The following is a 57,671-nucleotide window of genomic DNA, read 5'->3' as shown; positions in this document are numbered from 1 at the left end:
TGTGCCTTTTTATGGCAATGCTTCCAGAGACTGTGTTGGCGGATAATGTAAATTCCGATAATGGCGAAACCATATTCATTCCCGCAGAAGGATGGACTGTAGTAAATCAAAATGAAAACTGCAAGATTGAAGCGGAGAATAAGATTTCTATTACCACACAAATCGGTGATTTTGCGCAGGACTACCAGGAACCGAACAACTATTGGTTGTATGATGCGCCGGAGGGGGATTTCACCCTGACCATTAAGGTGAGCGGCGGGCTGAATGCACATGCGCAAAAGGTAGGTGTGATGGTGTTTGACAATTGGCAGGCCATTGCATCGGTTACCAGACGCTACCATAATGGAAAAGGCGGAAATATTTTTGGAATGTTTCAGCGGCTTGGCAGCGCCTGGGGCGAAACTGCGGAGGCAGATCCCCAGAAAGACGTTCCTGCATATCTCAAGCTGGAGAGAACCGGGAACACCTTCAAAGGTTGGTACAAATATGAAGGGTAAGAGAATTGGACTGCTGTAGGCGAGCTGACCAATGAGACGGTTGGCCAGTCTGCGGACATGAAGGTTGGGGTGTTTGCTGTCAATGGCAGTACCGATGCAAATATTCCTGTTACCATCGAAGACTTTAACTGTATTGGCGAACAGATTGCTTTTGGCGCAAAGACGGTAGAGGGCGTAACGCTTAACAAATCTGCACTGATTCTCGAACAGGGGGACAATGAAGTTCTGGTTGCCACTGTGCTGCCGGAAAATGCGGTAGATAAGACGGTTACTTGGTCCTCAGATAATGATTCTATAGCTACGGTAGATCAATTTGGCAATGTCGTTGCGGTAGGCGAAGGAACAGCGGTGATCACTGTCACCACTACAAACGGAGGATATACTGCTTCGTGTGTTGTTACAGTTACAGGGAGTTCCAGCAGCAGCGCCTCCGTGACCCGCTACGACGTGACAGTTGAGGAAACATCCAACGGTACTGTGAAGGTGTCCAACAGCCGTCCTTCTGCCGGGTTGACAGTCACTGTAACATTGACTCCCGACGAGGGCTACAAGGCCGATGGTGTTACCGTTACCGATGCCAAGGGGAACGCCGTTGCCGTGACTGACAAGGGCGACAGCAAGTATACCTTCAGAATGCCCAGAAGCAATGTCACCGTGAAGGCCTCCTTCACTAAGGACGATACCCCCGTGGAGACCGGCCTGCCCTTCACTGATGTGAAGTCCGGCGACTGGTTCTATGAGGCGGTGAAGTACGTCTATGACAATAAGCTGATGGACGGCACTTCTTCCACCACCTTCGCCCCCCTCATGACCACCAACCGGGCCATGATCGTCACCATCCTGTGGCGGCTGGAGGGCCAGCCTGAGACCGACGCCACCCTGTCCTTCACCGATGTGGAGAGCGGCGTGTGGTACACCGATGCTGTGAACTGGGCTGCCTCCAAGGGCATCGTCAAGGGCTACAGCGATACCGTGTTTGCCCCCAACGACACTGTGACCCGCGAGCAGCTGGCTACTATTCTGTACCGCTACGCTGAGACCAAGGGCTACGATGTGACCGCCGAGGGCAATCTGAGCACCTTCGCCGACGGCGCCAACACCTCCTCCTGGGCCGCTGAGGCCATGGAGTGGGCGGTAGGCTCCGGCCTGCTGTCCGGTAAGGATGGCGGCAAGCTGGATCCCACCGGCACCGCCACCCGCGCTGAGATTGCAACCATCCTCATGCGATTTGCGGAAAACGAGAAATAAGCATCTGCCAATAGGCGTTTCTCCTCCGAAAGCGGGGCGGAAGTTTTTGACTTCCGCCCCGCTTTTATTTGAACTCCGCAATGGGATTTCGCAGAGTTTTCTTGCTGTGCGAAGAAAGGGGATAGTTGTAGAAAAGACAAAGGTGTAGTATAATAATTGACAATCTGTAAAATATCGGAAGGCCTTGTGGCGAGAATCATTTGCTGCATATTGGGTCGGGAGCAGCAACCAAATGGGAAGGAGAAGTGAGCACTCATGGAAATTGATGTATTTGTCAGCCATCATACCGCGTCCTCCTTGCATATTGTGGAAGGTATTGTTAATAAATTGGAGGCCGACGGCGTTCGCTGCTGGTATGCGCCCAGAAATACAGAGGGCGCGTATGCCTCCAGCATTGTAAAGGCGATCAATCAGTGCGCAATTTTTCTCCTGATCCTGAATCGTCAGGCATCGGAGTCTGTTCATGTGCTGAACGAAATCGACATGGTGAGCCGCAGACTTACCCGGAATGAAGAAGTAAAGATTATCCCATTCCATGTAGCCGATGATGAGATCGGTGAGGAGGCCCAGTATTATCTGGGCCGATTGCACTGGATCGATGCTATGACGCCGCCCATGTATAAGCGCATCGATGAGCTGGTGGAGCGCCTGGAGATGCTGCTGGGCAAGAAAAAGGGAGAGCGTACACAGCAGACGCAAAGCCCCATCCGTCAATATCGACTGCTGGCCCGTATGCCCCAGGCCAGAGATGTATTTGAGGGCAGAGAGACACTTTTGGAGCAGATTCACGCCCACTTTGCTCAGGGGAAACGTTGCATCTTTCTGGAGGGAATCGGCGGTATCGGGAAGAGCGAACTGGCAAAGCAATATGCGTTAAGATTCCAAAAGGAATACGAGCAGACGCTGTTTGTCAGCTATCAGGGCAGCCTCCAGCGCTTGGTTTGCGACGAAGAGGCGATCTCCATTGAGAATCTGGAGCCGCAGAAGCCTACAGAAGATGAGCGGGCCTTTTTCTTGCGGAAACTGCGGGTGCTACAGAGCATTACCAGCGAGAAAACGCTGTTGATCGTAGACAATTTTGATGTGGATGGGGACCCGGACCTGGAAAAGTTCCTGGAGGGCAGCTACCATGTGATCTTTACCACCCGCAATGCTCATCCGGGATATCCGGCGCTCCGGGTGGAGGCCATGCAGGATTTTGATGTGCTGCTGGACATTTTCCAGAAAAACTATGGTGAGTGTGTGGAAGAGGGCGACAAGGAGAGCCTGAAGAAGATTTTTGACAGGATTGCCTGCCACACTTATACGGTGGAACTGATTGCCAAGCAGATGAGCGCCAGCTTTCTCAGTGCGGACGAGATGTTGGCACTGTTGGAGCAGGGAGATATGCAAAGCGGACTGGCGGAGACCGTATCCGGCCGGCAGTCTGTAAATACCGCTTTTGGGCATATCTGCTCGGTGTTCAATACCAGTAACCTGAGTGACGAGGAGAAGCAGATCCTGCGCTGCCTGTCTCTGATGGGGCACAGCGGTGTGCCTGCGGTCCGTTTTCGGGAGTGGATGGATCTGCCTTCCTTTGAGCCCATCAATCAGCTGATCCGTAAGAGCTGGGTGCTGAAAGGGGCGGAAAGACGGATCTCTCTGCATCCGCTGGTGATCGAGGTGGTCCATGCGGTTTTACGGCCTGATGTGGATCAGTGCGGCAAATTCCTGGACAATATGTCCCGGTTCCTGTTCACCGCCTGGCTGCGGCCCTATCAGGAAAATCTGGCGGTTACCGACAGTGTGCTGGCTCTGGCGGATTATTTTCCGGAGCCGGATACCCGGGCAATCGATGCCTTTGAGCCGATCTCCGGCTTTCTATGGCAGGTCGGGCGTTTTGATGCATCCATTGAAAATGCCCATCGTTTTTATAATGCCTGCCGCAAACAGCTGGGAGAGGACAACCCCATGACCGGCTACGCGGCGAAAAATCTGGGAGGATGTTACTTCAACAGCCGCCGCAACAAGGAATCCATCCCCTGGTACCGACTGGGACTGGAGCTGATGCTCCGCAGCGGTATGCCGGAAAATGAGGATCTGGCCATGGCCTATGAAAAGGTGGCCCGCTGCTATACCTGGGAGTACGACCAGGACTTTGACAAGGCGCAGACCTATTTTCAACAGGCTCTTGCCATTCGCCAGCGCAACATTGCAGCCCTGGAGCAGGGAGAAAAGCGGGATATGCTCATGAAAAATGAGCAGTATGACCTGGCACTGGCTCAGGAGCGGGTGGGCGAAACCTATATGGAAATGGGTCGGATGTACCAGAGACAGGGAAACTATCAGAAGGCGCTGGAATGTACCCTGCTGCATGAGCAGACACTGTCAGAGCGAAACCCGTCAGGACTTGCTTATTCGCTGTACGATCAGGGCGTATCCCATTATCACCTGGGTCTGGAAGCGGAGGCGGATGGGCGCGGAGAGGATGCGCGGGCTCAGTGGGCACAGGCGGAAGATAAACTTGTCCGGGCCCTGGAAATCAACCAGCATATGCGGGGCGCCCTTGCGGCGGATACCATTGAGAATCAGGAGATGCTTGGCGACCTGTATGCCGCGCAGGGGCGCTATGGCGAGGCCTCCAACGCTTATATGGCGGTTATTTCCATGGTAGAAAAACTGTTTGGAAAGGATTCAGACAGGATTGAGTCGGTAAAGCAGAAAATGGATTTTTTCGGGGCGGATACTTAAACTGCAAAAAGCCACCTGCGCACCAAAGGGCGCAGGTGGCTTTTATTATCATGCGGTTGAACGGAATGGTGTGGGATCAGCCAGGTGGGGCATAGTTGGCCAGCCAGTTGAGAAAGGAGGATAGGGCGGGGGTGACCAGCTGGCGGTCCCAGGCGGCCACCAGATCAAACAGATGGCTGGAGGGCTGCTCTTCCTGTTCCAGTGGGATAAAGACCACGCCGGGATGCTGCCGGAACTGAAAATCGCTCATCAAGCCGTAGCCGTTGGGGTCGATCTGGAGTTGAAGCAGCACGGACTCGTGGCTGGTCAGCCTGCAGGTCTCTGACGGGCGGAAGTGGTGCTCCAGAAAGTAGTTCAGAATGCTGGCATAACCGTTGGGGCTGACGTCGGGCCGCATGGTGTAGTAGGTGGCCCCCGCCAGATCGGCCAGCCGGAGGGTGGTCCGGCCAGCCAGGGGACTTTGCTTTCCCACCAGCACGAACAGGGCGCCGTCCTCCAGCTTTTGAGAGGCCAGACGGGGCTGATCCAGCAGTTCAAAGCTGACGGTGAAGGCGCCGTCCAGCTTTCCGTGGACGAGGGTGGGGACCAGCGTACCAAATTCAAACCAGTCCAGAGTGACGGAAATCTGGGGAAAGTCCTGGCAAAACCGACGGAGCAGGTCCGTGATCTCGGTGTACAGGGCGCTGAATGCACCAAAGTGCAGCTTGTCCGGCAGCGGCGCGGCGTCCTGCCGGAGGGCGGCGGCGGCATTTTCCATCCGCTCCAGCAGATCAGTGGCCTCCCGGTAGAAGCGGGTCCCGGCGTCTGTCAGCCGGACCATACGGGTGTCCCGCACAAACAGATGGACCTGCAGCTCTTTTTCCAGCTGGTGGATGTGCTTGCTGACGGCGCTTTGGGCCAGATAAAGCTCCTTTGCCGCGGCGGTGAAGGAGCAGTGATCGGCTACCGCCAGAAAGGTTTTTAATAATTTATCATCCATAGAGCGCTCTCTCCTGTATGCCTCTATCTCAATTTGGAATGGGCTTATCTGCAATCATGATTTCCCTTTGGGCGGGAACTGTGCTTTAATGCAGGTACCATAGACAAAATTAGGGAGGAATCACGGTGCTGAACAATTTACTGACGGTAACCGGGCAGGTGGCCACGCTGTTTTTGATGATGGCAGTGGGATTTGGCCTGGGAAAAATGAAAAAGCTCTCCTCCGCAGGACTGAGCCAGATGTCGTTTTTGCTGCTGTACATCGTATGTCCCTGCGTCATGATCGAGTGTTTCCAGGTGGAGCGGACGCCGGAGCTGGTGCAGCAGCTGTGCGTGGGCGCGGTGATCGCTGTGGCCTGCTATCTGGTCTACCTGGCGGTATCCATGCTTTTCTTCCGGAAATGTCCGGCGGATACCAGGGACAGCCTGCGCTTTGCCATGGTGTACGGCAATGTAGGCTTTATGGGAGTCCCTCTGGTGGAATCCATCCTGGGCAGCGAGGCACTGGTGTATGGCGCCCTCTCCCTTGCGGCCTTCAACCTGACCACCTGGACGCTGGGTGTGGTCATCATGGGAGGCAAACAGGCCTTTTCTATCAAAAAGGCCATCATCAACCCGGGTGTGATCGGCCTGGCGGTGAGCCTGGTAATCTTTTTCGGCGGATTTCGTTTCCCCGACGCAGTGTCCTCTACCATCTCGTTCCTGGGCGACCTGAACACGCCGCTGGCCATGATCGTCATTGGCGCGCAGCTGGCCGCAGCTGACCTGGGGGGCGCCTTCCGGCAGCCGGTGCTCTATCTGGCGTCCTTCCTTAAGCTGATCCTGGTGCCCGGGCTGACGGCGCTGGTCCTGCTGCCCTTTGGACTGCCTGCCGGACTCTACTGTGCCCTGGTGCTTCTGGCCGCCACCCCGGTGGCCGGTACCACCAGCATCTTCGCCCAGCAGTTTGGGCGGGACACGGTGCCCGGCGTACAGGTTATCACCCTTTCCACCCTGCTGTCCATCATCACCCTGCCGGTATTCGCGGTCATTGCCAAGACCATCAGCGGCTTTTAACACAGTGTAACATACTCCGGGGAGGCGGTCCATTGGGACCGCCTCCTTTTTGCGTTTATTGGATCAGCTGCAAAAAGGCCAGCGTCAGCTGGATCCGCATCCGCTCGCTGCCGTCCTCCAGATGCAGGCCGAAGCGCTCCTTGATTTGCCGGATGCGGTAAAACAGGGTGTTCTTATGGATAAACAACTCATCTGCCGCTTTGTGGGGGGTCTCAGCATATTTCAGATAACTGGACAGAGTAGCCAGGTACTGGGTCTGGTTGGCATGATCGTACTCCGCAAGGCGGAGCACAGCGGGATGGCAGAAGGAGCGCAGGGGGGCATGGCGTGACAGTAGCTCTCCGATATGATAGGGCAGGTAGTCCCGGTAGCAGTAGACCGTCTGGCCGGGATTGACCCGGCAGCCCAGCTCGAAGGCGGCCAGGCTTTGCTGGTAGGCCTGACGGAGTTCCAGCAACGTCTGAAAACGGCCGCTGATGGCGGCGGAGAGCTTGTTTTTGGACAGATATTCCAATAATCCGTCATTTAAGGCTTCCTCCGCGTAGCTATCGGCGGGATAGGTAACGAAATAGACGATTTTATTGTCATAAATGACCCAGCGGCTGTTAGGCAGCAGGGAATGGAGCGCTTCCGATACCAGTCTGGCTTTTCGATCAAAAACGCCGAAGTGCTGATCGAACACCGTGATGATATACATACTGTTGCTCAACACCCAGCCCAGCTGGGCGCTGCGGACGGTGGCGGTCTCTCCGTCAGTTACATCGCCGTTGAGCAGGTCGCCCAGCAGCACGCTGTGCTGCAGGTTGACGTTGGTGCCGTAAAAATCATTTTTCTGCATATCCAGTGCCACCAGCCGGCAGAGGAAATGGACCAGTTCAAAGTCGTAGCGGTGAAACGGCCGGTTGCAGTCCATCACGCCGATCTGGGCTACTTCGATGCCGTCGGAGTACACCAGGGCGGTAATCCAGCCGTGAGCAGCCTACGGATCCTTCCGGTAGTAGGGATAGTGGAATTGCCGGGCGTGCTCGTACAGCTTGACCCGCTTCATGGCCTGAATGTTGGCATCCAGCATATAACCGATATCCTTCTGACGAGCCAAGTCAGCCCGCTGAAGGGCCAGGTCGGCATTGATGGCCAGGATTTTATAGCTTGTGTCTACTACGATCAGTGGGTTGCCCAGTACCCGGTAGGCGCAGTCCAGCAGGTGCTGAAGTCCCCGGCCGGTGGATAAGGCGCCTACCAGTTCTCCGCAGGCAGACTGATAGCGGTACTGCTGGGCCAAGCTTTCGCTGACCCGCCGGATCACATAGTCAGGGGGACTGGAGGTCCAAACCAGATTGACCCCCTCCCAGGCGGGCAGCTGACTGTCATCCGGCATGGGGCCGGTGCACAGATAACTGATACCGAATCGGGGGGAAGGCAGGTGTTCCAACGGCCCCACATAGAGAACCCCGATCTCCGGCGCGTCGTTATGATCGGCAGGCAAAAAGGTATCGATCTCCGCGTGACGGTCAATGGAACGCAGCCAGACTACGTCTTCAAATTTCGACTCCTCCAGCAGACGAAACAGTTCCAAGCATACTTCCCTCCATCCTGGTTCCATTGTGCTGAAGCACAAATGCGCCGCGCATTTTACCGGGTCAGTTTACACTCCAGCACATTTTGAATCGCTTTTTATTATAGTACAATACACCACATGAAAGCAAGGAAAGTTGCTGAATCTATTCAAAATTAACAATGGAGGGTATAAAAATGTCTGCATCTGTGCGTGAAGAAGTAAAGGCCAAGCTGATCCAGCGGGCAGCGCCCCTGTTTGGGAAAAAGCCCGAAGAGCTCACCGAGGACCTGCGTTTTGTGGAGGATCTGAACGCGAAATCCGTCCATTACTCCCAGATCACCACCTTCCTGGAGGACGAGTTTGACGTAGAGATCCCCTACATGACCTTCCGCCGGAAGAAGACCATCGGCGAGGCCATTGAGTATGTGTACGATCTGGTCGAGAACGGCTAAAAAAGCGAGAGGAGCTGAATACCATGGCAGAGTGTCCCAAGGGTGAATATGTAGTCAAGAAGGAAGTGTTCGGCGGCGAGGAGCTGGAGGCCATCTACCGGGTGGCCCGCAAGCCGGTGGCCAATCAGGAAGAGATCGACCTGGCCACCAGCGACGACCCCATGGCCCGGATGGGTCAGGGCTTCTGCCCCGCTTTCAACCAGTGTGTCTATGAGGCCGCCCCCGGCATCCTGTGCGAGCAGGACGTTCCCGTGAAGATGCGGGACGGCGCGACCATTTACTGCGATATCTTCCGTCCCAAGGATGAGAGCCGCACCTATCCCGCCATCGTGTCCTGGAGCTGGTTCGGCAAGCGCCCCGGCGACGGCATGAGCGAGTGGCAGATCATGGGCGTACCCCCTCACACCGTCTCCAAGCTGGCCAAGTTCGAGAGCCCCGACCCCATGTACTGGTGCTACCAGGGCTACGCGGTGGCCAACGTGGACGTGCGGGGTGCCGGCCACTCCGAGGGCGACGTACATATGTTTACTCACCAGGACCGGGAGGACGGCTACGACTTCGTGGAGTGGCTGGCCGTGCAGCACTGGTGCAACGGCAAGGTAGGTATGTCCGGCAACTCCGGCGTTGCCATGCACCAGTGGGGCATCGCCGCCATGCAGCCCCCTCACCTGGCCTGCATCGCTCCCTGGGAGTGCACCACCGACCTGTTCCGTGAGAGCCTCTACGAGGGCGGCATCCCCGCCCTGAGCTTCAATGAGTTCATTGCCGCTCAGGTCACCGGCACCGGCGGCGTGGATGACCAGGTGGCCATGGCCCGCAAGTACCCCTTCATGAACGCCTACTGGCAGGACAAGATCGCCGACTGGGCCAGCGTGAAGATCCCCGTCTATCAGACCGCCGGCTGGAGCCACTTCCACCTGCCCGGCTCCATCAACGCCTGGCGCCGGTGCAAGAGCCGCCGCAAGTGGCTGCGCATCCACCGGGACTTTGAGTGGCCCGACACCTACACCCCCGAGAATCTGGAGGATCTGAAGCGCTTCTATGACCGCTATCTGAAGGACATCCACAACGGCTGGGAGATGACCCCCAAGGTGCGTGTGGACGTGATGGACGCCTTTGACCTGGACCATGCCGACCGCCGTCCCGAGACCAGCTTCCCCCTGGAACGCACCCAGTACAAGAAGCTCTACCTCAACGCCGCCGACACCAGCCTCCAGACCACCCCTGTGGAGAACGAGAGCCAGATTTCCTACGACGGCAACACCGGCAAGGTGGAGTTCGACATGGCCTTTGACGAGGATACCGAGCTGACCGGCTATATGTACCTGCGCCTGTATGTGGAGGCCGACGGCCACGACGATATGGACCTGTTTGTCAACATTCAGAAGGCGGACGCCTCCGGCCGCTGGATTCCCTGGTTCACTCTGAACGAGCCCCACCCCGGCGCCTGGGGCAAGATGCGTGTATCCCGCCGTGAACTGGATGAGAAGCTGTCCACCAAGTTCTGCCCCGTGCTGGCCCAGAAGCGGGAGCTGAAGCTGTCCAAGGGCGAGATCGTGCCTGTAGACATTGCCATCGTGCCCTCCAGCCGCTTCTGGCACAAGGGCGAGCGCATCCGGGTCCAGATCGCCGGCCGCTACATCCGTGAGGGTTGGTTCGAGCCCCTGGCCTGGGATACCGACAACCACGGCAACCACATCATTCACACCGGCGGACAGTATGAGAGCTTCCTCCAGGTGCCCATGATCCCCACCAAGTACGACTACTACATGGACATGGGCTTTGAGAGCAACTGATTGATTGAAAGGCGTGGAGTGTGGTATGGTAGTGGGAATTGGCACTGACATCGTGACCAAAACAGAGCTTCGGCCGGAATGGCTGAAGCCGGAGGACCCCTTCTGCCATGCCACCTTCACAGCCATGGAGCAGCGGGAGGGAGCGGAGCGCCGGGACCGGCACAGCTACTTCTGCGGCCGGTTTGCCGCCAAAGAGGCGGTGTTCAAGACCCTGGGCCTGCCCACCGACACTAGACTGCCCCTCCGGGAGATTGAGATCCTGGGCGGTGATCTGAGTGCCCCGGCGGTTCGCCTCCACGCCAGTGCAGCGGAGGCCGCCCGCCGCCGGGGGATTCGCTCCATTCTGCTGACCCTGACCCACAATGCAGATTACACGGTTGCCTTTGCCCTGGCGCAGGGGGGACCGAACAGCAATGAGGAGGAACTATGGCAAACCTGATTCAGGAACTGATTCAGAAGGCGGCGCAGAACCCCAAGCGGGTGGCGCTGCCCGAATGTGAAGCAGAAAAGACCTTGCTGGCCGCCCGTGCAGTGCTGGACTCCGGCATCGGTATGCCCGTGCTGGTGAACGATCCCGCCGTGATCCGGGAGACCGCCGAGAAAGCAGGGGTTTCCACCGAGGGTATGGAGATTGTGGACATCACCGACGAGGCCGGCCGGGCCGATCTGGCCGCCCGCTTCCCCAAGGAAGAGATGATGCTCAGCGAGAAGGCCTGCCTGCGGAAGATGAAGAACCCCATCTACTATGCCATGATGCTGGAGAAGGTGGGGGATGTGGACTGCACCTTCTGCGGCCACACCAATACCACCGGCGACGTGCTGCTGGCCGCCCAGACGGTGATCGGGATGCAGGAGGGGGTGGAGGTACCCTCCATCTTCGCCCTGATGGAGGTGCCCGGCTTTGAGGGCCCTGAGGGGGACCGCATTGTGCTTACCGACTGCGGCCTGAACCCGGCCCCCACCCCCAGCGAGCTGGCGGGTATCGCCATTGCCACCTGTGACAATGTGCGTGCCCTGATGGGCTGGGAGCCCAGAGCGGCCTTCCTGTCCTTCTCCACCCTGGGCAGCGGTGCCGCCGACAGTGTGGACAAGATCACCGAGGCCCTGCGCATTGCCCAGGAGCGCCGCCCCGACCTGAAGCTGGACGGTGAGTTCCAGCTGGACGCCGCCCTGGACCCGGCGGTGGCAGCCAAAAAGCTGGGCCGGGAGTCCTCTGTGGCAGGCCAGGCCAACATCCTGGTGTTCCCCGAGCTCAACGCCGCCAACATTGCCGTCAAGCTGATCCAGCGCTTCGGCCACGGCAAGGGCTACGGCCACACCCTCTCCGGCTTCCAGAAGCCGGTGGCCGACTCCTCCCGGGGTTCCAGCGTGGAGGAGATGACCGGCGACATCGCCATGGTGGTCATTGCTGCCGCCAATCAGTAAGAGAACAGGAGGAACACCATGGGATACAAGATCTTTACCCTGAGCCCCGGCTCCACCAGCACCAAGCTGGCGGTTTTTGACGGGGAGGAGCGTATTTTCAAAGCCAACGTCACTCACGATCCCGAGACCCTGAAGAGCTTTGCCAAGGTCAACGATCAGCTGCCCTACCGGGTGGAGACCATTCTGGCTGAGCTGGGCAAGGAGGGCATCTCCCTGGAGGAGATGGACGCCTTCGCCGCCTACTCCGGCGGCCTGGAGTCCACCCCCGGCGGTATTTTCCCTGTGAATGACAAGATCATTGCCGACTGCACCAAGCCCCGGATCTTTGAGTACCCCGCCATTCTGGGCGCTCAGATCATCCATCGCTTCAGCCAGCAGACCGGCAAACCCGCCCTGCTGGTCAATCCCCCTGACACCGACGAGTTCCAGGACCTGGCCCGTGTGTCCGGTATCAAGGGCATCTACCGGGAGAGCCACGTCCATGTACTCAACCAGAAGGAGGTGGCCATGCGGGCCGCCAAGGAGCTGGGCAAGACCTACGAGACCAGCAGCCTGGTGGTGTGCCATGTGGGCGGCGGCCTGTCCATCACCGCCCAGCAGAACGGCCGCATCATCGACGGCAACGATGTGCTCCAGGGCGAGGGCCCCATGGCCCCCAACCGCTCCGGCAACGTGCCTCTGATGCCGGTGATCCGGATGTGCTTCTCCGGGGAGTACAGCCAGAAGGAAGTGGAGAACAAGGTCAGCAAGACCGGCGGCTGGCTGGGCCTGGCCGGTACCGACAGCGCCCTGGAGCTGGAGCGCCGCATTGCCGAGGGCGACAAGTGGGCGGAGCTGGTCTTTGACGCCATGGCCTATCAGCTGGCCAAGAACATCGGCAGCTATGCCTGTGTGCTCCAGGGCAAGGTGGACGCGGTGGTCATGACCGGCGGCGTGTCCAACAGCAAGCGCTTTGTGGACAAGGTCAAGGAGTACGCCGGTTGGGTGGCTCCCTTCATCGTCTACGGCGGCGACTTTGAGATGGAGGCCCTGGCCAGCGGTGCCATCCGCTACCTGACCGGCGCCGAGGCCCCCAAGGAATACACCGGCGTACCGGTGTGGTCCGGCTTTTCTTTTGAACCCTGAGGTAAGTTCCGTGTAACAGAATCAGCGCAGGCAGCGGCGCTTTTGAACCCCATGACCCATTTCGGCGCCGGATATGATGCCTTGATTCAATGAGAAAAGAGGAATGGAATATGAAAAACAAACATAAGGTTTCCTCTGCCGTCAACTTCGGCGGCTGGGGATGGTTTCTGGTCCTGATCTGTATCGTCTACCAGATGATGTACTCCGCCTTTGCGGTGGACGGCATCAACGGTTACGGCGCCAGCCTGGCCGCCTACCTGTCTCAGGTCAGCGGTACCGAGATCACCAGCGATATGCTGACCGCCATGCTGACCCCCATCGGCATCATCTGCTGCCTGCTGGGCCTGCTCTTCACCACCCTGGTGCTGAAAAAGGGCACCAAGTTGGTGGCCGTGGTCTCCTGCTTCGGCATGGCCATCGCGGTGTTCTGCTTTGGGCGTATCACCAACTTCACCAACTATACCATCGGCCTGTTTTTTGTGCAGATCTTCGGCACCTGTCTGGCCTTTGCCGTCCACCACGGCTTTGTAGGCTCCTGGTTCCCCACTCTGAAGGGCGTGGTTATGGGTTGGACCACCATGGGCCTGCCCCTGACCAGCATGATCCTGGTGCCCTTCGTGACCTGGTGCTTCGCCGGCAGCTGGGGCTGGACCGGCTTCTGTAACGCCCTGGCTGTGGTGCTGCTGGTGCTGGGCTTTGTCACCCTGATCTTTATGACCAATACCCCTGAGGAGAAGGGCTGCTATCCTGACAACATCCGTCCGGAGAACCGGGCCCATCAGGACACCCGGGAGGACCTGACCCGCTACTTCAAGACCAAGTATTCCATTGTAGACCTGCTGAAGAACAAGAGCGTGTGGATGATCGTCATCGGCTTCGGTATTCCCTGGGCCACCACCGCCGGCGTCATGAGCCAGATCATCGTGCGTATGATGAGCACCGGCTATTTCGCCGATCCCTTCGGGCCGGTGGCCATCCTGTCCGGCTGCACCCTGGTGGGTCTGATCGGCAGCTTCTGCTGGGGCTGGCTGGATACCAACATCGGCACCAAGCGGGCTGGCGTGCTCTACAACCTGACCTATGTGGTGTTCCTTATCGGCATGATGTTCCTGCACCAGATGCCCGTCATTATGTGTACCGTGCTCACCGCCTGACTGTGCTTCACCGCCGGCGGCATCCCCAACCTGATGCCCAGCATGGTCATCTCCAAGTTCGGCCGCTATGAGTTCATGTCCGCCAACCGGGTGTGCACTCCTCTGGCCACCATCATCCAGAGTTGCGGCTTTGCCATCCTGGTGCTGGGCAAGAGCCTGGGCGGCGGCAACAACTGGTTTGCCGGTTACGGCGTGTTCGTGGTACTCTGCCTCATCGGTGCCTTTGTGATCTCCCGGATCGACGACAAGAAGGAGTCTGACGACGCCGCCATCGAGCAGGAGCTGCTGGCGAAGGCCAAGAGCCACAGCGCAAAATAAGAAAACGGAGCGAAAGCGTACAGATGAAACAGATGCGATACGAAGACCCGTTTCTGCGCAGTTTTGTAAAGCTTTTGCCCTCCCTCCGCAGTTCCCAGCGGGAAGCGGTATTGGGGCAGCCCATCACAGGGCTGCCCTTTTCCGTACCATGCGCTGGCAGGGAGATCCCCGTGTGGGTCCATCCGGCCCGATCCAAAAACCGGCCCGTGATCTTTGAACTGCACGGCGGCGGCTTTGTGTTGGGAGACGGGGAGAAGTGCGACGGCTTTTGCGAGCTGCTGGCTCAGGAACTGGATATGACCGTGGTGGGGGTGGGCTACCGGCTGGCGCCGGAGCATCCCTATCCTGCCGCGGTGGAAGATGTATATGAAGTGGTCCGTTGGTTTGCCCAACACCCGGACCGGTACTCCATTGATCCGAAACAGATGATCGTGATGGGATACAGTGCCGGCGCCAATCTGGCTACGGTATGCGCTATGCTGGCCAAGGAGCGGGGGGAGTTTGCACTAAAAGGACAAATTCTGTGCTATCCCTACCTGGACAGCGTGCATCAGCCCAGTGAGAAGCCCCATTTCGCGGCGGATATGGACCAGGAGGTCATGGAGGCCTTTGCCGCGCTGTACTGCACCCAGGCCCAACGGACGGACCCCCCACGTCTCGCCGGTCTGCGCCACGTTGGAGCAGCTGAGAGGACTTTGCCCCGCCCTGGTGCTGCTGGCCGAGCGGGATGCCCTGCGGCAGGAGGGAGAGCACTATGTTCGTATGCTGCAGGAGGCAGGGGTGGACACGGAATACCGCGTGCTGAACCAGACCCACCACGGCTTCCTGGAGGACTGGGCCAACCGGCCCTGCTATGAGGCGCTGCCCTCGGATGTGCGGGAGAAGCATGATCCCGCCTTCCAGCAGGCGGCCCAGTGGGCGGTAACCATCCTGGAGCGCTTTGTCCGGCGGATCTGTGAGCCGGAGGGACCTGTGGAGAACACGGAAGATTAAAAAAAGAGATGACAGGCTTTGGCCTGTCATCTCTTTTTTATGGATATGGATCAATACACACCGTACTTGTAGACGCGGTCGGGCACGTCCTTGTTGATCTTGTCCTCGTCGATCATGGCCACGGCCCGGACGATGGTGCCGTCGCCCATGTACCAGCGCAGGGGGAAGGCGCAGAAGGTGAAGCGCTGACCCTTGACCTTCTCGATGTCGCCGCCCAGGTTCTCAATGCCCATGACGTTGTTGCTCAGCAGGATGGTGTGGACGGGCTCCCACTCGGGGAAGTCCTCCAGGGGCTCATGGCCGAACTCCTTCTTGTACTCGTCCACGATGCGGGGGACGTAGGGCCCGGGGCCGTGCTGGGCGGCGTAGGTGTACAGGATGTGGTCCAGAGCCTGCAGGTCAAAGCCCACGCCCTTGACCTTGTGATCCACCAGCCAGTGGGCGCCCTCAATGGACATACCGGGGGAGTACATGAAGTAGTCATCGTTTTCGCCCCAGCGCTTGTTCATGCCGGTGCAGATGAGGACCCAGTCGCCCTCCTGAATGCCGCCTTCCACCTTGGCAGCGGCCTTCTCAATATCCTCCACGGTGATAAGCTCCCAGTGCTTCTTGGGAATGTCCAGGCAGACAGCGGGGCCATAGTAGTTCTCCAGGGGCAGCTCATGGGTGAAGGCGCCCTCGGGAATCACGTGGGAGGGGGAGTCGGCGTGGGTGGAGTTGTGCATATGGAAGTCGTTGAAGGTCTGCAGCAGGCGGTAGTGCATGGGCATATGCTGCACGCGGTCGATATGGAAATCGCCGTTGGAGGGCCACAGGGGATTGCCCCGGCCAAAGGGATGAGACAGGTCTACAAGAACGGTCTTGCTCATAATAATAACTCCTTTTCGTTTAGAATGGATTTGGAATCTTTAAATTCAGGAACAGGCGGCGGGCTGAAAGCACTGGTCGGCGGCGGTGCGCACCATCTCCTCCCAGGAGGAGAACTGGGTGCTCTCCTGCACAAAGCGGTCCAGCAGAGCCTCATTATAGATGAGCTGGTCGGAATTCCAGTTGACGAACACCGCGCTGGAGTAACGGAAGCCCTCAAAGGACTGGAAGCGGGTGTGGGCCTGCATAAAAGCGTCGCTGAAAATGCGGCTGAGCAGATCCTTCATCTCCTGGGGATAGTCCACATATTGAAACGCCATGGTCAACCTTCCTGACTGCCGTAGAATTTCTTGGCCTGCTCTTCCACATACTTGCGCCACACCGGCTGATCGGCGGCCATACGGGGACGGATGTACTCGCTCATCTGGCCGCCCTTGCCGTGGACCAGCTCGCCGTTGCTGATGGACATATAGAGCAGCGGCTCGGAGGGGGGGCAGCCCTCGATGTGGATGGCGTTGGGGTGATCCTTCAGGTACTTGCGGGTACAGTTGCCGTGGAGAACCAGCTTCTTGTCGTCCACGTCGGCAGGAATCTGGTTCTTGCCGCCGGCCACCACCACGAAATCGGAGCGGCGCTCATAGTCGCCGATGGCCTTCAGCGTCTCCATGTTGATGGCCAGCAGGGCCTGGCAGCTGGAGCAGGCGCCGTCGCACAGCACCTTGTACTCGGGCCAGCGGGTGCTCATGTCGCCGATGTAGGGAACCCACATCTTCTTGTAGCAGTCCTTGACGGAGGCGCCCACCACGTCGATGTCCTCCCGCTCGGTGATGCCAAGACCGGTCTCAGCGGCCACCCGGAAGTAGTCCACCGCCTCGGCGTCGATGCCCACCAGGTCGCAGGCGATCAGGTCCACGGCCACAGGGTCGGTGGAGCCCAGGATGCAGCCCACCTCGATGGGCACCGGGGTGTGGGGAGAGTAGCCGCTGGCGGGACGGATGGCGTCCACAATGTTGATGTCGGCCCGGCAGACGCTCCACACGTCCATCATGGCCATGGTCAGGTTCTGCTGGTGCATCTGCAGGTGAACGGCATCCTGCACCACGCCCTTGATGTTCTTCAGGGCGCAGGAGAACACCATGCTGGCATGGGCCTTGAGGATAGGCAGGTTGATCAGGTGGTCGGCCTCCAGCAGACGGCGGGGCAGCTTGACGTGGTGCAGGTTGGAGCGGTAGCCCCGGACAGCCACGTTGATCAGGTCCTTGTCGGCCTTAATGTCGTAGAGCTCCACGCCCTCCTCCCGGGCCACATCGGCGATACCGGAGACCTCGTAGCACTCCATGGTGTCGCAGCCGATGGCGGCGGCCTCGGCGATGACGATGCTCTTGGGATTGGCCTTCTTGACCTCACGGATCACGGCCCGAACCACCTCGGGGTTGGTGCACACGGAGGTGTCGGCAGGGGAGGCGTGACCGGCGTTGGGCTTGAGCATTACGGTAGTGCCAGGCTTGATCATGTTGGTGACGCCGCCCATCAGGTCAAAGACCTTGGTGACGCTCTCCTGGATGCTGGCCTCCTTGGCCAGAGCGACCAGTGCTTTTTTATCAGACATACTCAGTTCTCCCTTCAGAATTTGGTGTGTCATCAATTACACCGATGATAACTGCAAATCAAATGCCAAGTATTTGTGGGGTAAATTGGCTGGAAACAGGGGGGATGAGGGGCAGATGTGTTGCGGAAACGGGACAAGGGTCAAAGCTTGTTGCAAAACTGAAACAAGTGTGGCCCCAAGCGGGATCAGAGCAGCTTGTGGAGCTTCAGCAGTTCCGCGAAGGCGTGATCCCGGAATTTGCACACGCCGTCCACCGTGTTGCCCATGGAGGGGTCCCGGTTGGCGATTTCCTCGTCCACGCCCTGGGCATAAACCTCGTTCCAGGGGGTGGGCTCCTCGCCGTATTTCTCAGCGATGGCCCGGAAGCCGCCGTCCACACCCAGGCTGATGGTGAGCAGCTGGCCGGTTACTGCCATGCGCATTCCGGGGCCGAACATGATGGCCTTGTCCATATCCTCCACAGAGCAGACGCCGTCGCGCACGCACTCCTTGGCAGCCTCCAGTGCGGCCCAGGACAGGCGGTTGACGATAAAACCGTAGATCTCTTTCTTGCAGACCACCGCCACCTTGCCCATGCCGGTGTAGATCTCCTTGGCCCGCTGGATGGCCTCCGGAGAGGTCTGCTCGCCGCCGCACAGCTCAATGAGGGGGAGCAGGTAGGAGGGGTTGTAGGGGTGGCCCACCAGGATGGACTGGGGATAGAGGGCGTCCTCCTGCAGCTTGGTGGGGAAGAGCTTGGAAGTGGAGCTGCAGATGACGGCGTCGGGACCGGTTACCTTCTGAATGGCGGCATAGGTGGATTTTTTCAGCTCCAGCCGCTCGGGGATGCACTCCTGAACAAAGTCGGCGCCCTTGACTGCCTCCTCCAGGTTGTTGGAGAACTGGCAGTCGGCCAGGGCCTGGTCAGCCTGTGCTTTGGTAGCGGCCCCCGCCTCCACCAGAATGTCCAGAATGTGGCTGATGTTCTCCCTCATCTTTTCCTGGGGGACCACATCGTAAAGAACAGTTTCGTAGCCGTTCAGCATGGCGTTGGCAGCCAGACCGGCTCCGATCATGCCGGTGCCAACAAACACTGCTTTGATCTTACCCATGGTTGATTCCTCTTTTCTTTTTGATCTTTGTCAGCTGGGTTGTCGCAGACAACATTGTGCTTGCCTGTAGATAGAGCAAATCCCGTGCCAGAAATTTTAAGGGGAAAACAGCCCTGTTTCCCACGGGACTCATATGGACGTTGCGAAATAGCAACGATCTGCGGGAGGCGGATTGGCAACAAGTTGCAAAAGCGCAATAAAACAAGGAAGAAAATAGGCGCCATTGCAACGGCGAAACATGGATAAAGCTGGCATCCCATTTGCTCAATTCCTTTTGTTAGGCTTGAGCCATCTAAGGCGCCGCTGGTACCGCAGATTGGACATCGAGTTGACAGGCAGGCTATAATAGAGATTACTCAAATGGAAAGACAAGGAGCGTGGAGCTGGTGAAGAGCTTTCATTTCAAGGCAAACCCGGATCAATGTATCCACTGTGGCAGGTGCGTTGCATCTTGTTCTTCGGTGATCCTGTACTTTGATGAACAGGGGGTCCCAAAGATGAAGGCGGAGGCGGACGGCATTGTGGGCTGGGACGGCTGCTACCGCTGCCAGCACTGTCTGGCGGTATGTCCCACCGGCGCCATTTCTATCTTTGACAAGGACCCCAAGGACTCCCTGCTGCCGGAAGAGGGGGCTAACGCCCGCCAGCTGGAGGCCCTGATGCGCAACCGGCGGGCCTGCCGCCGCTATCAGGACCGGGAGGTGCCCCGGGAGGAGATCGACCAGATGCTCCGGCTGCTGGAGAATGTGCCTACCGGCAGCAACTTGCAGACCCTGGGCTTCAACGTGGTGTACCGGAAGGCGGAGATGGACAAGCTGCGCAAGCTGGTGCGGGAGGAGGCCTTCCGGCTGGCGGAGCAGGGGATCTATCCCGGTTCCTTCACCAAAAGCGACTGGGAGAAGCAGCTGGAGTGGGAGCCCGGCCGCAATCCGGGCGATATGTTCTTTGTCAACGCGCCCCATATTCTGGTGATCCACTCCCAGCGGGGCAGAGGCCAGTGGCAGACCGACCCGGTGCTGGCCGCGGCCTGGTTTGACCTGATCTGCGCCTCCCACGGCCTTGGGTCCATCATTATGTCCTACCCGGTGGGGGCCCTGTCCCATATGCCGGAGGTGGAAAAGCTGCTGCAAATTCCCCAGGACCGGTATTACAGCCTGATTTTGGGGTTCGGTTATCCAGAGTATCCCTATGCCCGGGGCGTCCAGCGGGAGGGCATTGCCCAGATCAAGGAACTGACCTTTTGAACAAAATGGATTTCCCTTTGCGGTACTTGAGTGCCGGTGCAATGCCCGACAGAAACGGTGAGGAGGAGCGCGATGAACCAATATTCCGCCATAAGAGAAGTAAGAAAGCTGCTGCGGCTTGTGATGGATGAGAGTGACCGCCCGGAGCTGGTGGCCAAGCTGGAGGAGATCGATCACCGCCTGCAGGCCTTCCATGACCGGGGCATTGACTTTAAAGAGGTAGTGGACGGGCTGGATGACAGCATCATGATCACGGATGCCGATGGGACTGTCCTCTACATCAATCCGGCCTATACCCGCAATACGGGGATCACCGAGGATGAGGTACTAAACCGGGATATTCATGCCCTGATCGGGGAGGACAAGCTCTTTACCGGTGGGGCGGTGACCAGCGTGCTGGAGAACAAAAAGAGCGCTTTCCGCCTGTCTACTACCTATAAAACCGGGGAGCCCCTGGTGGGCTATGTGATGGGAACGCCCATTTTCAAGCCGGACGGATCGCTGCGCCAGGTAGTGGCCTGCAGCAGGCCCATTATGAGCCTCAGTTCCCTGCAGGAGGATTTCGAGGCCTTTGTCAAAGAGGTCAACGCCATCCACCCCAGAACCATCACCAAGGATTCGGACAAGCACCTGTCGGGCAGTATGGTGGGAAAATACGGCTCGCTGAAGCAGATCGATACCCTGCTGGACCGGATCGCGCCCACTGACGCCTCGGTGCTCATCACCGGCGAGTCGGGGGTGGGCAAAGAGGTGGTGGCCGACGAGATCTACCGCCGCAGCCTGCGTCGGGACAAGCCCTATGTGAAGATCAACTGCGCCTCCATCCCGGGCCACCTGCTGGAGTCCGAGCTGTTCGGCTATGAGAAGGGGGCCTTTACCGGCGCCAACGCCAAGGGCAAGGTGGGCCTGTTCGAGTACGCCAACCACGGCACCCTGATGCTGGATGAGATCGGGGATATGCCCATGGACCTGCAGGTGAAGCTGCTGCGGGCCATCCAGTCCCAGGAGATCACCCGCATCGGCGGTACCCGGCCCATCAAGCTGGACATCCGTTTTCTGGCCCTGACCAACGCGGATCTGAAGAAAAAAGTGTCGGAGGGCACCTTCCGGCAGGACCTCTACTACCGGCTCAATGTGATTCCCATCTCGGTGCCCGCCCTGCGGCAGCGCACCGAGGATTTTGAGGACCTGTGCGATTACTTTATTGAACGCTTTACCAAGAAGTACGACCGCAGCTTCAGCCTGACCCAGTGGCAGATCGACTACATGAAGCGCTATTCCTGGCCGGGCAATATCCGGGAGCTGGAAAATGTGATGGAGTATCTGATTCTGTGCAGCTCCGGCATTGGCCGGATTGAGGACGACGTGCTCCGCGGCCTGCTGAACGTGCCGGAGGAGGTCCCTGAGCTCCAGCCCACCGCCCCCAAGGCAGAGACACCCCAGCTGGAGCCCGTCCCTGAGCTGCCTGCCGAGGGCATGGACTTCAATACGGCGGTGGCGGACTTTGAAAAGCGCCTTCTGGAGCAGGTGCTGAAAGGCTCCTCCAACCTGCGGGATGCCAGCCGCAAGCTGAACATCAACGCCTCCACCATCTGTCGTAAAATCAAACAGTACGAAATTGACTACGAAAACCGCAGAAGCTGATTCAAATAAACAGCAAGGCCCGCCGGAATCTTCCGGCGGGCCTTGCTGTTTAGAGGGATATAAATGGAATAGAAAGGGAATGGAATCAGCTTACTTCAGCAGCTCCTGCTCGGTAGCCACGTCCTTGTTGTACTTGGTGGGGTTGATCACGGCGGTGAGGATCATGTTGACCACCAGCAGGCCGATGTAGAAGATGTAGGCGCCCCGCAGGCTGCCGGTCACCTTCAGCGCGAAGGCGTTGACCAGGTAGTTGGTCATCAGCACGATCTGCATCAGGGGGAAGAACACGGAGTTCACCATGGTGAAGCCGTGGCGGCCGAACACGGAGGCGGGCAGGGAAACGATAAAGTTGGCGGCGGCACCCACGGCAATACCAATCATGGCCACGGACACATACACGCCGATGGTGGTGTCGGTGCAGTTGACGGCCAGGGCGATGCAGTACCAGATGAGGAAGAGGATAATGGCCTTTTTGACGCCGAACTTCTGATCAATGGCGCCGAAGAGGTAGGAGCCGAACACGCCGATGATGGCGCAAACGGTCATCAGACCCACAGCGGACTCCTGGGAGAAGCCCAGACTGGTGTTGCGGACTACCAGCTGGCTCATGACGCCGGTGGTGACCAGCTGGTTGATGCCGATGATGAGGGCGCACAGCCACAGCTCCTTGGTTTTCAGCAGCTTGCCGGCGGTCCAGCCCCCGTTGTCCTCGCTGTTGCCCTGGAAGTACTCCCGCTCATAGACATCCTTGGTGACGTTGTCGGGATACATTCCGCACTCCTGGGGGGTGTTGCGGACAAAAATCAGGCCGATGATGCCCAGCACGATGGCGCCGATGGCCACATAGCTCATGCCGCTGGCAAAGCCGAAGGTGCCGATGGCGAAGGAGATCAGAGGCACATAGAAGGCGGAGCCGCAGTTATGGCCCATGGTGGTGAAGCCGTTGGCCAGGCCCTTCTTTTTGGGGAACCACTGGGCAATCAGGGTATTGCCGGCGATGTAGGCGGCGCCGTTGATGAAGCAGGTAACCAGGGTCAGGGCGATGCAGTAGGTGACCAGGGTCTTGCTGTTGCCCAGGAAGATGTAGGAGGCGCCGGCGCCGATGAGGCACACGCCGGACAGCAGCCGGGCTCCCACCTTCACGTTGATGCGGGCAATGAAGATGTAGACAACCACACCGATCATACCGGCCACGGTAGCCATGCTCAGTACGCTGGGGTAGTCCACGCCGGTGGCCTCGGAGAAGGCCGGGGCCACGATGTTCAGACCGTCAATGGAAAAGCCGATCAGGAAGAAGAACATCAGGGCCTGATAGAGAATGATGCCCCAACCTTTGGAGAAATTCATCTTCATGTTTTCACTGGCGATCTGGGGATTCTTTTTACTCATAGTTTTACTCACTCCTCATTTTCGCTGTAGGATGTGGATGTTGGCTGCGCTGTGCCGGGTTTGCTCCGGCTGCAAGACGTGCCTCCTCTCTCCGCACTTGATTTAGCGAAACAGAATAAGAGCAATCCTGATGCCAACACAAATACCGAAAAATAGGGCCGAAAACGGCTGCTGAGCGGGAGGAAAGGTACTTACCTGTTGCACAGCGGCAATGGGCATTTCCGAATTGCAACAGTTTACCCCTGCGCCAGCTGCAACAAGCTCAGCACCGCGCCGTAATCCAAGGGGCGGAAATTTCCTCCCAAAGTGCCGGCCCCGCCGGGCAGAGCCTGCTGGGCCAGCTCCTCCAGGGAGACATTGCCAAAACCGGCTTCCCGCAGGGTGACGGGCAGGCCTGCCGAGCAGAGGAAATCCTGAAAGGCTGAGATCCCGTTCTGGGCGGTCTGGATCTGGCTGGAGCAGGGGGGAACCTGCCACACCAGGGTGGAGAAGTCGGCAATGGCCTGGGTCTCGTCGGTGAGCATATATTTGCACCAGGCGGTCATCAGAATGCCAAGAGCCACGCCGTGGGGAAGCCCCAGGGCGGTGGTAAGGACGTGGGAGATGGCGTGACAGGCGAAATCCCCCTCAAATCCCAGCATATCGCTGTGGGCAACGGTGGCGGCCCACATGAGTTGGCTGCGGGCGTCGTAGTCGTCGGGGCTGGCCAGAGCCTTAGGCAACTCGGCGATGACGGTGCGCATCACAGCGGCGCACATCTGGCTTCGGAGGGTGCCCTGCTGGCCCTTGTGGAAGTAGCGCTCAAAGGCGTGGGAAAAGATATCCACTCCGCAGGAAGCGGTCTGCCGGGGAGGCAGGGAAAAGGTGAGGGCCGGGGCCATCAGGGCGAAACGGGGCCGGGTCAGCGGCTCCTCCAGGGCTACCTTTAAATGAAGCTCATCATGACAGAGCACCGATACGCTGTTGGCCTCGCTGGCGGTGGCAGCGGTGGTGAGTACCACCCCGATGGGCAGAGCCTTTTGGGCTTTTCCCTTGCCGGAGTAGATGTCCCAGAGAGGCGTGGTGCTTTTGGCTCCCAGGCTGACGGCTTTGGCGGTGTCAATGACGCTGCCGCCGCCCACGGCCAGCAGGAGGGTGATCTTCTTCTCCCGGGCCAGCCGCCGCCCCTCCTCCGCCTTGGAGAGGAGGGGATTTTCCTGAATACCTCCGAACAGAGTGACCGTCAGGCCGTGGGCCTCCAGATCGGCGGTGAGCCGGTCCAGCAGGCCGCTGCGGCGGATGCGGTCGCTGCCGTAGAGAAGCATGACATTGGGGCCGAAGGGGGCGGCCAGCTCCCCGGCCCGCCCCTCCGCATCCCGCCCGAAGATGACCCGGGTGGGGAAGGAAAATTCAAAATCTTTCATAGGCGTACCGAAGCTCAGGCCATCTCAATGAGGACGGCGGTACCCATGCCGCCGCCAGCACACAGGGTGGCCAGGCCGTATCTGCCGCCACGGCGCTTGAGCTCGTGGAGCAGGGTGACTACCAGACGGCTGCCGGTGGCGCCCACGGGGTGGCCCAGGGAGATGCCGCCGCCGTTGACGTTCAGCTTGTCCTCGTCGATGCCCAGCTCCCGCTGGCAGGCCACACACTGGGCGGCAAAGGCCTCGTTGATCTCAAAAAGGTCGATGTCGGCCACGGTAAAGCCGGCCTTCTCCAGGGTTTTCTGAGTGGCACTGATGGGGCCGATGCCCATCAGGTCGGGGGAGACGCCGGTGGTGGCAGTGGCCACCACCCGGGCCAGAACGGGCAGCCCCAGAGATTTGGCCAGCTCCTCCTCCATCAGCAGCACGCCGGAGGAGGCGTCGTTCATGCCGGAGGAGTTGCCGGCGGTGACCCGGCCATCGGCCTTGAAGGTGGGCTTCAGCTTGGCCAGCTTCTCCAGGGTGGTGTCCCGGCGAACGTGCTCGTCGGTGGTAATGACGGTGTCTCCCTTTCTGCCGTGGACGGTGATGGGGATGATCTCCTCTTCAAACTTACCCGCATCGATGGCGGCGGCGGCCCGCTGCTGAGAGCGGAGGGCGTACTGATCCATGTCCTCCCGGGTGACGTGATAGGCGTCGGCCACGTTTTCGGCGGTGATGCCCATGGCGGGGCCCACGCCCAGGTTGGTCAGGGAGTCCCACATGGAGTCCCGCAGCTCCATGTGGCCGTATTTCTTGCCGTAGCGGGCGTCAAATACCATAAAGGGAGCGGCGCTCATGCAGTCGGCACCGCCGGCCATGATGCACTTGGCCTCTCCGGCCATGATCTGATAGAAGCCCAGCTGAATGGAGGACATGGAGGAGGTGCAGTTGCGGTGGACGGTGATACCGGGCACGGTTTCGGGCAGACCGGCCTTGATGGCAGCCACCCGGGCCAGGTTGTTCTCCAGATAGGTACGCTGGTAGTTGCAGCCCCAGATTACATCATCGATCAGGGCGGGATCCACGCCGGAGCGCTTCACCAGGGCCTGCATCACCGGAACAGACAGGTCCAGAGCGGTGAGGGTTTTGAACTGGCCGCCGATGGTTCCGATGGGGGTGCGGCAGGCGGCAACAATGGCAACATGATTCATAAGTATGTCTCCTCTCTGAATGTGGTAAGGTGGATTCAGGAGAGAGATGATGCAAGCCGGATGCCAACAATCTCGGAGCGTTTTTTCATAAAACTGCCCGGTTGAGTTGTTGCACGATGCAAATATGCAACAGAGAAGAGAAAACAACGGGCGGGTTGTTTCAGAAATGCAATAGCGAAGGTGGATGAAGCTGCAAACCGGCCCGGAAAGACGAAAATAAATTGGCATGAGTCTTGCTTCTTATCTTTGGCGTTATGAGATCCGTCCCAGTGGGCGGACATCAGGTTTTTAAGGAGGAATGGAAATGAGCCAGGATAAGACCATTATTACTGTGGCCACCACCGGCGCGTGGCCCAAGAAGGAAAACAACCCCAACGTGCCCATGGCCCCCGCGGAGATTGCCGAGGATATCTACGCCTGCTGGAAGGCGGGAGCCGCCATCGCCCATATGCATATGCGGGACGACGAAGGCAACGGCGCCATGGACAAGGATAAATTCCGTGAAACGGTGGAGCTGCTGCGGGGCAACCATCCCGACTGCGACATTATTCTGAATATGACCACCTCCGGCGCTGCGTCCTTCCCCAACGAGGAGTGCCGTTACGAGCACATTGTGGAGCTGCGCCCCGAGATGGCCTCCTACGACTGCGGTTCCATGAACTGGATGCACACCGGCCTGTTCCTCAATCCCCCCGCCTTCCTGGAGAAGCTGGGCAAGATCATGGAGGACAACCACATCAAGCCGGAGATCGAGGCCTTTGACCCCGGCATGATCGCCAACGCCCAGTATTACCTCAAAAAGGGTGTGCTCAAGGCTCCGCTGCACTTCCAGTTCTGCATGGGCTGCGCCAACGGTATCCCCGGCACCATGAAGAACCTGATTTTTATGAAGGAGACCATGGAGTCCCTGTGCCCCGGCTCCACCTGGAGCTGCTTCGGCGTGGGCCATTCTGCCCTCACCATGTTGTACGGCGCTGTAGCCCTGGGCGGCCACATCCGCGTGGGCATGGAGGACAACGTGATGTACAGCAAGGGCGTGCTGGCTGAGAGCAACGTCCAGTTCGTGGACCGGGCCCGCCGGGTCATCGAGGAGTTCGGCAAAAAGGTTGCCACTCCCGACGAGGCCCGGGAGATCCTCAGCCTGAAGTAAGAGAAAGGAAGGGAACAACATGGCACTGATGACAGGGGAACAGTACATTGAGAGCATCCGCAAGATGCATATGCAGGTCTATATGTTCGGCAAGAAGGTGGAGAATCCGGTGGACGATCCCATCCTTCGCCCCTCGCTGAACAGCGTGCGCATGACCTATGATCTGGCCCAGAAGCCGGAATACCAGGACCTGATGACCGCTACCTCCAACCTGACCGGCCAGCAGGTCAACCGCTTCACCCACATCCACCAGTCCGCCCAGGACCTGGTGAAGAAGGTAAAGATGCAGCGGCTGCTGGGCCAGCAGACCGCCGCCTGCTTCCAGCGTTGCGTGGGCATGGACGCCTTCAACGCAGTCTACTCCACCACCTATGAGATCGACCAGAAGTATGGTACCAGCTATCATGAGAATTTCAAGAAGTTTGCCGCCTATGTCCAGGAGCACGACCTGACGGTGGACGGGGCCATGACCGACCCCAAGGGCGACCGTTCCAAGGCTCCCCATGAGCAGGAGGACCCCGATCTGTTCCTGCGTGTGGTGGAGCGCCGCCCCGACGGCATTGTGGTCCGGGGCGCCAAGGCCCACCAGACCGGCGCGCTGAACAGCCATGAGATCATCATTATGCCCACCATCTCCATGGGGCCGGAGGACAAGGACTATGCCGTCTCCTTCGCCGTGCCCATGGACGCCGAGGGTATCTTCATGATCATCGGCCGCCAGAGCTGCGACACCCGGAAGCTGGAGGGCAGCGAGCTGGACGTGGGCAACGCCGAGTTTGGCGGTGTGGAGGCCCTGGTGGTCTTTGACGACGTGTTTGTGCCCAACGACCGCATCTTCATGTGCGGTGAGACGGAATTTGCCGGGATGCTGGTGGAGCGGTTTGCCGGATACCACCGCCAGAGCTACGGCGGGTGTAAGGTAGGCGTGGGCGACGTGCTCATCGGGGCTGCCGCCGTGGCCGCCGACTACAACGGCTGCGCCAAGGCTTCCCACATCAAGGATAAGCTCATTGAGATGACCCACCTGAACGAGACCCTGTACTGCTGCGGCATCGCCTGCTCCGCCGAGGGCCACGCCACCGCCAGCGGCAACTACATCATCGACCTGCTGCTGGCCAACGTGTGCAAGCAGAACGTGACCCGCTTCCCCTATGAGATTGCCCGACTGGCCGAGGACATCGCCGGCGGCGTGGTGGTCACCGCCCCCGCCGAGGCCGATCTGAAGGACCCCAAGCTGGGGCCCTATGTGGAAAAGTACTTCAAGGCGGCCTCCGGCGTGTCGGTGGAGAACCGCTTCCGCATCCTGCGCCTCATTGAGAACCTGACTCTGGGTACCGCCGCCGTTGGTTACCGCACCGAGTCTCTCCATGGCGCCGGTTCTCCCCAGGCCCAGCGCATTATGATCGCCCGCCAGGGCAACCTGCCTATGAAGAAAGAGTTGGCCAAGAAGATCGCCCACGTCAAGGAGTGAGGAAGCGTGTCTGAGTACAGTGAGATCCTGGACCGGATCGAAGAGGTTTTGGAGGATAAGGTGCGCCCCAACCTGGCCCTTCACGGCGGCAACATCCGCAGCCTGGACTGCAAAGACGGAGTTTACCGCTTCCAGCTCACCGGCCAGTGCGCCGGTTGCCCCTCCGCCATGCTGACCACGGAAAACCTGATCCGCTCCGCTCTGCTGGAATCCATTCCTGAGCTGAAGGATGTGGTGCTGGTGGGAGGCGTGAGCCAGGAGCTGCTGGACCAGGCCAAAGCCATTCTGCGGGGGGAGCGTCCGTGCGGATCGGAGTAAAATACTGCGGCGGCTGCAATCCCCGGTATGACCGGGTGGCCCTGGTGGAGCGCATCCAGAGGGGGCAGCCGGAGGATATCTTCGAGGGGGCGATCCCCGGAGTCTGCTACGACCAGCTGCTGGTGGTGTGCGGCTGCTCCGTCCAGTGCGCGGATCTAACAGGGCTGACAGGACGGGAGATCCGCAGCCTGTGGCAGGACCATCCCTGAAACCCCAATCAAACGTAAGAAAGCCTGTAACCATTGCGGTTACAGGCTTTTTTTGTAGGCTGGTTGCTATTTTCTGCGTGGACGAAGGCCGATAATGAAGAGGACCGCCGCAGCGCACAGCAGGGCCAGCAAAGCGGGCCAGGTGCCCCGGGAGGCCTCCAGCGCCAGGCCCGGCGGGGTCAGCAGGGAGACGGTCCGCAGAGCGGGGGAGAGTTGGGACAGATCCATAAAGCACCCGCCCAGCAGACAGAGGATGAGGGCCAGAAAGGGGGCCAGTCCATCTACCCGCCCGTCGGTGCTGGTGAACCGGATGAGCATCAGGGCCAGGGCGGAGACGCACAGGGTGTAGGCCAGGGTGGCGGCAGCGGTCCACAGATCGGTACAGCCGCCGAAGAGCAGAATGCACAGGGAAACCAGAAGCCCCAGCCCTACCAGGGCCAGACAATCGCTGCCGTAGGACAGCACCCGGCCAAAGGGGAGGGACCACATCCGCCGCTCCACCAGCCGGCCGTCCCGGCCTCCGGTCCAGGCTGCCGAGGTCAGCAAAGTGAACAGAACCATCAGCGCTGTAAAGCTGATCTGGCTAGGGACGAAGGGCAGGGGAGCGGAGGCGCCGTTTTGCATCTGCATCTGGTAGAGAGGCGGCATGGAGGCCTCGGCTTCATCCATCAGAACCTGGAGCTGAGCGGATTCCTGGGCGGAAAGGGTCCGCCCCAGATGGGCTTCCGCGTTGCCGCTGGCCTGGACCCGGCTGCGCTGGAGGGAGACTTGCCCGGCGATGATCTCCCGGGCGCCCTGGAGGGAGACGGACGCCGAAGCGCCCTCATAGCGGAGGGGGATTTGCTCCTCAGTGCTCAACGACTGGCTATAGCCCTCTCCAATGGTGAGCAGACCTTCCACCTCTCCCAGCAGGAGCAGGTGAAGCCCCTCCTCTTTGCCGCAGCTGCGTACCGAGAGCTCGGTATGCTGGCCCAGACGCTGGACCAGCTCCTGGGACAGAGCGCTTTGATCCTGGTCATAGACCGCCAGGCACAGCTGCTGCCTGCCTCCCGCCTGAACGGAGGAGGCGGCCATCCCGCACAGCAGGGCCACTGCCAGCAGAGCAACCAGTCCCCGCAGACCGCCGGACATGGCGGTGAGCTTGATGCCGGACAGGCTGGCCAGCCGGGCCGGGAAGGGAAGCAGGGCGGGGACAGCTGTGGGTTTGGCAGGGCTGCCGTGGGTAGTGCGGGCGGATTTGCTCCTCTTGTTCCGGTGCAGCATGGACAGGGCGAACAGAAGGCCGGCGACTCCCATGGCCAGAATGGGCCAGAGCAGACCCAACAGCTTCACCGGCGGCAGGCCGTAGGCGGCAGCCTCCAGTCCCAGCCCGGCATAGTAGGGCAGGGTGAATTTACCCAGTACAGGCAGGGGCATGGGGAGAAGCTGACGGGACCAGAGGGTGCCCCCCAGTACCAGGGAGAGAAAGAGCAGCAGATTGCCCCACCGCTGGACCGAGGCGGGATTGCCCAGCCATGCGGCCAGCCCCAGCAGGATCCCGAAGGCGGAAGCCAGCAGGAGGAGGGCAAGGACCAGAAACAGAATGGGGCGTTCCGGCTGAAAGACTGCCAGCATCAGGATCTGGGTGGGCAGGGTCAGCAGATAGGCCACCAGGAACTTGGACAGTACAAAGGCTCCCGTGGAACCGCCCAAAGCCCTGTAGCGGGGGAGAATACCCAATCCCAGCTCCTCGGGTAGGGTTTTAACAGCGGCAATGGAGAAGAAGAGGGCCAGTACAGACAGCACACAGGCTGTTAGCCGCCGCTCCAGCGCTCCCTGAAGGTCGGCCTGGACTGCCTCATTTTCAAAGACGTTCTGACGACCCAGGGCGTCATGAAGCAGATTGACAGAGGATTCCTGGTAGAGGGCCCACTGCTGCTCATTGTCCAGGTCGCCGTAGCACAGCTGATATACGGCTGTGTAGGCCACCTGATTGCCCCGGATGATATCCATCACAGAGCCAAAGATGGAGTAGATCAGGGTGGACTCCAGCTGCATATCTCCGTTGAGGACGATGGAGACTGGGCAGTCGGTCATGGTGTACAGATCGTAGAAAAAGTCCTTGGGGATGGTGATAACCGCCGCCGCACCCTGGTCCAGAGCCTGGGCGTTGCTGGTTTCCTCCTCCAGAACGGCCACATCGGAGAACAGCTCGATGCGCTTCATCTGGGCGATGAGGGAACGGGACATGATGGTATCGTCCTCATCCCGTACCGCAATGGGAAAAGGCTGCACATAGCTCTGGGTGGTGAGATCGCCCAGCCCGATCCGGAAGGCCGCCAGCAGCAGGAAAGGCAGCAGTAGGGCGGCCACCCCGGCGCCGCTGAAAAACAGCTTCAGGTCTTTACATAGGGCGGCTTTCAGTCCGGACATGGGCTTCCCTCCTCCGGAACAGGGCGGCCGGCTTCCAGGGTGAGGATCCGGCTGCATACCCGCTCCAGCTCGCCGGGCTGGTGGGAGATGATGGCGATGGCACAGCCCATGTCCCGCAGGTGCTCCACCATGGACAGAATGAGCTCCACCGAGCGGGCGTCTGCGCCCACGGTAGGTTCATCCAGCAGCAGCACTTTGGGGGTGATCATTAGAGCGCTGGCCAGATGGAGGCGGCGCTGCATCCCGCCGGAGTAGGCGGAGACCGGCTGCTTTCCCTTGTCGGTCAGGTCCAACTGCTCCAACAGCCAGCGGCTGCGGATGGCAATGGCCTGCCAGGGCAGGCCGCAGGCCCGCCCCCAGAACCGCAGGTTATCCAGCCCGGTAAGGGTGTGGTAAAGGGAGAGCTCCTGGGGTACATAGGCCACCTTGCCCACGGCCTCCGGAGCCAGATGGTATTCTCCGGCATCGGGCCGCAGTACCCCGGCCAGGATGGACAGCAGGGTGCTCTTGCCCGCGCCGTTGGAGCCACGGACGCCCAATACCTCCCCTTGGGACAGGGTTAGGGAAATGGGACCCAGCACAGGGGCGGCATGGCGGGAGTAGCGCTTTTCCACCTGCCGCAGGGTACATAAAACTGCGTTACCATCCATAGGAAGTATCCAGCAGCGGCTCCAGATTGCGGATCAGATCCTGCTCCACAGCCATACCCAGTTCCTGGAACAGCTCATAGTAGTCCTCATAGGTGAAGTTGCTGATGTCGTAGGGGGGCACATCGGGGGCTTTGACGGAAGAACCATCGGTGGTATTGATGTTGATCTCCAGAGAGCTGAACGCACCGTCAAACACATAGGAATCGCCCTGGATTTGGAGGGTGTGGTCCACGCTGTTGTCCTGTCCCTGGGTTACGTCCAGCGTCAGGTTCACAGGCAGCATATCCGAGTATACTTGATAGGAGCCCTGGGGGATGCCCAGAGGAGATTTTTTCTCCGAATCCATATCGTACCGCATTTCCAGAGAGCCGCCGTAAGGCTGGGTAAGGCTGATGATACCATCGGAAACGCTGCCGTTTTTGGTGTAGGAGTGAGTCAGCAGGAACTGGGGCTCACCATAGGCCTCTACATAGAAGGCCTCCTGCCGCCGGTCGGACTCCGCGCCCTGGGACTCATAGACCAGAGTGGTATCGGAATAGTCGGTATACAGACGGATCATACGGACCTGGTTGCCCTCCACATAGAGCTCCCAGGTAAAACCGGACTCCTCCACCTCACGGCCTGCATCGGCGGCGCTGTATTCCAGCTCATCCGCCAGAGAGAGCAGGGCATTGTCCAGCTCCTCCTCAAGATCATAGCCGCTGAAAACATCGTAACCGAAGGCGGCGGTCAGCATATCAGGGTTGATGAGCTTCAGGATCAGCTGTCGCAGGGTTTCGTCCTCACGCAGAGTCTGGGCCAGCTTGAGCAGCATGGCCTCCACATCCTCTGCCCGGGGCTGGAAGGTGTAGCGGGTACCCGTCATGGAGCCGCCCAGCTGAGGCAGGTTAAAGGACACGCCGTCCTCCACCATTACATTTTCTTCGTTTACTACGGTATAAACAACATCCAGATAGGACTCCAGCAGAGAGCGCCACTCCTTGCCCGAAATCTCAGGCAGGGCCAGCGCACTCAGGTCTACGTCCTGACCGGTGAGGGCCTCCACTGTCTGGGAGAGATCCATGGTATAATAGGTATCCTGGATCTCGGGCAGATAAAAGCCCAGAGTTCCTTTGTCATAAGACAGCAGGCCTGTGAGGATGGGGCTGCCCATCAGGGTGAACTCTCCGTTGGCCAGTAAGGTGTCCCGGTCCAGATCCACCTTCAGGCTGACGGAGGAGTCCTCCAGGTACTGGTTGATCTCTGCGCTGTCCGTGATGGCGGTGATCGTCAGATCGGAAGAGAACGCGCCGCTGCCGATGGTGTCCACGCCTTCCTCCAGCATACCAAGCGCGCGATCAGCAAACAGGTCCTGCTGATAAGAGACGAATTGCTTGGACGGAGCGGAAAAGAGCCGGGGGATCACCAGAATACCCGCAGCCACCACGACTACAGCGGCAATGGCACCGGCGATTATTTTCCCTTTGGGACGGCGGGCGGCGGGGGCAGCTTTAGCCTCAGGCTGGGGTTCCTGAGATACAGCAGATGCCTGCTCTACGGGAGTGCCGCAGTTGACGCAAAATTTTGTATCCGGGGTGAGCCGCTCGCCACAGTTTCTGCAAAAGGCAGGGGTGTTGGCGGGGGCGGGGTCCTGAGGAACCGGAGTGCCGCAGTTTTGGCAGAAGGCGGCCCCGTTGTGCAGCGGATGGCCGCAGTTGAGACAGTTTTTCATGGTTCTTCCTCCCTCGAAAAGATGGCAGCAGGTTTGCTGCGCAATGGATATTTCCTCTTGTATCCACACATCACGATTGTACGGTCAGCAGAAACAGAAGTCAACAGGAAGTTACAAATTGTTCCATAAAAGGCGGGATTTCTTTGCCGGTTGTCTCTGAGAAACCCTTTATGATCGCTATGTTTAGGTATGGTGCGGTATACCTAAAAACACAGCCCGCAAGATTGTACCTGCGGGCCGTGCTTTTAGATTCTGTTGTCCAGAGAATCTGCCTGGGCTTCCAGCTCATCGATGCGGGCGGTTAGACGGTCCGCCTGGTCTCTCAGGCGAAGAACCAGCGCCTCCTGGGTGCTGTCACCCGCGGGCCCCTCTGTCAGCCGGGCCAGATCATCCTCCAGATTGTCCAGCTGTACCTGAAGGGTACTGATCTGCCGCTCCAGGACCCGCAGCATCTCACTGTTGTCTTGTTCCTCCTCCAGAATAGAAAAGCCGGTGGATGCCTCCAGCAGTTCGGTTTCATCCGCGTCATCCAGTTCAAAGTTGTGGTTCCAAGGTCCATTCATATTGGCTACGTCCTTCCGGTCAGAATTTATTTGATAAGCTCGACGGCATTCTTGGTTTAGTTCTATTGTAGCAGAGAGCTGTGATCATGAACAGACAGACAAAAATAAAAAATTTTTTTGCCTGGTATAAAACCAGAGGTCATGCCGGTGGCTCTTACTATTGACATCGCGAGATGGACCGAATGACAGGAGGAAAGAAAATGAAAAAGAGAGTGGTTATGATTCTGATGGCGCTGAGCATTGCCTGTACGGCGACAGCCTGTTCTTCCGGTGAGGATCGGGTTATGGAATGGTGTGAAGAGTCCTTTTCCCAGACAGAAGAACAATGGTATCAGGAAACTGAAGAGATTATGGCGGAAGAGGAGTATCTGGGCGGCCTGCTGGAGACTGGCCCTGTGGACATAGATCAGCTGCCTTCCATCCTGGAGCCCATCCCTGGATATTACCCCTATGTAATCCGCTTCTATAATCAAGAAGGAGAACTGGCGCGGGATTTGGTACCTGGCTTTTTGGTGGACGGCGGGCGCTATACCATCCAGGATGCAATAGAAGAAGATATCATCACGGGCGTGGCTGCCTATACGGCGGATGGATACCCTTGCAAGGTAAGTGAACTGGCAGAAGTGGTGGATTGGGAAACTGGAGCCCACCAGTTAACCTGGAGTGCTGTCTATGTGTTTTATGTGAAGGAAGGTCTGGACGTTGAGATTGTGCCCTACGCGGGTGATGATTTGCTCATGGCAGGCAGCCTGACCAGCTTCACCATGTATTGGGGAAGGGCAATGCAGGAGAAATTTGGATACGGATGGACTTATCAGGTCTGTGCTCTGGAGCCTGAGGTGGGAAGCAGTTTGGATGGTACGGTAGGCGTGATCGAGGATCATATGGACTGGATACAGGGGCCCAGTGCTACCAGTGGAGTTGTCCACTACTATTGTTATTTGGCCAGAGAGAACTTTGAAACCGTAGAAATGGGTGGCTGGTAAACTGTACCACCCCGTAAAAAACGCCTGTGGCCAAGAGGCCACAGGCGTTTTCAGAGCAAATTTTACTTGAGGTCGGGCAGAACGGAGAGGAACCCGTCCACGTCGGCCTCGGTGGTGTGGAAGCAGCACACAAAGCGGACCACGGTGTGGTCCTCATCGTAGGGACACCAGTCCTCATACTGGCATACCTCATCCAGCACCGGCTTTTTGTCATTGGGAGCAATGACGAACACCTGGTTGGTGGGGGACTCCACCCACAGCTTCCAGCCTTTGGCCTTCAGGCCCTTCTGGAGGCGGGCGGCCATCTCGTTGGCCTGACGGCCCATCTTGAAATACAGATCATCCTCAAAGAGGGCCAGGAACTGGGCACCCTGAATCCAGCCCTTCTCCATCACGGCCAGCATACGCTTCTTCATCCGGAAGAAGCCCTGGGTCAGCTCGGGCCGGGTGATGACCAGAGCCTCACCAAACATGGTGCCGTTCTTGGTGCCGCCGATGTAGAAGGCGTCGCACAGGTGGGCAAACTCAGGCAGGGTCAGGTCGTTGGCGTCGGAGGACAGGGCGCAGCCCAGACGGGCGCCGTCGATGAAGAGGTACAGGCCGTTCTCGCGGCAGAAGGTGTACAGGGCGGTGAGCTCTGCCTTGGTGTATACAGCGCCATTCTCGGTGGCGTTGGAGATATACACCAGACCGGGCTCGGTCAGGTGCACGTCCTGGTGGAGCTTCAGCAGGGGGATCAGCTGCTCGGGGACGATCTTGCCGTCGGGAGAGGCGGGAACGGTGAGGATCTTGTGGCCGGTGGCCTCGAAAGCGCCTACCTCGTGGCCGTTCAGATGGCCGGAGTCGGGGCAGATGGCCGCCTGCCAGGGCTTGAGCAGGAAGGCGCAGGCCAGCACGTTGGCCTGGGTACCGCCCACAACAAACTCTACCATGGCGTCGGGGCAGCCGCATACCTGGCGGATGCGGTCTTTGGCCCTGGCGGTGTACTTGTCGTCGCCGTAACCGATGTTGCCCTCCAGATTGGCGGCGCACACCGCCTCCAGCACCTTGGGATGGGCGCCAAAGGAATAGTCGTTGCGGAACCAGTATTTCATGTCTATGACCTCCATACAGGCGGCCCGGGGTACATCAGTCCCGCCGGGCCGTCTCAAATTACACTTTAAAATTTAAAGCTGTCTTTCAGGCTCACAGAACGGTTGAACACCAGGTGGCCGGGGGCGCTGTCTTTGTTGTCGGCGCAGAAATAGCCCTGGCGCAGGAACTGGAAGGAGGCGGGAGCCTCCACATTGGCAAGACCGGCCTCCACCTTGGCGCCGGTCAGTACCTCCAGGGAGCCGGGATTGAGGCAGTCCAGGAAGTTCTTGTCGCCGGCATCGGGATCGGCATCGGTGAACAGGTTGTCGTACAGCCGCACCTCGGCGTCCACCGCGGTGGCAGCGTCCACCCAGTGGATGGTGGCGCCCTTCACCTTGCGGCCGTCGGCGGGATCGCCGCCCTTGCTGTCGGGATCGTAGGTGGCAAAGATCTCGGTGACATTGCCGTTTTCATCCTTGGCGCAGCCGGTGCACTTGATGAGGTAGGCACCCTTCAGACGGCACTCGGGGCCGTCGGGATAGAGACGCTTGTACTTGGGCACCGGGGTCTCCAGGAAGTCCTCGGCCTCCACATACAGGTTGCGGGAGAAGGTGATCTCACGGCTGCCGGCGGCAGGATCGTTGGGATTGTTCTCCACGGAGAAGGTCTCGCTCTGGCCCTCGGGATAGTTGGTGATGGTGAGCTTGACGGGGCGCAGCACCGCCATCACACGCTGGGCGGTCAGGTTCAGGTCCTCCCGCAGGCAGTGCTCCAGGAAGGCGTACTCCACGGTGGAGGCAGCCTTGCTCACGCCGTTGCGCTCGGAGAAGTTGCGGATGGCCCGGGGGGTGTAGCCACGGCGGCGCAGACCGCACAGGGTGGGCATACGGGGATCGTCCCAGCCGGACACCCGGCCCTCCTCCACCAGCTGGCGCAGCTTGCGCTTGCTCATGACGGTGTAGTTGATGCCCAGTCGGGCGAACTCGATCTGCCGGGGCTTGGCGGGCACATCGCAGTTGGCGATGACCCAGTCGTACAGGGGCCGGTGATCCTCAAACTCCAGGGAGCACAGGGAGTGGGTGATCCCCTCCAGGGCGTCCTCCAGAGGATGGGCAAAGTCGTACATGGGGTAGATGCACCACTTGTCCCCCTGACGATGATGGTGCATATGGTTGATGCGGTAGATGACAGGGTCGCGCATATTAAAGTTGCCGCTGGCCAGATCGATCTTAGCGCGCAGGGTCATGCGGCCGTTTTCAAACTCGCCGGCCCGCATCCGGGCAAACAGGTCCAGGGACTCCTCGATGGGACGATCCCGGTAAGGGGAGCGGGCGGGGGTATTCACATCGCCGCGGTACTCCTTGAACTGCTCGGGGGTGAGCTCGCACACATAGGCCAGACCCTTCTTGATGAGCTCCACGGCATACTCATACATCTTGTCAAAGTAGTCAGAGGCGAAGTAGAAGCGGTCGCCCCAGTCGTAGCCCAGCCAGTGGATGTCCTCCTGGATGGCCTCCACATACTCCACGTCCTCCTTGGTGGGGTTGGTGTCATCCATGCGGAGGTTGCAAAGACCACCGTACTTTTCGGCAGTGCCGAAGTCTACAAAAATTGCCTTGGCATGGCCGATGTGCAGGTAGCCGTTGGGCTCCGGGGGGAACCGGGTGTGGACGGTCATGCCTTGGAACTGACCACCCTGGGCGATGTCCTCGTCGATGAAATCATGGATGAAGTTCTGCGTCATGGTGGGGTTCAGCTCTTCTGGCATTTGGTTTCACTCCTTTATCTTAATACGAACCAATATTTTACCCCGGAACTGGAAAAAAAGCAAGAGCTCAGCAAAAAAGGAGGCGGATTATTCCGCCTCCGGGAGGGACTGCTGCTTTTTGCGGCCCGCCAGCAGAAAACCGCTGGTCAGGGCAGTAAAGGGAGCCACCGTGACCAGACCGAAGGAGCCCACGATGGTGTGGACAATCTCAGAGGCCACATATTTATAGTTAAGGATGTTCCAGATGGGGGTGCCCTGGGCCATAAAAACCATCAGCAGGGCGATGTAGCCGCCGGAGTAGGCCAGCAGCAGGGTGGTGGTCATGGTGCCCATGGCGGCCCGGCCCACATTCATGCCGGAGCGCACTGCCTCCCAGCGGGAGATGTCGGGCCGCTTTTCCACCACCTCATAGACGGCGGAGGTGATGTCCACGCTCAGGTCCATCACCGCGCCGGAGGAGCCGATGAAGATGGAGGCCATGAAGATCTGGGTTAGGTTCAGGTTCTGATACCCGGCGTAGAGCAGACTCTCCGAGTAGGCCATCACCGCGCCGTGGATCTGGAACAGATCGGTAAACAGAATGCCCAGCACACAGGTCACCAGCACACCCAGAAAAGCGCCGGATACAGCAGACAGGCACCGGCGGTCAAAGCCGTAGACCAGGGCGATGATAAGCAGAGTGAGTACCAGGGTTACCAGCAGGCCCATGAAGATGGGATTCCAGCCGTTGAGGTAGAGAGGGACCAGCACCTTCCACAGCATGAGCACCGTCAGTACAAAGGAAGCGATGGCCCGCACGCCGGTGCGCCCGGCGAAGAGAATGAGGAACACGGCGAAGATGCCCGCCAGGATGGCCTCCTTGCCGATGCGGTAGTGGTCGGTCATGGTCACCGAGATGATCTCGTCTCCCTGGTAGCTTACCACCACCATGGCCTTGTCGCCGGGAGCAAAAAGCTTGTCCTGCTCCAGAGAGCCGTTGAGCATATTGACGCCGGTGGTAGTCTGGCCCTTGAAGCGGCCGCCCAGAAGCTCCAGGGTGCAGCGCTGCTCGCCGGAGCGGACCAGGCCGGTGTCGATGATGGCAGAGTCGTCCACCGCTGTTACCAGGGCGGTACAGCGGTCGGCCTGCTGATATTGCAGGGCTCCCTCAAAGCCGGTGGGGATCAGGATCAGAAAGAGGATCAGAGCCAGACAGATGGCAAGGGGCGCGTAGTAGCGGCGTTTATTGGGGTCCAGGAGAAGGGATGTCATGAAACAGATCGGTCCTTTCGTATGGGCAAAAAGGATGCGGCATAAGCCGCACCCTTTTTGCTGTCTGTAAACGGGGGTGGGAAGGGAAGAGAAAGTTACTGCACGTTCAGCATACCGGCCAGCTTGTTGAAGATCTCGGTGTTGTCGTAGTAGCCGTTGAACTGCTCGGCATTGACGCCGTGGGCCAGCACGGCCACGGGCAGGCCGGTGTGGCTGTAGGAGGTAAAGGACACGCCGGACTTGTTGTTCAGGATGTGGGTGATGGTGACGGTGAGGGGCTCGTAGGTGCCGTACATCACATACTCCTGCTGCTCATCCATGCCGGTGGCAGTCTCGTTGATGCTCTTCTCATAGGCGGTCTTGATCTGGGACAGCTCGTAGGGGGTAAGTACCAGCTTGTCGCCCTCCTCGCCCTGGGTCTTCAGGCCAAACAGGGTCTCGATGTCGGCCAGAACATCCTCAAAGGAGGTCTTGTTCTCCTTGTAGGCGGCAACATAGTCGCTGTCATACTTGGCGAAGGAGATCTTCTGGGACTCCAGCAGGTTCAGGTAGGTGTCGTAGTCGGTGCCGGCAAAGCCGATGGTCAGACCGCCGGTCTCGTGGTCGCCGGTGACCAGGATCAGGGTTTCATCGGGATGCTCCGAGGCGAAGTCGATGGCTACCTGCACCGCGTCAGCCAGAGCCTTGGTATCGTGGATGGAGGAGGCGGCGTCGTTGGCGTGGCAGGCCCAGTCGATCTTGCCGCCTTCGCACATCATGAAGAAGCCGTCCTCATCCTGCTCCAGCACCTCGATGCCCTTGGAGACGTGGTCAGCCAGGGACCACATCTCGTCGGTGCGGTCCAGTTCGTAGGCCATGGCGTCGCCGTCGGCCAGATGCTCGTCAACAATGATCACAGGACCCTCGGTGACCTGCTCGGCCTCGGCCTGGGTCTTGACCACGTTGTAGCCGGCCTGCTCGGCCAGGGCGTACAGGTCCTCCTGGTCCTCGTCGGCGCCGGTGGGCTTGAGGAGACCGCCGCCGGCGAAGTACTCAAAGCCGGAATCCACCAGCTCCAGGCCGATCTCGTAGTAGTCGTTGCGGCTGGCCTGATGGGCATAGAAGGCGGCGGGAGTGGCGTGGTTCAGGTTGACGGAGGAGATGACGCCCACGCTCATGCCCAGCTGGTCGTGGACCTTCTCGGCGATGGTCTCATAGGGGGTGGTGCCGGTCTCATCCATGTTGATGGTGCCGGAATAGGTTTTGTGGCCGGTGGAAATGGAGGTTGCGGTAGAGGCGGAGTCGGGGCAGAAGCTGTTGGAGTCGTAGGTAACAGCGGAACCGGCGGCCTCAAAGTTCATAAAGTTCAGATAGGAGGGGCCGTCCAGAACGGCGCCGCCGTTGTCGTCCAGACTGGGCTCGGCCTGCCAGTAGTCGGCGTCATTCAGAGCACCCAGGTAGTCGGCGGTGGACTGGATCTGGGGATAGCTCATGCCGTCGCCGATGAACAGAAACACATACTTTGGGGTTTTGACGGACTGGTTGGACAGGTTCTGTGCCTCCACCGTAGGGGTGGCGCTGGCTTCGGGGGTAGAGACGGCAGGGGCGCTGCAGGCGGCCAGAGCGGTGCCGAAGGACGCTGCGGCCAGGGTGATCGCCAGGGGACGCTTCCAATTCATATTTGATTCCTCCAAAATCGGGTTCAATCTTAATCTCTCCAGAGACATATGCATCATACCCGAAGGAAAAATTAAGCGCTATCATCCTACGGTAAAGGTGTGCAAAATCAAGGTAAGGCATTGTAAAGAGCCGGAAAAGTAGAGCGGAATACCAGAAAGGAAAAAGCATAGGCTGTAGGCGAGGTGACATTATGGTGGGAATCATGGAATGGAAGGCGGAAAAGGGCCGCAGAGTCCGGGTAGAACGGGATTGGCTGCTGGGGCTGCCCTGTCAGCGGGCCACAGTGCCGGTGCGGGAGGGGATGAGGGAGCGGACCAGGCTACGGCGGGTAGCCCGGGGAGCCAGAGAGCTGGTCCGGAGGGGGGTGCGCCGGGTGCTGACCCAGGCGGAATTTCCCTGCTGGGAGGCGCTGGAGGAGGCGGGATTGCGTTCGGTGGAGACAGAGGCCTTTTGTCAGATGCTGGCCCCTGCGCTGGCATTGGCGGCCCTGCGCTGCCGGGACCGGCGGCCGGAGCAGGCGGCGGTGCTGCTGTCCGGGACGGGGGTAAGTCCGGCCCTCTTCCGGGCGGCAGAGCAGTTATGTTCCCAAGTGCGGGATCTAGTGGTAGACGCCGGGGAGGAGGGGGAGGAACTGGCCGCCTGGCTGAGGGCGGAGTTTGGGGCCGCGGTGCGTCCTCCGGACAGGGTGGAGGCCGATGTGACCCTGTGCTTCGGCCCGTCTGCGGCGGAAGGGGAGACGGTGTTCCGACTGTACGGTCCCATACCCGATCTGGCGGGCTTTCTGCCTGCCATCAGAGGGAAAACGCTGCCTTCCGGATTGGACCGGCTCCCCCTGCTGGCCCTGCTGTGGGAAGAGGGGCGGATCAGTCAGGAGCAGCTCAACGTTCTGCCACCTAATACCAAATTATTAACTTGACAGGAGGTGGTAAACTACATATAATATCGTATTAACGTAGCGGAGTGTTTTCGTTCTGAATTTATGGGAGTCCGTATTGGCTCCATCCTGATAGAGTAAAAGCAATCAAGGAAAGGTGTGCGCGATCGACATGGCGAAAGAATTCAAACTCAGCGCTGAGCGCTTGGAGGAATTGAAACAGGAGCTGAATTATCTGAAAACCGTCCGTGAAAAAGAGGTGGCCGATCAGATCAAGGAAGCCCGCTCCTTCGGCGATCTGTCTGAGAACAGCGAGTACGACGAGGCCAAGAACGAGCAGGGCAAGCTCTACTCCCGCATTGCGGAGGTGGAGAACATCCTGGCCAACTATGTGATTATCGAGGAGCATGAGAGCGACCCCAACTCCGTCCGTTTGGGTTCCACCGTCAAGGTGCTGGACCTGGAGTTTGAGGAGGAGGAGACTTACCAGGTGGTGGGTTCCCAGGAGGCCGACCCCATGAACGGCCGCATTTCCGAGGATTCCCCCTTCGGAAAAGCCCTTCTGGGCTGCGCGGTAGGCGCGGAGATCCAGGTGGAGGCTCCCGCCGGTGTATTAAGGTATCGTATCCTAGAGATTCAAAAGTAAGGAGCAAAAGCAATGAGTACTGAAGAGAGAAGCGTCAATCAGCCCGAAGAGCAGAATCTGTCCGAACAGCGACTGATCCGCCGCGCCAAGCTCAAGGAGCTGCAGGAGGCGGGCCAGGACCCCTTCCAGATCACCAAATATGTGGTGAAGCATCACTCTGCCGATATTAAGGAGAACTTCGAGGCCCTGGAGGGCTCCGAGACCTCCATCGCCGGCCGCATCATGTCCAAGCGCGGCATGGGCAAGGCCATGTTCTGCGATCTCCAGGACGTGAAGGGCCGCATTCAGCTCTACGTCCGCATCGATGAGCTGGGCGAGGAGGCCTTCGCCAAGTTCAAAAAGATCGACATCGGCGACATCGTGGGCGTGGAAGGCGAGGTGTTCAAGACCAAGCGGGGCGAGATCTCTGTGAAGGCCCATAAGGTGACCCTTCTCTCCAAGTCCCTCCAGCCCCTGCCCGAGAAGTTCCACGGCCTCACCGACAAGGAGATGCGCTACCGCCAACGGTACGTGGATCTCATTATGAACGAGGACGTGCGCCGCACCTTCCAGATCCGCACCGCCTTCATCAAGCACGTGCGCAAGTATCTGGACGACCGGGACTACCTGGAGGTGGAGACCCCCGTCCTCAACACCATCTCCGGCGGCGCCACCGCCCGGCCCTTCATCACCCACCACAACACCCTGGACATCGATATGTATATGCGTATCGCCACCGAGCTGAACCTGAAGCGGCTCACCGTGGGCGGCTTTGAGCGGGTGTATGAGATCGGCCGTATCTTCCGCAACGAGGGCATGGATCCCAAGCACAACCCGGAGTTCACTACCATCGAGCTGTACGAGGCCTATGCCGACTTCCACGACATGATGGACATTGCCGAGGGCATCCTGTCCACCGCCGCCCAGGACATCCTGGGCTCCTACCAGGTGAACTGGCTGGGCGTGGACATCGATCTGACTCCCGGCTGGCCCCGTCTGACCATGATCGATGCGGTGAAGCAGTATGTGGGTGTGGACTTCGACGCCATCTCCGACGACGAGGAGGCCTGCAAGGCCGTGGAGGCCGTGGGCATCGATATGGAGGGCTGCGAGCGCACCTGGGGTACCGCCCTGTACGAGGCCTTTGACCAGCGGGTGGAGGAGAAGCTGGTACAGCCCACCTTCATCACCATGTACCCGGTGGAGGTCTCTCCGCTGACCAAGCGGTCCCCCAAGGATCCCCGCCTCACCGAGCGGTTTGAGCTGTTCATCAATCACTGTGAGTTTGCCAACGCTTTCTCCGAGCTCAACGATCCCATCGACCAGCGGGGCCGCTTTGAGCACGAGCTGGCCCTCCGGGACATGGGCAATGACGAGGCCGGCATGATGGACGAGGACTTCATCAACGCCCTGGAGTACGGCCTGCCCCCCACGGGCGGCATGGGCATCGGCATTGACCGCTGCGTCATGATGCTCACCAACTCCGACTCCATCCGCGACGTCATCCTGTTCCCGACGATGAAGCCCTTGGACTAAAATTCCACAATATATAGTGTCTGACGAAACCGGACGGCACAAGATGTAGCAAAAAGGGCTTACAACTACAACTTTTCTACAACTTTTGCTTGAAATCAGACGGCATCAGACGGGCCAAAATGAAGGGCAAATCCGTGTTTTTTATGCGGATTTGCCCTTTTTTGCAATTTTCACATTAGCACCAAATTACCCTTGATTGCCTCTGCTTTTTCCCTCATGTTTTCTTGCGTAATATGCGTGTAAATATCCATAGTTGTGGAAAAATCAGCGTGGCCCATCACTTGCTGGATAAACTTGATGTCGTTGGTGCTTTCACAGAGCCGCGTGCAGAATGTGTGTCTCATGTTATGTACGCTAAAATGCGGCAGCAGTTCCGGCTCACGATCTTCCAGTTCAGCCTGATCCATTTCTTCGGCGTTGTAGGCGATGGAGATACGCTGGATGGCCCGATTGATATTATGGGCACTGAGAAAGTAACCTTCCCGATTCCTAAAAAGGAAACCGTGATACCCATTCATCACAAGGTCTTCCGGATAGAGTGTGTCCATGACTTCAATCAATGTGCGGAGCTGTTCAGCAACCTGCGGATACAGGATAGGGATGGTGCGGGTGCCGCTGGCTGTTTTAGGGGTGGTGATATGAAAACCTGCTTTCCCATCAATCACGCGATAGATCAAGTTGTGATTGACAGAGATGGTGTTGTTCTCCAGGTCCACATCATTTTTAGTTAAGCCGGTACATTCCGCAACACGCATTCCCGTACCGAGCAGTACGACCATGACAGGCAGCCAGTGGCTATACATCGGTGACTTGGAAATGAACCGAAGGAAGTTCTTCTGCTGTGTCATGGTCAGCGCGATTCTTTTCTTCGGGGGCGCCCCGGCTCCCTCTGTTTTGAGAGAGCGGTAGACGCCTTTGCTTGGATTTTTTCGGATGTAGTCATCATCGACCGCCAATTCAAGCGTGGGGTGAATCAGGTTATTGATGCTTTCCAAGGAATTGACCGCAAAGCCTTTTTTCAAAAGCTTCGTGTAAAATGTCAGGATGTCGCTCTTTCGGATGTTGGGCAGGGGAATGTTGGCAAACGGCTCATCCTTCACATAGTTGCTCCAAAGATATTCGTAATTCGCCCGTGTAGAAGCCTTTAACTGGATCTTCGTATCCATGAGGACTTTGAACATATCATTTAGGGTGATTTTCATAGCCTCCTGGGTGCGAATACCGTCTTCGCTGTCACGGTTGAGCACTTTTTCTTTGGCCCGCAGGCTGGCAAGGTCAAAATCATAAATGTACTTTTTCTTCTTACCCAGCTTATAGACAAACATATAGCTGCCGTCTGAGCGTTGTGTTTCTCCTGGCCGCAGGTTGCGGCCTTTGTTGTCTTTTCTAACTTTTGGCATAGGCTGATACCTCCCGATGTTTTGTGTGTTGCTGTGCCCGGAATGGGCAAGGTTCTGTTAGCATGAGATCTCGTACAAATATTCCTTCACGCGCTGAACGCTCCAAAGGACACGAGAATTCATGGTAATGCGGGCGTGGGCCAGGTCGCCGATCTGGACGGCCGTGTGCCGCCCGCAGTCGAGCAGTTTGCAAAGCGATTCCGTATCGACCGCCAAGCACTGATCCGGTGAAAGGTCATTGGGTTTTCTTTTTTCCATAATTGCCCTCCTTTATTTGCAATTACATATATCCTTTACTGTTTGTAGAAGAAGGTTTTCAACAAAAACAATGAAGTCATTCAAATTCATCGGGAAGTGTAGTGTCTCTTCCAAAGGCCATTTCCTGCGCCGGGGCGTTCCGCCGCGTATTGCCAGGGCCCGCTGTGCGGTATTTCAATCGTGGGCGGGCTCCATGTGGTCATCGCACACTGTCCGCGATCCCTGTATAACTCCAATGGAAAAGGTTATGGGGCTTGTCAAGGTACAAAAAGAGCGTGCAGACCGGCTACGGAATCCCATGCCATGTCTGTACGCCCTATATATAGGAGATGGCGGCCAAATTTCTGCAAATCCTGTGCCTTTTGATGAGTTTTTTTGAGCGAGCCATTTTCAGTGGCAGAAAGATACTATATATAGATGATATTTCTTGACTAACGCAAGATATTGTGCTACACTGTTTCTGTAATTGATTTTTGTGCGTTTTCCCCTTGTGGGATACAGACTTAGTTTCTGTACCGCGGATTGAAAAATCTGCATTGCACACGCAGTCAAGATTGTACTTGTGCCAGTAGTATTACTGCGCCCCTCTGGGCCGGTATATTACTGGCTTTTTTATTTTTCCGGGACTTTTGCTCCCGTCAGCGAGGATGACTTTGGTTCATAGGCAGCTATGGACATCAGGCGTTACGCCCTTTGTCACCCTCGCTTTTTTTCTGCCCAAATGCCGGAAACGGCTTTGAGGATATACCACAATTACAGAAAGGCAGGTATGAACATGAATGTAAAAAAGCGGAGTCAGGAGTCTCTGACGAGTAAGAGGAAACCGGTGGCGAGCTGGCGGCAGTACCAGAAGCTGAACCAAACCGCACAGAAGCATTGTCCGGTGATTCGGGCACCCGTCATTCCCCGTAGAACGCGGAGGGGGTGTTGAGTATGCCGGTAGGCAGTGTGGCTGTCAAAGAGCGGCATCAGCCCCTGGTGCTGGTGGATACGGCAGGCTTGTCCGAAGAAGAATGGCTTGCCTACCGCCGGAAAGGTATTGGAGGCAGCGATGTTGCAGCTCTGCTGGGCATTTCACCGTGGCGGACGGCCCGGGATCTGTTTTATGACAAGCTGAACATTGCCGTGGTCGAGGACCATGAGGACAACTGGGTGGCCCTGGAGATGGGACACCTGTTGGAACCGCTGGTGGCGAAGATCTTCCAGCACCGGACCGGCTACAAGGTCTATCAGATCAAAAAGATGTTCCAGCACCCGAAGTATCCCTGGATGCTGGCGGATGTGGACTACTTTGTAGAACTGCCGGACGGCACCACCGCTATTCTGGAGATCAAGACCACAAACTACAACGCCAAAGACAACTGGTGGCTGGATGGTGAGGAAACCATTCCGGCCTACTATGAGTCCCAGGGGCGGCATTACATGGCTGTCATGGATGTGGACCGCTGTTTCTTCTGCTGCCTGTATGGCAACAACGAGCAGGAAAGTATTATCCGTGATATGCAGAGGGATCTGGCCTATGAGGATGAGATGATTTTTCTGGAACAGGATTTCTGGGAAAACCATGTGCTTACCAGAACACCGCCGCCTTACACCGAGGATGGAGACCTCGTGATCGAGAGCGTGCGCCGGTACACCGGCCCCGCTGACAAGGAGGCCCCCGCTGTGACACTCGATTTGTCTCTGACGGCCAAGCTGATGCGTTTTCTCCAGCTTCAGGAGCAGAAAAAAGGCGCAGAAGCCGGCAACAAGAAGATTGAGGAAGATATGAAGCGGCTGAAGGCTGCCATCATTGCCAAAATGGGGAAAAGCTGCAAAGCCATTTGCCAGCAGGATGGGGTGAACTATACCGTCACTTACAATCCGATACGAACCCCTGGTATCGACAAGGATAATCTGAAACGGTTGAAGCTGGACCACCCGGACATTTACGAACAATATGTGACTGTCTCAGTGTCACGCCGGTTCGTAGTCAAGTGTGACGGCGAGGCGGCATAAAAGGAGGGAAAAAGAAGTGATCCATAGAGGAACTTATGACGGGACGATCTACCACAACCCCGTAAACAGGTTCTGCATCATCAGCGTAAAAACCGCTGATAAGGAGGTGCCCCAGGAGGCTCGTTCCACCCGCCGGTACAGAGATCATCTGATCCGCTTTGTTGCGACGGGCTATGAACTGCCCCGCACGGACGCGGTAGAGCTGGAACTGGACGGCGAATGGACAAAGGGCAAATATGGTGTGCAGCTTCAGGTGGAACAGTGGCGTGAGATCGTTCCCAAGACCAAGGACGGCGTGGAAGGCTATCTGGCCTCCGGCCTCATCAAAGGCATCGGGCCGGCGACTGCCGCGCAGATCGTCTCCCGGTTTGGCGTGGAAACGCTGGATATTCTGCAAAACCATCCCGAGCGGCTGCTGGAGGTCAAGGGCATTACGGAAAGCAAGCTGGAGGACATCAAAACCTCGTATGCGGAGAGCCGGATGCTCCAAGACCTGATGACGCTGCTCTCCCCATTCAAGATCACGCCGAAAACGGCTCTGAAGATCTACCAGCACTTTGGACCCGCCAGCGTGGACATCTTGAAAAAGAGTCCCTTTGAACTTTGCCAGGTGTCCGGTTTTGGATTTCTCCGGGTAGATGCCATCGTTCAGAAAAACGGCGGCGACCTGCATGACCCCATGCGGGTCAAAGGCGCACTGTTCTGGGCGCTGGAGGACAGCAAGGGCGGCAAAGGACATTTGTTCCTGCCTGGTGAAGCTTTGCGGAAGGAGGCTCTTCGGCTTCTCAACGCAAAAATCCCCGTCCCGTCTCTCCGGCTTCATGAACAGGAGGTCGCGGATGTGCTTCAGGACATGATTCTTCATGGCGAGGTGGTATCCGTCAAAGATAACATCTACCTGCCCCGCACATTCGCACAGGAAGATGAAACGGCCCGGCGTATTGCCATGCGGCTAATAGAGCCGTCTGCGCCGGAGCGCATTGAGCAGGCGCTGGAGCAGGTCAAGCGTGAAATGGGGCTTGTGCTGTCTTCCAAACAGGAGGCAGCGGTCTACGCGGCTTACCGCCACAGCCTGTCCATTATCACAGGTTCTCCCGGCACCGGCAAGACAACGGTGCTCAAGACCATTTTGGAAGTCTACCGCCGCCTGCACCCGAAAGGTGAAATCGTTCTGATGGCACCGACCGGCCGTGCCAGCCGTCGCATGGCGGAAAGCACTGGCTTTGACAAGGCGCGGACGCTCCACAGCGGCCTGGGCCTTGGCAGTGAAGAAGATGACGCCAACCGCAGCAGACAGCAGGAGCCGTTGTCGGCGGACCTGATCATCGTGGACGAGTTTTCTATGGTGGATATGTGGCTGGCAGACAAATTTTTTTCCCGCATCAAGGATGGGGCCCGTGTCGTTCTTGTGGGCGACCCCGATCAGCTCCCCAGCGTGGGCGCCGGGAATGTGTTCCGCGAACTGATCGACTGCGGCCTGATTCCCGTCACGGTACTGGACCAGATCTTCCGCCAGTCCAAGGACAGCCTGATTGCTTATAACGCCAAGTTTATCAACGAGGGCAACACCAAGCTGTACTTTGGGCCGGACTTTGTATTTATGGCAAGCGATAACCAGGCAGAGGCCGCGGAGCGGATCATCGCCCGTTACTGCCGGGAAATCGCGGAAAGCGGCATTGACCGGGTGCAGATTTTGTCCCCCTTCCGTTCGGAAGGCGCCGCGTCGGCGGAACAACTCAACGAGGCCATCCGCGAGGTGGTCAACCCGTTCCGCTCTGCCGAGGAAGAAATCAAAATCGGCGTCAAAGTGTTCCGGGTAAACGACCGGATCATGCAGACCAAAAACACCGCCAAGGTGTCCAACGGCGACCTGGGATTTATCCGCTATATCAAAGACGATGAAGATGGCAAGCGTATCGGTCTGGACTTCGGTGTGGGCCGAGAACTGGAATACAGCGTAGAGGATATGGTCAATCTGGACCTTGCCTACGCCACCACCATCCACAAGGCAATGGGCTCTGAGTATGAAACGGTCATCATGCCGCTTTTGAAAGCGCACACCGTCATGCTCTACCGCAACCTGCTCTATACCGGCATCACCCGAGCCAAAAAGCGCGTGGTGCTGATCGGCCAAAAGCAGGTGCTGTTTATGGCGATCCACCGGAATGAAATCGTCAAGCGGAATACGCTTCTGGGCACGCGCATCGGTATGTACTATAAGGCCTATGCCAAGCGGGCCGGAATCCCGGTCCCGGCAGCTCTGGAAGAAGAACTGAAATACGCTGGTTAAAAAAGAGGCGCAAGGTGCAGAAAATTGCCCGGCGTCTCCTATTTATTACACAGGAAGGAGTATATAACATGAACGAAAACAATGCGAAAACGATGTACGAAGCTGTGCCTGCGGCCTCTGAACTGAACAAGGTGCCGGGCTTTGACCCGCTCAAGTTCCTCCGCCGCACCAAGGACACCTTGAAGCTGGATCTGCCTTATCAGAAACTCTGGTTCCGCATGGCCCATCCCAATGGCCGTATGAGTCTGACGGCGCTGCGGATCACAGAGCAAATGGCGATTTTTGAGGCCAAGGTGTTTCTGGACCGCAGTGACGCGGAGCCGTTCAGTATGAGCACGGCCCAGCAGACTACTCAGGACAGCCGCGATTTCGTAAAAGCCGCCCAGAATGAGGCGCTGAGTCAGGCCCTTACGGACGCCGGTTTTGGCATCCAGCTGATCAGCGCCGGCGCCCAGGCTGAACTGATGGAGAAAAGCTCCGGAGCGGCTGTCAAAAAGGCCGCAGAACCGCCTGCCGGGCCGACGGCACGCACGACACCGCCGCAGAAGCCCCACAGCGCCCCGCAGAAGGGCGATACGCCTGCTGAGGTGAAATCCCCTGCCAGCCCCATCAAAACGCCGCAGAGGGCGTTTGAGGCCGAAAAGGCGGCAACCGTGACAACGGCCCCGTCGAAGGAAAGCACTGCTTCGGAAGCGGTGGAGCAGCACCTGCCGGTAGAGCCTGAGAGGACATTCGATACGCTCCCGGTTGGGCCTTCGCCAAAGACAGAGCAGCCGGTGGCTGAGAGCGAACAGTCGCATGAATTGCCTGTCCGCGGCAATGTAACGGAGCTGCCGGTCCAGCACACGGAGGAATCCGAACCTGCCGCCGAGCCTATGCAGCCCGAAGATGACGCTGCCGGGGCGGCGGATACTGCGGTGGATACCCCCTCTTACACGAAGGACACGCCTATGGAGGATATTCTGCAGGTCATGACGCTGGAACAGGCCCAGCAGGTCATCGTAGACGATGGCATCTGCAAGGGCATGACGATTGCCCAGGTGGCTGAGAAGCGGCCTGTCAATCTGCGGTACTACCTGATCCCGGGCAAGAGCAAGAACAACATGGTCCGCGCGGCCGCACAGCTGGTTTTGGATTCGCTTCAAAAGGCCGGCTGATATGGCCGCCGGCGAGGGCATGAAGGGAGGAATGACAGATGGGCTCGTACCCGGATGAATTTCCCTTCGGTATCATGGAAGTTGTGGAACTGCTGCACCTGCGGGTCAGGCGCCAGCAGGCAAACAGCGTCTATGTGGACTGCCCGTTCTGCGGCGACCGCCGCGGGCGGATGAATGTCAATTTCGTCAAAAATGTCTGGCGGTGCAATCACTGCGACGAACATGGCGGAATGCTGGCGCTATATGCAAAATTGAATCACACGACGACCTCTGACGCTTATTGGGAAATTGCAGAAGCTCTGTGTGACAATACCCACGAGGAACACGCACGCTCCGGGAATGAAGCCCAACAGCAGCCGGTCAGCACCGGGTCCCCATCTTCGGGGGCCCGGGCGGCCGCTGCAGGTCATTCTTCTTCCGAGCGAAAAACTGTGCCGCAGTCGGACAAAGCCAGCCCGGCCGAGATCCACCAGACGCTATCCCTACTGCTGGCCCAGCTTACGCTGCGGCCGGCACATCGGGAACATCTGCGCTCACCAAAGCGTGGGCTGTCTGATGAACAAATCGAGGCGCTGGGCTTTAAGAGTACCCCGCCGCCCTTCTTATGCCGCTCTATCACGGACCGGCTGATCAGGCAGGGCTGCAGGGTGCAGGGCGTACCCGGATTTTACCGGGACGACAGCGGCCATTGGACAATGGCATTTTATAAGAAGACCTCCGGCATTCTGATCCCCGCCGTAGGCTTTGACGGGCGGCTGCAGGGATTCCAGATCATGCTGGATGTGCCGCTGAAACACAAGGATGACCCGCCGGAGAAACCGGGGGCCAAGTACATCTGGTTTTCCTCTTCCTCAAAGACAGACGGGACAGGCTCCGGCAGCCCGGTACATCTGATCGGTGACCCATCCGCCCGGGTGGTCTATGTGATCGAGGGGCTGCTGAAAGCAGATATTTCCCATTGTCTGACCGGGCGCACCTTTGCCGCGATTGCCGGGGCCAACAACACCAGCCCGCTGGACCCGTTGTTTGCCCTTTTGGCGCAGAACGGCACGGAGGAAATCATTGAAGCCCACGATATGGACAAGTACAACAATCAAATGACGATGGCCGGGGCGTCGAAAATTTATCTGACGGCCCGGAAGTATGGCATGAACTGCCGGAGGCTGACCTGGAATCCCAACTATAAGGGATTTGACGATTGGCAGCTGGCACTTCGCCGGGAAAATCAACGGAGAAAGGAGATCGATAGACTTAGTTTTAAGGCGCAGTACCTCCGCGGTTTGTGTGAACTGGCGCATATTGAGGACTGCATCGAACTATGGCAGCACTTGGCTGAAAACAAAACCTGCCTGACGGAGTATCTTGGTTTGACCAGAGAGGAACATGAAACCTTCCTGCGGCAAGGCAGGGATGCCCTCGGCACCCTGCTGGAACCCCAGCGGCGGAAACAGAGATTTGTGCTCTATCAGTTGGAACTGGACGAGCAAAAAGCGATCCCATTTGCTTTCAAGGAACTTGCGGCGCTGCAAAAGGCCGGCTATGAACAGCCGCCCGCCGCCATGTACCGCATGGCCGGGTCTGGCGAAGTCTACTGCCCGGTGGAACAGAGCGACGCAGAGATTTTGAAGCGCCTGTTTGCTGACTGCCGGGAGGAACTGCCGGAGGGCTGCCACGGGCGGCCAATGGCGCTCTCTGATGTGGTAGAACTGGACCATTCTCCACGAAGGATCTACTACTATGTCAATGGGGAGCATGAATTTCCGCAGGTCAAGTTTTCCCCCATGCTTGCCAAAAAGGACATCAAAGAAGGGACATAAAGAGGCTTCAATGGTTGTTGTGAATGAGACGAAGAGAGGGCAACTTCTGGCGCTTCTGGAGCAATGCGCCCATCTGAACGCTGATGTGCGGCCCCGCACGGATAAGGGATATTTTACGGTGACGGTCCCGCCGCCGTGGAATGGCCCGGCCCAGCGGAAAGCCCAGGAGGTGCAGGACAGGATCAAAAAGTGGTCGGAGCAGTATCCCAATGTGATATGTTACTGTTTCGACAGCTTCAGCACACTACTCTATGTGCTGTGACACAGGTAAACGATGGCATGGAACAGGTTTTATCCTGATCCATGCCATTTTTGTCAACGGAAAGGAGTTTATTATGGGATATTTTTCGGAAATGTCGCTGGATATGCAGGAAGGCCGCAAACCGTCTGCCGCCTCGCTCACCCGCGAGTGCGCTTTTGAGGACGGGGAGAACTTTGACGAGCTGCCGGTGCCGCCGGCTGACCGTCAGCCCGTACCGCCTGCCGCAGAGCCGGCGCCGCAGCCTGCTTTTGAGGACGATGAAGATTTGAGCGAGGTCCCGGAAAAGCAGGGACAGCCTGACGAGGCAGGGCCCCCCGCTGAAGAAACCGATGACGGGGACAATGCCGATGAGGGGCAGGCGGAGCCTGCCAAGGCCGATACCTCCAATGCGGACGCTGACGAGGAACAGCGACGTGCCGAGCATGAGGCCGCCGAAGCCAAACGGAAGGCTGAGTGGGAGGCGAAACAGGCGGAAAAGAAGAAGGCCCTGCAGGAACAGATGGACCGCTTGGCCGCCATGAGTGACGATGAGGTGGTGGCTGCCTCCATGCAGCGGGTCAGCGGCGATGTGGAAAAGCTGACCCGGCGCAATATGAAGGAGTGCGTGTCGGAGTATATCCAGACCAAGTGCCTGGAAGACCCGGCATTTGCCCGTCTCACCATGCACCCGAAGAAAACGATGGTCCATTGTTTCCAATACATCAGCCGCAAGGCATGGGAGTACATCCAGGACGAATTGAAAGCAAACGGCATCCAGCCGGGCCAGGGCAGCCAGGGGTATGGCTGCGATATTCCGGATGACCTGTGCTATCAGTGGTCGGAGGACTATTTCCGCGATCCGGACGCCAAAGAGGACCAGGAGCAGGAAGAAAAATTTGTCCCCCGCCCCTACTATGGCAAGTCTTCCGTGAAGTCCTCCAAGAAAAAGAAAACCGAGAAAAAACCTGCTGAGAAGAAAAAGCCGGAGCCTAAGCCGGCGCCGGAGAAAAAGCCTTCTGCTGACGGGCAGATGTCTCTGATGGATTTTGGCATGGCAAAAGCAGGCTGAGGAGGCAGAGCATGATTGCATATAAAGGGTTTCGTCCCGGCATGATCTGCATTGATTACCAGTTTCAGATGGGCCTCAATGTGACTGATAAGGCCAACTGCCGGCAAAATGGCTTCCACTGTGCGGAGAACCCGCTGGATTGCCTGAACTATTACGGAGATATCGACCATTCGGAATATTATATCGTCAATGCCGGCGGGGACATTGACGAGGACGAGGTAGATTCCAAAATCTCCTGCACTGAGCTGACGGTCCTCAAACGGCTGACGAAAGAGGAACTGCTTCTCCATGGCCTCGCTTTTATGGCAGACCATCCCAAGCGGGAATGGAACAGCCATGTGCGGAAAGACCAGGCAGAGGCGTGTGACGGTTATGCGGCCGTCCGCGGCGCTGATCCCATAGCCAAGGGCCGCCGGAAAGGCGATGTGTTGGCGTTTGCCAAGGAAGACCCGGCCACCGGCTGCATCCAGCAGATCGTGGTGGCTACCATTGATGGAAAGACACTTCTGCCCAATGTCTGGTATGGGGTGGATCTTGAGAAAAGGATGGTGAGTTAATTTGAAGAAATCCATGCTTCAAGCGATGCCGGCGCTGACGGCATCGCAGGAGATGAAAGAAGTGGCGATAGCGGATGAGCCAAAAAAGGAGACGACTTATTATGGCCACACCTATACTACCCGCACCTATTTCGCGTTTATGAACTGTCTGGTGCAGGATGGCGTTCTGAAAGCCGCCTTTTTTCTGCCGGATCATCTGCGGCTGGATGGTAATAATCCTGCTTATGAGGTATTTATCGACAAGGAAAACCGCCAGTTTTTGACCTACGATCACTTGGAGAAAAAGTGGCGGGATGCAAAACTGGACCGTTTGGAATGGCCTGGCAGGAACTACTACGCTACCTGCTGGGTCAGCGAGGAAGATGCGGCCTTGGTTCAAGACTATTTTTCCGGCGAGCGCGGTGGCGATCTCGGCATTCTCGACTTTCAGAGGAATGTGAGGGACGAACAGCTGGAACGGCGCCACAAACGGATCACTGACCCATGGGACAAGGATCTGGCGCAGGTGCCGAAATTGCCAAAAGATTGGAAGCGGTGGGCCGACAAGGTGGCCGTGCGGGAAAATTTTATATTTTACCATTACAAGCGCGGCGGAGCCAAAACCGGTTACTGCACTTTCTGCGGGAAGGAGGTGCCCATTTCCGGGCATCCCTACCACAACAAAGAGGGACGCTGTATCCGCTGCCGCCATCCTGTGGTGTTCAAGGCTTTGGGGCGCGCAGGCTATTTTCAAACAGATAAGTATTATGCTTATCTGGTCCAGCGGTGCAGGGATGGATTTGTCGTTCGGGAATTCCGGGCGGACAGGACCTACCGAAAGGATACCCTGCCGCACAGCGAGCCCTATTGGCATGAGTTCCGGCGTTCGATTTATGACCGCACCGGCGAAATCCGTTCCTATTACTGGGGGATGTACTGCCAGCGGGAAACACGCTGGATCGCGGGAAGCCCCTGCTATTATGCTTATTATGGTGATCAATCCGGCCGGGTATATGGAAAGACTTTGCCCAGCCTGGAGAAAAAAGAACTTCGTCAAACCGGCTTGGCCGAGTGGATACGAAGCCATCCGATCACTGATCCCGAAAAATACCTGGCAGTCTGGAAAAGGCTTCCCCAGATGGAGCAGATCTGGAAGGCTGGACTGCAGCGGCTGACAAAGGAGTGTTTCCATAACTGCGACAACGTGCGGAAGCTGGTGCTGAACCCCAGTGAGCCCGGGCTGATCCGCGCTCTGGGCCTGGATGCCTCAAAATTCCGCCGCCTGCGTCAGATGGATGGAGACACAGAAACTTTGGCCTGGCTGCAGCTTGAGAAGCGGACCGGACAGCGTATTACGGACGACATGCTGCGCTGGAGCAAAAAGGAACAGATCAGCGCCAAGGATCTGGTGTTTATCGCAGACCGAATGAGCCTGGTGCAGATCAAAAATTATCTGGAGCGGCAAAAAGAGTATTTTGATGGCAGCTGCCAGCAGGCGCTGACCACCTGGCAGGACTATCTTGCTATGGCGGAACGGCTGCACTATGACACCAGCGATGAGATCGTCTACCGTGTGCGCAAACTGCGCCAGCGGCACGATGAACTGGTCCTTCAGAGTGAAGCCGGGAGCCTGGAAGAGCAGGCGTCGAAAATGGCGGCGAAATATCCCCATGTCAATGCCATCTGTGTGGAACTGCAGGAAAAATATGCCTACAGCGATGACGACTACACGGTGCTTGCGCCCCAAGACATCTTTGAAATCATCAAGGAGGGGCGGATGCTTCATCACTGTGTCGGCAATGATGGCGCCGGCGAGCGGTACTATGACCGCATGGAACGCCGGGAAAGCTTCATCATGTTCCTGCGCCGGACGGAGGAACCTAACGATCCCTACTATACTCTGGAGATTGAACCAGATGGAACAGTTCGTCAGAAGCGCACTTTGTTTGATCGGCAGTATGAAGATATTGAACAGGCAACAGAATTCCTGATCAAATGGCAGAAGGTCATTGCGGCCCGCCTTACCGGCCGCGACCTGAAGCTGGCCGAACGGAGCCGTGAGCTGCGGAAAGAGGAATTTATCCAGATGCGAAAAGACCGTGTGATTATCCACACCGGGCATCTGGCTGGCCGTCTGCTGGCAGATGTGCTGCTGGCCGACTTAATGGAAAATACGGAAGTCATGCAGCCGCAGGCGTTACCTGCCGCCGCGTGAGACAGGTTCAATGGCCGGGCGTCCTTTGGGGCGTCCGGCCCACTTTTATAGAATGGAGGTCCCTGATGGGGAAAAAAGGATTTGAGTATGAGATACGCGGTTACAGATATGCGCCTGAGAGTTTCCGTGCTTTTAAAGGGCTGCCGGGACAGAAAATGGAGCAGATCCCATTGTCAGACGAACAGCGTCAGAAGATGGGCTATCTCTGCCTGACCCAAGGCGGCAAAGCCGGCATGGCCTATGTAAAACGCATCGAGCGGGAACGGGCGCGAAAATGCCATTACTACAAAACCTATGGCTTTTTTCTCAAAGACGAACCGCACAGGTATGTGTATTGCCCCAGCCTTTGGTGCAGGGAGAGCGATACTCCAGAGGCACGACTGGATATCCTGCGCCTCTATCGGGAGCATCTGGCCCAGACCGGCGGGCGTATCGAACAGAGTACGCAATGTGAGTTTGACGAACATTTCCGCCCAGTTCATGTGCGGAAAAATTATGTGGTTGCCGATTTGAGCCGGCCGCTTGTGGTCTGGCTCTATGCGGCGTGAAAGACCTGCTAATAAAAGTCAAGTAGAAATTTCAGATTTTTAGGGAGGCGAAAAAATGCAATACAAAATCAAGCCGCTGAGCATCTCAAAATTAAAACGGCGGCCAGCCAGATGG

51 protein-coding genes (1 of these 51 running past the window's edge) are annotated in these 57,671 nt (G+C 58.1%); 31 read left to right on the top strand and 20 right to left on the bottom strand.

The features are described 5' to 3' along the window. The 3 genes from B5G40_RS10935 to B5G40_RS10925 all read left to right on the top strand — a co-directional run. Positions 1 to 497: the 3' portion of a hypothetical protein gene (locus B5G40_RS10935; RefSeq protein WP_087399630.1), read on the top strand. 40 nt of this gene lie to the left of the window's left edge; the window shows 497 of its 537 coding nt (coding positions 41-537); the start codon falls outside the window, past its left edge; its stop codon occupies positions 495 to 497. Positions 498 to 554: 57 nt separating this feature from the next. Further along, entirely contained in the window at positions 555 to 1,745 is a 1,191-nt protein-coding gene (locus B5G40_RS10930) for an S-layer homology domain-containing protein (protein WP_242959395.1), read from the top strand. 255 nt (positions 1,746 to 2,000) lie between these two features. Further along, positions 2,001 to 4,475 (top strand): tetratricopeptide repeat protein, encoded by a 2,475-nt coding sequence (locus B5G40_RS10925; protein WP_087399629.1) that lies wholly within the window; start codon positions 2,001 to 2,003, stop codon positions 4,473 to 4,475. Between the two features lie 76 nt (positions 4,476 to 4,551). On the opposite strand, the gene B5G40_RS10920 is transcribed toward B5G40_RS10925, so the two are convergent. Next, complete coding sequence (locus tag B5G40_RS10920; RefSeq protein ID WP_087399628.1) at positions 4,552 to 5,454, bottom strand: LysR family transcriptional regulator; 903 nt, start codon at positions 5,452 to 5,454, stop codon at positions 4,552 to 4,554. Between the two features lie 125 nt (positions 5,455 to 5,579). Between B5G40_RS10920 and B5G40_RS10915 the strand changes: the two genes are divergently transcribed. Further along, positions 5,580 to 6,509: an AEC family transporter gene (locus tag B5G40_RS10915; protein WP_087187174.1), complete on the top strand. Its 930-nt coding sequence runs from the start codon at positions 5,580 to 5,582 to the stop codon at positions 6,507 to 6,509. Positions 6,510 to 6,564: 55 nt separating this feature from the next. On the opposite strand, the gene B5G40_RS10910 is transcribed toward B5G40_RS10915, so the two are convergent. Further along, positions 6,565 to 7,461: a PucR family transcriptional regulator gene (locus B5G40_RS10910; RefSeq protein ID WP_087399627.1), complete on the bottom strand. Its 897-nt coding sequence runs from the start codon at positions 7,459 to 7,461 to the stop codon at positions 6,565 to 6,567. Positions 7,462 to 7,488: 27 nt separating this feature from the next. After that, positions 7,489 to 8,085: a hypothetical protein gene (locus B5G40_RS10905; RefSeq protein WP_087399626.1), complete on the bottom strand. Its 597-nt coding sequence runs from the start codon at positions 8,083 to 8,085 to the stop codon at positions 7,489 to 7,491. A gap of 176 nt (positions 8,086 to 8,261) precedes the next feature. Between B5G40_RS10905 and B5G40_RS10900 the strand changes: the two genes are divergently transcribed. From B5G40_RS10900 to B5G40_RS17350, 8 genes are all read left to right on the top strand, one after another. Then, the gene (locus B5G40_RS10900; RefSeq protein ID WP_242955287.1) at positions 8,262 to 8,519 is read left to right on the top strand and encodes an acyl carrier protein; all 258 of its coding nucleotides are present in this window, start codon (positions 8,262 to 8,264) and stop codon (positions 8,517 to 8,519) included. A 23-nt stretch (positions 8,520 to 8,542) separates the two neighbouring features. Continuing rightward, entirely contained in the window at positions 8,543 to 10,315 is a 1,773-nt protein-coding gene (locus B5G40_RS10895; RefSeq protein WP_087399625.1) for a CocE/NonD family hydrolase, read from the top strand. A gap of 25 nt (positions 10,316 to 10,340) precedes the next feature. Then, complete coding sequence (locus B5G40_RS10890) at positions 10,341 to 10,754, top strand: holo-ACP synthase (RefSeq protein ID WP_087399624.1); 414 nt, start codon at positions 10,341 to 10,343, stop codon at positions 10,752 to 10,754. Beyond that, entirely contained in the window at positions 10,742 to 11,740 is a 999-nt protein-coding gene (locus tag B5G40_RS10885; RefSeq protein WP_087187170.1) for a phosphate acyltransferase, read from the top strand. The genes B5G40_RS10890 and B5G40_RS10885 overlap by 13 nt, the downstream gene beginning before the upstream one ends. Before the next feature lie 18 nt (positions 11,741 to 11,758). Next, positions 11,759 to 12,865 carry a butyrate kinase gene (gene buk, locus B5G40_RS10880; protein ID WP_087399623.1) on the top strand — a complete coding sequence of 369 codons (1,107 nt, stop codon included), beginning with the start codon at positions 11,759 to 11,761 and terminating at the stop codon, positions 12,863 to 12,865. A 110-nt stretch (positions 12,866 to 12,975) separates the two neighbouring features. Beyond that, positions 12,976 to 14,019: an MFS transporter gene (locus tag B5G40_RS10875; protein ID WP_158099520.1), complete on the top strand. Its 1,044-nt coding sequence runs from the start codon at positions 12,976 to 12,978 to the stop codon at positions 14,017 to 14,019. Between the two features lie 33 nt (positions 14,020 to 14,052). Beyond that, entirely contained in the window at positions 14,053 to 14,337 is a 285-nt protein-coding gene (locus B5G40_RS10870) for a hypothetical protein (protein WP_087399621.1), read from the top strand. A gap of 558 nt (positions 14,338 to 14,895) precedes the next feature. Beyond that, on the top strand, positions 14,896 to 15,330 hold the full coding sequence (locus B5G40_RS17350; RefSeq protein WP_275533060.1) for an alpha/beta hydrolase fold domain-containing protein: 435 nt from the start codon (positions 14,896 to 14,898) through the stop codon (positions 15,328 to 15,330). 50 nt (positions 15,331 to 15,380) lie between these two features. On the opposite strand, the gene B5G40_RS10855 is transcribed toward B5G40_RS17350, so the two are convergent. The 4 genes from B5G40_RS10855 to B5G40_RS10840 all read right to left on the bottom strand — a co-directional run bounded on the left by B5G40_RS10855 (position 15,381) and on the right by B5G40_RS10840 (position 18,897). Beyond that, positions 15,381 to 16,199, bottom strand: coding sequence for a cyclase family protein (locus B5G40_RS10855; protein ID WP_087187165.1), 819 nt, complete (start codon positions 16,197 to 16,199; stop codon positions 15,381 to 15,383). A 45-nt stretch (positions 16,200 to 16,244) separates the two neighbouring features. Beyond that, positions 16,245 to 16,517: a hypothetical protein gene (locus tag B5G40_RS10850; protein ID WP_087399619.1), complete on the bottom strand. Its 273-nt coding sequence runs from the start codon at positions 16,515 to 16,517 to the stop codon at positions 16,245 to 16,247. A 2-nt stretch (positions 16,518 to 16,519) separates the two neighbouring features. Continuing rightward, positions 16,520 to 17,806, bottom strand: coding sequence for a DUF362 domain-containing protein (locus B5G40_RS10845; protein WP_087399618.1), 1,287 nt, complete (start codon positions 17,804 to 17,806; stop codon positions 16,520 to 16,522). A gap of 185 nt (positions 17,807 to 17,991) precedes the next feature. Then, on the bottom strand, positions 17,992 to 18,897 hold the full coding sequence (locus B5G40_RS10840; RefSeq protein WP_087399617.1) for a 3-hydroxyacyl-CoA dehydrogenase family protein: 906 nt from the start codon (positions 18,895 to 18,897) through the stop codon (positions 17,992 to 17,994). Positions 18,898 to 19,274: 377 nt separating this feature from the next. Here B5G40_RS10840 and B5G40_RS10835 point away from each other — a divergent pair, with 377 nt between their 5' ends. Together B5G40_RS10835 and B5G40_RS10830 are read left to right on the top strand one after the other, a co-directional pair. Further along, the gene (locus B5G40_RS10835; protein ID WP_087399616.1) at positions 19,275 to 20,141 is read left to right on the top strand and encodes a nitroreductase family protein; all 867 of its coding nucleotides are present in this window, start codon (positions 19,275 to 19,277) and stop codon (positions 20,139 to 20,141) included. A gap of 72 nt (positions 20,142 to 20,213) precedes the next feature. Further along, positions 20,214 to 21,785, top strand: coding sequence for a sigma-54 interaction domain-containing protein (locus tag B5G40_RS10830; RefSeq protein ID WP_087399615.1), 1,572 nt, complete (start codon positions 20,214 to 20,216; stop codon positions 21,783 to 21,785). Positions 21,786 to 21,875: 90 nt separating this feature from the next. Here the strand turns inward: B5G40_RS10830 and B5G40_RS10825 are convergent, their stop codons facing one another. The 3 genes from B5G40_RS10825 to B5G40_RS10815 all read right to left on the bottom strand — a co-directional run bounded on the left by B5G40_RS10825 (position 21,876) and on the right by B5G40_RS10815 (position 25,770). Beyond that, positions 21,876 to 23,174, bottom strand: coding sequence for an MFS transporter (locus tag B5G40_RS10825; protein ID WP_087399614.1), 1,299 nt, complete (start codon positions 23,172 to 23,174; stop codon positions 21,876 to 21,878). Positions 23,175 to 23,410: 236 nt separating this feature from the next. Next, entirely contained in the window at positions 23,411 to 24,577 is a 1,167-nt protein-coding gene (locus tag B5G40_RS10820; protein WP_087399613.1) for an iron-containing alcohol dehydrogenase, read from the bottom strand. Positions 24,578 to 24,591: 14 nt separating this feature from the next. Continuing rightward, on the bottom strand, positions 24,592 to 25,770 hold the full coding sequence (locus B5G40_RS10815) for a thiolase family protein (RefSeq protein ID WP_087399612.1): 1,179 nt from the start codon (positions 25,768 to 25,770) through the stop codon (positions 24,592 to 24,594). Between the two features lie 304 nt (positions 25,771 to 26,074). Between B5G40_RS10815 and B5G40_RS10810 the strand changes: the two genes are divergently transcribed. The 4 genes from B5G40_RS10810 to B5G40_RS10795 are packed head-to-tail and all read left to right on the top strand — an operon-like array spanning position 26,075 to position 28,918. Beyond that, on the top strand, positions 26,075 to 26,920 hold the full coding sequence (locus B5G40_RS10810; protein WP_343286733.1) for a 3-keto-5-aminohexanoate cleavage protein: 846 nt from the start codon (positions 26,075 to 26,077) through the stop codon (positions 26,918 to 26,920). Positions 26,921 to 26,939: 19 nt separating this feature from the next. Then, positions 26,940 to 28,391 carry a 4-hydroxyphenylacetate 3-hydroxylase family protein gene (locus tag B5G40_RS10805; protein ID WP_087399610.1) on the top strand — a complete coding sequence of 484 codons (1,452 nt, stop codon included), beginning with the start codon at positions 26,940 to 26,942 and terminating at the stop codon, positions 28,389 to 28,391. Positions 28,392 to 28,397: 6 nt separating this feature from the next. Then, complete coding sequence (locus tag B5G40_RS10800; protein ID WP_242955285.1) at positions 28,398 to 28,709, top strand: NifU family protein; 312 nt, start codon at positions 28,398 to 28,400, stop codon at positions 28,707 to 28,709. Continuing rightward, positions 28,694 to 28,918 carry a hypothetical protein gene (locus B5G40_RS10795; RefSeq protein ID WP_087399609.1) on the top strand — a complete coding sequence of 75 codons (225 nt, stop codon included), beginning with the start codon at positions 28,694 to 28,696 and terminating at the stop codon, positions 28,916 to 28,918. Before B5G40_RS10800 ends, B5G40_RS10795 begins: the two co-directional genes overlap by 16 nt. A 66-nt stretch (positions 28,919 to 28,984) precedes the next feature. Here B5G40_RS10795 and B5G40_RS10790 read toward each other — a convergent pair whose 3' ends face one another. The 4 genes from B5G40_RS10790 to B5G40_RS10775 all read right to left on the bottom strand — a co-directional run bounded on the left by B5G40_RS10790 (position 28,985) and on the right by B5G40_RS10775 (position 34,254). Then, complete coding sequence (locus B5G40_RS10790; protein WP_158099518.1) at positions 28,985 to 31,330, bottom strand: ABC transporter permease; 2,346 nt, start codon at positions 31,328 to 31,330, stop codon at positions 28,985 to 28,987. Then, complete coding sequence (locus B5G40_RS10785) at positions 31,318 to 31,980, bottom strand: ABC transporter ATP-binding protein (protein WP_087328647.1); 663 nt, start codon at positions 31,978 to 31,980, stop codon at positions 31,318 to 31,320. The genes B5G40_RS10790 and B5G40_RS10785 overlap by 13 nt, the downstream gene beginning before the upstream one ends. Beyond that, a complete protein-coding gene (locus B5G40_RS10780) occupies positions 31,970 to 33,691 on the bottom strand; it encodes a zinc ribbon domain-containing protein (protein ID WP_087399607.1) in 1,722 nt (573 codons plus the stop codon). The genes B5G40_RS10785 and B5G40_RS10780 overlap by 11 nt, the downstream gene beginning before the upstream one ends. A 245-nt stretch (positions 33,692 to 33,936) precedes the next feature. Next, positions 33,937 to 34,254, bottom strand: a complete 318-nt coding sequence (locus tag B5G40_RS10775; RefSeq protein ID WP_087399606.1) for a hypothetical protein — start codon at positions 34,252 to 34,254, stop codon at positions 33,937 to 33,939. 200 nt (positions 34,255 to 34,454) lie between these two features. Here B5G40_RS10775 and B5G40_RS10770 point away from each other — a divergent pair, with 200 nt between their 5' ends. Then, entirely contained in the window at positions 34,455 to 35,240 is a 786-nt protein-coding gene (locus tag B5G40_RS10770; protein ID WP_087399605.1) for a hypothetical protein, read from the top strand. A gap of 62 nt (positions 35,241 to 35,302) precedes the next feature. Here the strand turns inward: B5G40_RS10770 and B5G40_RS10765 are convergent, their stop codons facing one another. From B5G40_RS10765 to B5G40_RS10750, 4 genes are all read right to left on the bottom strand, one after another. Further along, the gene (locus B5G40_RS10765) at positions 35,303 to 36,334 is read right to left on the bottom strand and encodes a threonine aldolase family protein (RefSeq protein ID WP_087399604.1); all 1,032 of its coding nucleotides are present in this window, start codon (positions 36,332 to 36,334) and stop codon (positions 35,303 to 35,305) included. Between the two features lie 65 nt (positions 36,335 to 36,399). Beyond that, positions 36,400 to 38,082, bottom strand: coding sequence for a glutamine--tRNA ligase/YqeY domain fusion protein (locus tag B5G40_RS10760; RefSeq protein ID WP_087328657.1), 1,683 nt, complete (start codon positions 38,080 to 38,082; stop codon positions 36,400 to 36,402). 87 nt (positions 38,083 to 38,169) lie between these two features. Further along, on the bottom strand, positions 38,170 to 39,333 hold the full coding sequence (locus B5G40_RS10755; protein ID WP_087399603.1) for a YibE/F family protein: 1,164 nt from the start codon (positions 39,331 to 39,333) through the stop codon (positions 38,170 to 38,172). A 95-nt stretch (positions 39,334 to 39,428) separates the two neighbouring features. Further along, on the bottom strand, positions 39,429 to 40,991 hold the full coding sequence (locus B5G40_RS10750) for an alkaline phosphatase (RefSeq protein WP_087399602.1): 1,563 nt from the start codon (positions 40,989 to 40,991) through the stop codon (positions 39,429 to 39,431). 191 nt (positions 40,992 to 41,182) lie between these two features. Here B5G40_RS10750 and B5G40_RS10745 point away from each other — a divergent pair, with 191 nt between their 5' ends. The 3 genes from B5G40_RS10745 to lysS all read left to right on the top strand — a co-directional run bounded on the left by B5G40_RS10745 (position 41,183) and on the right by lysS (position 44,027). Then, complete coding sequence (locus B5G40_RS10745) at positions 41,183 to 41,908, top strand: hypothetical protein (RefSeq protein WP_087399601.1); 726 nt, start codon at positions 41,183 to 41,185, stop codon at positions 41,906 to 41,908. A gap of 130 nt (positions 41,909 to 42,038) precedes the next feature. Further along, complete coding sequence (gene greA / locus B5G40_RS10740) at positions 42,039 to 42,512, top strand: transcription elongation factor GreA (protein WP_087328662.1); 474 nt, start codon at positions 42,039 to 42,041, stop codon at positions 42,510 to 42,512. A gap of 12 nt (positions 42,513 to 42,524) precedes the next feature. After that, entirely contained in the window at positions 42,525 to 44,027 is a 1,503-nt protein-coding gene (lysS, locus tag B5G40_RS10735; protein WP_087399600.1) for a lysine--tRNA ligase, read from the top strand. A 170-nt stretch (positions 44,028 to 44,197) separates the two neighbouring features. Here lysS and B5G40_RS10730 read toward each other — a convergent pair whose 3' ends face one another. Further along, positions 44,198 to 45,427 carry a site-specific integrase gene (locus B5G40_RS10730; RefSeq protein WP_087221583.1) on the bottom strand — a complete coding sequence of 410 codons (1,230 nt, stop codon included), beginning with the start codon at positions 45,425 to 45,427 and terminating at the stop codon, positions 44,198 to 44,200. A 57-nt stretch (positions 45,428 to 45,484) separates the two neighbouring features. Continuing rightward, positions 45,485 to 45,685: a hypothetical protein gene (locus B5G40_RS10725; RefSeq protein WP_006573960.1), complete on the bottom strand. Its 201-nt coding sequence runs from the start codon at positions 45,683 to 45,685 to the stop codon at positions 45,485 to 45,487. A gap of 933 nt (positions 45,686 to 46,618) precedes the next feature. Between B5G40_RS10725 and B5G40_RS10720 the strand changes: the two genes are divergently transcribed. The 9 genes from B5G40_RS10720 (at position 46,619) to B5G40_RS10680 (ending at position 57,556) form a co-directional block, all read left to right on the top strand. Continuing rightward, on the top strand, positions 46,619 to 47,683 hold the full coding sequence (locus B5G40_RS10720) for a YqaJ viral recombinase family protein (RefSeq protein WP_087221585.1): 1,065 nt from the start codon (positions 46,619 to 46,621) through the stop codon (positions 47,681 to 47,683). A gap of 16 nt (positions 47,684 to 47,699) precedes the next feature. Next, positions 47,700 to 49,973 (top strand): SF1B family DNA helicase RecD2, encoded by a 2,274-nt coding sequence (locus tag B5G40_RS10715; protein WP_087221587.1) that lies wholly within the window; start codon positions 47,700 to 47,702, stop codon positions 49,971 to 49,973. Positions 49,974 to 50,041: 68 nt separating this feature from the next. Further along, entirely contained in the window at positions 50,042 to 51,130 is a 1,089-nt protein-coding gene (locus B5G40_RS10710) for a hypothetical protein (RefSeq protein WP_087221589.1), read from the top strand. A 74-nt stretch (positions 51,131 to 51,204) separates the two neighbouring features. Next, a complete protein-coding gene (locus tag B5G40_RS10705; RefSeq protein WP_343286734.1) occupies positions 51,205 to 52,947 on the top strand; it encodes a YodL domain-containing protein in 1,743 nt (580 codons plus the stop codon). 10 nt (positions 52,948 to 52,957) lie between these two features. Then, positions 52,958 to 53,209, top strand: coding sequence for a hypothetical protein (locus tag B5G40_RS10700; protein WP_058963802.1), 252 nt, complete (start codon positions 52,958 to 52,960; stop codon positions 53,207 to 53,209). A 73-nt stretch (positions 53,210 to 53,282) separates the two neighbouring features. Further along, positions 53,283 to 54,257, top strand: a complete 975-nt coding sequence (locus B5G40_RS10695; protein ID WP_058963801.1) for a Cas9 inhibitor AcrIIA9 family protein — start codon at positions 53,283 to 53,285, stop codon at positions 54,255 to 54,257. Positions 54,258 to 54,268: 11 nt separating this feature from the next. After that, positions 54,269 to 54,814 carry a DUF7666 domain-containing protein gene (locus B5G40_RS10690; protein WP_058963800.1) on the top strand — a complete coding sequence of 182 codons (546 nt, stop codon included), beginning with the start codon at positions 54,269 to 54,271 and terminating at the stop codon, positions 54,812 to 54,814. 1 nt (position 54,815) lies between these two features. Further along, positions 54,816 to 57,008: a PcfJ domain-containing protein gene (locus B5G40_RS10685; protein ID WP_087221593.1), complete on the top strand. Its 2,193-nt coding sequence runs from the start codon at positions 54,816 to 54,818 to the stop codon at positions 57,006 to 57,008. A 65-nt stretch (positions 57,009 to 57,073) separates the two neighbouring features. Then, the gene (locus tag B5G40_RS10680) at positions 57,074 to 57,556 is read left to right on the top strand and encodes a hypothetical protein (RefSeq protein ID WP_087221595.1); all 483 of its coding nucleotides are present in this window, start codon (positions 57,074 to 57,076) and stop codon (positions 57,554 to 57,556) included. The last annotated feature ends 115 nt before the right edge of the window (positions 57,557 to 57,671 follow it).

This window comes from Flavonifractor sp. An9, from assembly GCF_002161245.1.
Lineage (GTDB): Bacteria > Bacillota > Clostridia > Oscillospirales > Oscillospiraceae > Flavonifractor > Flavonifractor avicola.
This window is presented reverse-complemented; position numbering and strand designations above follow the sequence as displayed.

What these genes read in the sequence shown, in the direction of transcription:
- B5G40_RS10760 (WP_087328657.1), bottom strand. Translation starts at nt 38,082, where the DNA reads ATGCCAGAAGAGCTGAACCCCACCATGACGCAGAACTTCATCCATGAT.
- B5G40_RS10755 (WP_087399603.1), bottom strand. Translation starts at nt 39,333, where the DNA reads ATGACATCCCTTCTCCTGGACCCCAATAAACGCCGCTACTACGCGCCC.
- B5G40_RS10710 (WP_087221589.1), top strand. Translation starts at nt 50,042, where the DNA reads ATGAACGAAAACAATGCGAAAACGATGTACGAAGCTGTGCCTGCGGCC.
- B5G40_RS10780 (WP_087399607.1), bottom strand. Translation starts at nt 33,691, where the DNA reads ATGAAAAACTGTCTCAACTGCGGCCATCCGCTGCACAACGGGGCCGCC.
- B5G40_RS10770 (WP_087399605.1), top strand. Translation starts at nt 34,455, where the DNA reads ATGAAAAAGAGAGTGGTTATGATTCTGATGGCGCTGAGCATTGCCTGT.
- B5G40_RS10850 (WP_087399619.1), bottom strand. Translation starts at nt 16,517, where the DNA reads ATGGCGTTTCAATATGTGGACTATCCCCAGGAGATGAAGGATCTGCTC.
- B5G40_RS10750 (WP_087399602.1), bottom strand. Translation starts at nt 40,991, where the DNA reads ATGAATTGGAAGCGTCCCCTGGCGATCACCCTGGCCGCAGCGTCCTTC.
- B5G40_RS10875 (WP_158099520.1), top strand. Translation starts at nt 12,976, where the DNA reads ATGAAAAACAAACATAAGGTTTCCTCTGCCGTCAACTTCGGCGGCTGG.
- B5G40_RS10730 (WP_087221583.1), bottom strand. Translation starts at nt 45,427, where the DNA reads ATGCCAAAAGTTAGAAAAGACAACAAAGGCCGCAACCTGCGGCCAGGA.
- B5G40_RS10700 (WP_058963802.1), top strand. Translation starts at nt 52,958, where the DNA reads ATGGTTGTTGTGAATGAGACGAAGAGAGGGCAACTTCTGGCGCTTCTG.
- B5G40_RS10855 (WP_087187165.1), bottom strand. Translation starts at nt 16,199, where the DNA reads ATGAGCAAGACCGTTCTTGTAGACCTGTCTCATCCCTTTGGCCGGGGC.
- B5G40_RS10830 (WP_087399615.1), top strand. Translation starts at nt 20,214, where the DNA reads ATGAACCAATATTCCGCCATAAGAGAAGTAAGAAAGCTGCTGCGGCTT.
- B5G40_RS10810 (WP_343286733.1), top strand. Translation starts at nt 26,075, where the DNA reads ATGAGCCAGGATAAGACCATTATTACTGTGGCCACCACCGGCGCGTGG.
- B5G40_RS10720 (WP_087221585.1), top strand. Translation starts at nt 46,619, where the DNA reads ATGCCGGTAGGCAGTGTGGCTGTCAAAGAGCGGCATCAGCCCCTGGTG.
- B5G40_RS10820 (WP_087399613.1), bottom strand. Translation starts at nt 24,577, where the DNA reads ATGAAAGATTTTGAATTTTCCTTCCCCACCCGGGTCATCTTCGGGCGG.
- B5G40_RS10705 (WP_343286734.1), top strand. Translation starts at nt 51,205, where the DNA reads ATGGAAGTTGTGGAACTGCTGCACCTGCGGGTCAGGCGCCAGCAGGCA.
- B5G40_RS10785 (WP_087328647.1), bottom strand. Translation starts at nt 31,980, where the DNA reads ATGGATGGTAACGCAGTTTTATGTACCCTGCGGCAGGTGGAAAAGCGC.
- B5G40_RS10765 (WP_087399604.1), bottom strand. Translation starts at nt 36,334, where the DNA reads ATGAAATACTGGTTCCGCAACGACTATTCCTTTGGCGCCCATCCCAAG.
- B5G40_RS10925 (WP_087399629.1), top strand. Translation starts at nt 2,001, where the DNA reads ATGGAAATTGATGTATTTGTCAGCCATCATACCGCGTCCTCCTTGCAT.
- B5G40_RS10775 (WP_087399606.1), bottom strand. Translation starts at nt 34,254, where the DNA reads ATGAATGGACCTTGGAACCACAACTTTGAACTGGATGACGCGGATGAA.
- B5G40_RS10845 (WP_087399618.1), bottom strand. Translation starts at nt 17,806, where the DNA reads ATGTCTGATAAAAAAGCACTGGTCGCTCTGGCCAAGGAGGCCAGCATC.
- B5G40_RS10815 (WP_087399612.1), bottom strand. Translation starts at nt 25,770, where the DNA reads ATGAATCATGTTGCCATTGTTGCCGCCTGCCGCACCCCCATCGGAACC.
- B5G40_RS10690 (WP_058963800.1), top strand. Translation starts at nt 54,269, where the DNA reads ATGATTGCATATAAAGGGTTTCGTCCCGGCATGATCTGCATTGATTAC.
- B5G40_RS10890 (WP_087399624.1), top strand. Translation starts at nt 10,341, where the DNA reads ATGGTAGTGGGAATTGGCACTGACATCGTGACCAAAACAGAGCTTCGG.
- B5G40_RS10695 (WP_058963801.1), top strand. Translation starts at nt 53,283, where the DNA reads ATGGGATATTTTTCGGAAATGTCGCTGGATATGCAGGAAGGCCGCAAA.
- B5G40_RS10790 (WP_158099518.1), bottom strand. Translation starts at nt 31,330, where the DNA reads ATGTCCGGACTGAAAGCCGCCCTATGTAAAGACCTGAAGCTGTTTTTC.
- B5G40_RS10920 (WP_087399628.1), bottom strand. Translation starts at nt 5,454, where the DNA reads ATGGATGATAAATTATTAAAAACCTTTCTGGCGGTAGCCGATCACTGC.
- B5G40_RS10840 (WP_087399617.1), bottom strand. Translation starts at nt 18,897, where the DNA reads ATGGGTAAGATCAAAGCAGTGTTTGTTGGCACCGGCATGATCGGAGCC.
- B5G40_RS10825 (WP_087399614.1), bottom strand. Translation starts at nt 23,174, where the DNA reads ATGAGTAAAAAGAATCCCCAGATCGCCAGTGAAAACATGAAGATGAAT.
- B5G40_RS10680 (WP_087221595.1), top strand. Translation starts at nt 57,074, where the DNA reads ATGGGGAAAAAAGGATTTGAGTATGAGATACGCGGTTACAGATATGCG.
- B5G40_RS10930 (WP_242959395.1), top strand. Translation starts at nt 555, where the DNA reads ATGAAGGTTGGGGTGTTTGCTGTCAATGGCAGTACCGATGCAAATATT.
- greA (WP_087328662.1), top strand. Translation starts at nt 42,039, where the DNA reads ATGGCGAAAGAATTCAAACTCAGCGCTGAGCGCTTGGAGGAATTGAAA.
- B5G40_RS10895 (WP_087399625.1), top strand. Translation starts at nt 8,543, where the DNA reads ATGGCAGAGTGTCCCAAGGGTGAATATGTAGTCAAGAAGGAAGTGTTC.
- B5G40_RS10725 (WP_006573960.1), bottom strand. Translation starts at nt 45,685, where the DNA reads ATGGAAAAAAGAAAACCCAATGACCTTTCACCGGATCAGTGCTTGGCG.
- lysS (WP_087399600.1), top strand. Translation starts at nt 42,525, where the DNA reads ATGAGTACTGAAGAGAGAAGCGTCAATCAGCCCGAAGAGCAGAATCTG.
- B5G40_RS10900 (WP_242955287.1), top strand. Translation starts at nt 8,262, where the DNA reads ATGTCTGCATCTGTGCGTGAAGAAGTAAAGGCCAAGCTGATCCAGCGG.
- B5G40_RS10885 (WP_087187170.1), top strand. Translation starts at nt 10,742, where the DNA reads ATGGCAAACCTGATTCAGGAACTGATTCAGAAGGCGGCGCAGAACCCC.
- B5G40_RS10870 (WP_087399621.1), top strand. Translation starts at nt 14,053, where the DNA reads ATGCCCAGCATGGTCATCTCCAAGTTCGGCCGCTATGAGTTCATGTCC.
- B5G40_RS10805 (WP_087399610.1), top strand. Translation starts at nt 26,940, where the DNA reads ATGGCACTGATGACAGGGGAACAGTACATTGAGAGCATCCGCAAGATG.
- buk (WP_087399623.1), top strand. Translation starts at nt 11,759, where the DNA reads ATGGGATACAAGATCTTTACCCTGAGCCCCGGCTCCACCAGCACCAAG.
- B5G40_RS10745 (WP_087399601.1), top strand. Translation starts at nt 41,183, where the DNA reads ATGGTGGGAATCATGGAATGGAAGGCGGAAAAGGGCCGCAGAGTCCGG.